The sequence below is a fragment of the Sulfurospirillum sp. E15m genome, from assembly GCF_059415145.1.
Window position 1 is genome coordinate 1 of record NZ_JCAHZS010000010.1, and the last position, 57,671, is coordinate 57,671.

The following is a 57,671-nucleotide window of genomic DNA, read 5'->3' on the forward strand; positions in this document are numbered from 1 at the left end:
TTAGTGTAATGCAAAGAGATAAGAGATAAAGGGGACAGGCTACTTTAATGAAATTAAGCAATAAATCTTTTACATGTAAAATAATGAATTCTAGAATTCTAGGGGTCAGGGCTAAACTTTTTACTTTCGAGTTATTTTATGTTTATATGTAAAAAATTAAAATAAGGAAAATGATGAGTCATCAGCACAGTTTTTTTATTCAAAATCTTTTTACATGTAAAACTGTATTAAGTAAAAAAGTTAAAAGTTTAGCCCTGACCCCTATTTTTATTGAACTGTCTAAAGAGGGATGAAATATAAAAGAAGTATAGTTTTGAGAAGTAAAGATGCTTTGGTTAAGTACGTTTGCCCAATGCGTCTTTTACCATTCAAAGATTTATACAGCTCAAGTAGCCCCCTACTTTTGAGTCACACAAATACTTTTAAGTGTCTTATTAAAGTCACATTTTAGTCATTATTACCTTAAAATTCATAACGAAAAGTATTATTTTTTATAAAAAATTTTATACTTAGGAAGACAATAATATTTATATCAGTATGTAAAATTGAGTCAATATCGCTAAATACATCTCATCTACACATTATCAATTATTACCGATTTCTCAATTTAAAAGAAGCATCCAAGTCTTCTTCTAAACGGTCTGTTGCATTACTGGGTGTATCAGAAAGTTTTGTTACAGCATCGTATATTTCAGAGTCAAGCCTATAATTGACTGCGGCAAGTGAATCTTCTAATTGAGCTAGATTTCTAGTGCCAATAATCGGTGCTGTTACGGTTGGGTTTGCCATCGTCCAACTAATGGCAAGGGTTCCTGGTTTGACACCCAAAGTTTGCGCGTAGTGAACAAATTGCTCTGCGATTTCATAATATCGTGGATGGCTGTAACGTTTAGCGTACTGTTGTTTTTCAACAATACGCCCTACTGTCGGTTTTGTGCTATTTGAAGAGTATTTGCCACTTAATAAACCTGCCGCTAAGGGGCTGTAGGGAATGACGCCCAATTTTTCGGACTGCGCTAAAGGTAAGATTTCTACTTCTGCTTGTCTCTTGAGTAAATTGTACATCGGCTCAATGCATTCAAAACGGGCTAAACTATTTTTTGCGGAAATTCCTAATGCTTTGGCTATTTGCCAAGCTGCCCAATTACTGACGCCAAGATAGAGTACTTTTCCTTGGCGAACGAGGTCATCAAGTACTCTTAGCGTCTCTTCCATAGGTGTAAGCGGGTCAAAGTGGTGAATAAAATATAAATCAAGTCTATCTGTTTTTAAGCGTGAGAGGCTTTGCTCAATAGAAAGCATAATGTGTCTTCTGGATGAACCAAGTGCATTGACATCTGGCCCAACACGCTGAGAAACCTTTGAAGTAATGATCACTTCATTACGACAATCATGAATGAGTTTTCCAAGAATAAGCTCTGCTCTACCATCGCTATAATTGTTGGAACAATCAAAAAAGTTGATGCCAGCATCTCTACTTTTTTTAAATAATTGAGTGGATACTAGCTCATCAGCCTCACTGCCAAAGGTCATCGTTCCCAAACATAATTCCGATACAAGAACACCTGTATTACCTAAAATTTTATAGTTCATGACCTATTTCCTTCTTACATGAAGATGTCTGATATATTATCGTGTTGAATTATACCTTAGAGAATAGTAGATTGTGAGAATTTGTTGTGTAGCGAGTTTTTGATAGGAAAGCATTAGCTAGAAGCGCTCTTGAAAGGGCATTACTTCTAGCTAAAATTGTGATTTAGATTCCTAAATCTTGGCGTTTAAAGTACTCTTGTCCGACTTTACAGAGTGGACATGCTTTTGGTGGTTTTTTGCCTCTATGAATATGTCCACAGACTTCACAAACCCAAATTTCTTCTTCTTCATCGCTAAAGAAACCATCTGCTTTCATTGCATCTTGCAATGCTTGATATTCACGTTCATGTTCAACTTCAACTTTACCAATAGCATTAAAAAGACGCGCTAATTCTTTGTGCCCCTCTTCTTCTGCGATTTTTGCAAAATCTGGATACATTGTTGTGTGTTCATAATGCTCACCTGCCATTGCAGAATCAAGGTTTTTAAGTGTTATGTCTGTCTCTGCGCCATCAACAAGTTTATGATACGCTTTAAATTCAGCTCTTGCATGCCATTTTTCATTTTCTGCGGCTTCTCTAAAGTGACGTGCAACTGCATGCCAGCCCTCTTCTTGCGCAATATCAGCAAAAAGGTCATATTTATTACGTGCTTGAGATTCACCTGCAAATGCTTTCATTAGATTGACGGCTGTCAAATCACTGGTGATACATGCCATTTCTTGACCACAACATGTAAGCTTTCCACCACCTACATTTTGAACTTCTACTTCATTACCACATTTACTACACTTGTATGTCTCATACTGTCGCATCTTAACTCCTTTAAAATTTATGATGAAATTCTAGAACAAGTAAACTTAAATACTAATAAATAGTAATTGATAATTTTTATTATTTAAAACAACTTTCTTTATTTTATTCAAAAAAAGTATATTTTACATAGTTTAATACATAAAATAATATGTATTAAACCTTTTTTTTATGGTTTATGATCTTATTTCGAATATTTTTAACAATTCCGTAAAGGGTAATGATAATCCAAAATACCTCAATAAGAAAGGAACCTAAATTAAAATGGACTAAAAGTGAAGCAATAAGCGCTATTGCACCCATGAGATTAAGTAACTGATACTGTAATGAATGAACATTGTATCTGCCGATTTGTAATAAAAAATAGGCTAAAACGATACAGAGCATCCCTGCAAAACCTAATAACTGAAAAAAATCCATATCAATCGATACCATCTCTATAAAATACCTTTATGGTGAAAAAAAGCTTCAATCACTTTGAGTGAAAATGCTTTATCGTATGTGTATAATTCTTGCCAAGTCTTGCCTTCAAGAAATACATTGGTTTCAATTTTGTATTTATTTTTTGTTGCCTCGACAAATTCCAATACCATGCTAAATAAAAGAGCATATTGCGCAGCGGTAAAATGTTTCAACATATCAAATAAGCGGTAATAATTTACCATCTTTTTACTCGATTCTTCTCCCATTCGAAGGGACCAAATACGCCCAGCAAACTCATGCTGATACTCAACACCGCTTTTTACATGTAAAGCAAATTCACGAAACCCTCGCATCAAAGTATCTTTGGGAATATAATGGTCAATATTGTGAAAAAAAAGATAGATACTAAATAAAAAAAGGTCTTCAGAACAAGGGGCATGCTTTTTGATCTCTTCGCATGTCTCTTTTTCTACAAGCAGTTGCATCCTAAGATAGGCTAAGTGTTTGACACGCCAATTCTCTTTTTCTTTTGCCCTTTTTTGCCACTCGATTAAAGTAGGCCTAGGGATTAAAAAACGCTCTACTAAAGGCTTATAAGACGTTTGCATGGCTTTTTCCTTAGTCGAAATACATTATTTTAGTGCATTTTTAGAAATATTTCAATACATCAGGTGTAAATAAGCTTTAGGTTTTACATATGTATATCATCTCTTTTTTAAATAAAGAGATGATATACATTAAATTATTTTTAAATATGAAAATACTTTAAAAAAGAAGGGTTATTTTCAACCAAACCACGTTCTATCAGGCTTTTAATCGTTGCTTGGTCACAGTTGGTATCGCCTGGCCATTCTCTGCTATAACCATCAAGAGCCGTTTTTGTGGTTGCGTCAATTCCAATAAATTCTTCTTCCATAAAAATATCACGTAAAGCATCAATATTATTGACAACACGCCAAACAAGCATATAGGCATTATCAACGTCATTCCCCTCTTGATCCACGAGAATTATCAGTTTCATATGCTCGCGTAAATGTTTTAGCGCTTCATAAACCTCTTTGCCTGCCCTCTTCTTCTCTAATGCAATAATCGTAATGGGAGTTTTTGTCTCTGTTTTATACTGTTTGAGTGCTTTCGCTTCAGGAACATGTGTGGTAACCTTCAATAAAAGCTCAGCATCGCTAAGAAGTGCTTTCGCTGGTGTATCTATGATGTCACCTGTGCAATCAACACCTAATTTACCACCAAACAATGCATTGGGTGATGCATGATCTAGTGCGTCGCAAACTCCTTCACTGATTAAAAGACGTTTTGCACTGATTCTATTTAAAATATAATCACTAATCTTTTCATAATCTCCCAATTCAGGTGCATTCTCATCTACAAAAATAGCATGCTTGACAAAACTCATCTGCCCCACGCCCCAAAACGCATGCATAAACTGCTTTGCATGCCCAGGATAGAGTACATTCATCTTTGCCAAAATCAGATTGTGAAAAACACCATTTTCAGGCATGTTATAATCAATCAAATCAGGTGCTGTTGTTTTAAGAAGTGGCAAGAAGATACGCTCCGTTGCCCAACCCATGTATTTATCTTCAAGGGGTGGTTTACCCACAACCGTTGCTTGATAGACAGGCTTCTCTTTTGAGGTAATGCACGTTACGTCCATAACAGGATACGGCTCTTTTAGGGTGTAATACCCTGTATGGTCGCCAAAAGGTCCTTCAATCTCCATCTGTGTTGGATCAACCCAACCCTCAATGACAATATCCACATCTTCTGGTACATAAATCGGGTTGGTAAGAGATTTGACCAATCGTGCATTTTCATCTTTAATGAAACCATAAAGCAATAATTCAAACATACCAATCGGCATAGGCGCTTGTCCACACCAAATATATAAAGGGTCACCGCCAATGCCAATGCTCACAGGCATTTTTTGACCTGCCTTTTTGTACTCATGGAAGAAATGCGCGCTGTCTTTATGAATTTGCCAGTGCATACCAAGGCGTGTTTTATCATATACTTGTAAACGGTACATGCCTAGATTTTGCTTCGTGCCGTCTAAACTTTGTGTATACACTTGTCCCATGGTGATGAAAGGTCCACCGTCCTGAGGCCATGTTGTCACAATAGGAAAATCGTATAAATTAGGTTCAGTGAAAACTTTACTTTGACAAATACCCTTACTTTTTAGGCGCTTCGGAAGTGCATTTTTAAGATTAAACAGTGTTCCAAGCATTCCTAGCTTGTCCATAAACGAAGTGGGTGGTTTCATATGCATTAGCGCTTCAATACTCTTGGCGACATCATCAGGATTTTTACCAAAAATAAGTTCGGTTGCTTTTGTAGAGCCAAAAACATTCATCAGCACTGGCATATCAAACGTTTTATCGAGTCTTTTACTCACGGGATTGGTAAACAATAACGCTTTAGAATCCTCTTTTTTAACTTCAATATAGGCTAAATGAGGGATTTCAAGGTCAATATCTAAAGCTTCATCAATGACGCGAAGAAGATTGTGCTGTTTTAAAAGATCGATAATTCGTTGCAATGGCGTACCTTTTTAGTTTTATAAAATCTCATTCAGAGCAATTGCTTCTGCACGCTCTAAAAGCGCTTTAGCGCCTTTGTCAATCACATTTTGAGCCAAAGCCTTACCCAGTGTCGCAAAATCATTTTTAGAGGCACTTAAACTCTCACAAATCATCTCTGAACCATCAGGAAGACCCAGAATGGCTTTTACATGTAAAGAGTCACCTTCGATTTCTGCATTCACGCCAATCGGCACTTGACAACCACCTTCCAGCAGCGTCACAAAATCACGTTCTACACGTGTTTCGATAATCGCATTTTCATCATTCAAGACAGAAACCAAGCGCTCAACTTCAGCATCACAGACAATTTCAATTCCAAGAGCCGCTTGACCGGACGCTGGAATCATGAGCGTTTTAGAGATAGGTGTAAAAAATTTCACTTCACTGGCAAGTCCTAGACGATTAATTCCCGCACTCGCCAAGATGATGGCATCAAATTCACCCTCTTTTAGTTTACGAATACGTGTATTCACATTGCCGCGAAGGTTTTTGATAACAAAATCAGGTCGCATTTTTAAAAGTTGCATTCTACGTCTTAAACTCGTTGTTCCAACCACAGCACCCTTTGGAAGTTCCTCTAAAGAGCTGTATTTTTCAGACAGCATTGCATCGCGTACGTCTTCACGTTTCGTAATGACCCCTAGTTTTAAACCTTCAGGAAATTCCATAGGCACATCTTTTAGGCTATGCACCGCGATATGCGCTTCACCTCTGAGCATTGCTTCTTCAAGCTCTTTCGTAAAAAGCCCTTTGCCGCCAATTTTTGCTAAAGGCGTATCAAGGATTTTATCACCTTTTGTCATCATGACGGAAAGTTCGACTTCTAGACCGGGATGGGCTTTTTCAAGCGCTGCTTTGACGTGCTCTGATTGCCAGAGAGCGAGTTTACTACCACGCGTAGCGATGATTAATTTTTTCATTTAGACTCTTTCAAAAATTTTCGATACTGATGCTTTGTCTCATCTTTTTTACCATCAAAATAGATGGTTGGTGTGCCATTCACCATTAATGCATTGGCAAGGGTTTCATCTTCAACGACACGTTTTAAAATCGCTTCTTGATTGATTTCACTAAGCGTAAAGTTTTTTCCAAATGTCTTATTGAAAATATCTAAGATTTTTTGTTCATCTTTTTCTTCGATATCCAAATAAGCTTTATAAACCTTTTGAGTAATCTCTTTATCGCCCTTCTCTTCTGCTAGAAGCATTGCTTTTACCAATGTGGGCGATGCCGGGTGAATATTGAGTGGAAAATGGTAGTAAAACAGAGCAAATGTCTCAGGGTTCTTTGTAACATCGGCTAAGACTTCAGGCACAAAATCCATACAAAAGGGGCATAAGGGGTCACTAAATACAACAATTTTATGTGGCGCGTCAAAATTGCCGGCTAAGAGATGTTCTTTATTGTAGGCTTTAGGGTCCATATCCAGTGAAAAACGCCCTTTGATACTTCGACCATTATTTAAATCAGCAAAATCTTTGCTCATTAGCGTGCCATTGGTAAAAATCATATCATTGACAGAAATCGTTTTCCCTTGTTGTTTGGTCAATTTCAAATCAATGCGTACAAAATAAACCATCCAACCAGTAATATCTTTTAGTGCTTCTTTTTTGATAATCACCACTTTATCGAACGTATAATTTTCATTAGGAGCTATGGCTTGTTGTAAAAATTTGACAACTTTAGGGTCGTAATTATCGTCGTTACCACTAGCCCAAAGTGAAACACTACTTAATACGATGATGCTCGTCGTCAAGAACTTCAACATCAATGATCTCATCTTCTCTTCCTTGTGTGTAATGATGCGGAGGGTTTTCCTCTTTTACATGTAAAAATTTTGAAGCAAACAGAGTAACAATAGAACTAAATTGCAAAAGAAGGCCTACTATATCGCCCAAAAAACCAGGCAAGATAAATAAAATAGCCCCTACAATTGCCCATAAATTTAAACGTTGAAATGATTCAATGCTAATCTCTCCTTGAACCAGTGCATTTAGGTTTTGCATGAGCGTCACACGCATATTGGCGAGAAGAATCAGACCGACCAAGGCCGAAATCACCAGTTCAAGAAATGTCGCAACGGCACCAATAGAAGAAGCTATATTGACCGTCACAAAAACCTCTAAAAAGAGATAGATTAAAAAATATTTCACGCGAGTCGTTCCTTCAATGCAGCTAAAGCATCTTCTTTTTTGAGAACTGTTTTTTCCAGCGTTTTACGTTCAACAATTTCAACAAATCCCTCTTCAAGTTCCTTTCCTACAATCAGTGCGTATGGAAGGCCAATGAGTTCATAGTCTTTCATTTTAAAACCAAAACGCTCATTTCTATCATCGAGCAGAACATTGAAATGCGCTGCTTTTAAGGCTGCGTAAATTTCTTCTGCGTAACTGTTTTGTGCTTCATCTTTGACATTCGAGACAATGATGTCTAAAAGATAAGGAGCGGTTTGCTTATTCCAAATACACCCTTTATCGTCATGGCTCGCTTCAATCATCACCGCAACCAATCGACTCACACCAATGCCATAACATCCCATATAAAACGGTTGTGCTTTGCCGTTTTTATCCAAGAAAGTCGCACCCATCGCTTTAGCGTATTTTTGTCCAAGTTGAAAAATGTGCCCTACTTCGATGCCTTTGGTTACACCTAGTTCTCCACCACAGCATTTACATGTATCTCCCGCTTTAACCGCGGCTAAATCAGCATAACGTTCTTCTTTAAAATTAAACATGGAAACGCCAACCATATGATAATCCACTTCGTTGGCACCACAGATAATATTTTTCGCCTCTTTGAGTTCAAAATCTATGTAAAATTTTACACATTCTAATCCAATAGGTCCTATAAAACCTGCTTTAAGCCCTGCACGTTCGACTTCTTCAAGGCTTGCATCCACAAGGTCAAGTGCGCCACACGCATTTTGGGCTTTGGTCTCTTGAAGCTCATCATTGCCTCTGACAAAGAAAACAACAACCTCTTCTTTATCCACATAAACGGCTTTTTTTACCACGGCTTTAATACTATAAAACGGATCAACTTTGAAGAAATTGCACACATCTTCAATCGTTTTCATATCAGGTGTTTTAAACTTAGAGAGGTTGGCTTCGGGAGCTTCGCTTAACGTCGTTTTAGGAGCACGCTTTGCTGCTTCGATATTGGCAGCATACGCACATTTCTGACACACAACGATATCATCTTCACCGTTTTGAGCCAGCACCATAAATTCTTTACTTCCACTTCCACCAATCGCGCCACTATCCGCTTCAACAGCTCTAAAATCAAGTCCCAAACGTGTAAAGATTTTGGTGTAGGTTTTTTCCATGACATCAAACTCTTTTTTCATACATGCTTCGTCTTCATGAAAACTGTACCCATCTTTCATCGTAAATTCGCGACCTCTAAGAAGTCCGAAACGAGGACGTGCTTCATCACGAAACTTCGTGGTAATTTGGTACAAATGAAGCGGTAATTGTTTATAACTGTTGATGCGATTTCGAACGATATCGACAACGACCTCTTCATGCGTTGGTCCTAAAACAAACTCATTTTCTTTTCGATCTTTAAAGCGACATAACTCTTTGCCAAAGACATCATAGCGTCCACTTTGTTTCCAAAGCTCCGCAGGTGTGACCACATCCATTTGAATCTCTTGCGCACCTGTTTCATCCATCTCTTCTTTGACGACATTTTTGATTTTATCAAAAACGATTTTTCCCATCGGCAAAAAGTTATAAAGCCCACTTCCTACTTGAGAGATAAAACCGCCACGCACCAAATATTGATGACTCGGAAGCGTTGCATCTTTTGGCGCGTCCTTTGTTGTTGGTGCATACAGTTTTGAAAACTTCATTATTTCATTCCCCCCATTTGGTATTCACATTTATATAAATTCATTCGTTTTGTTTGATCTTCATTGATATTAAAAATGTATTGCACTGCTTGGACAATCGTATCGGCTTCTGGTTTTTCAGCCACTTCTTTTAAATTTTTAGTTGCAGAATGTAAAAACGAGTTAAAAGCATGGTGCATGACTTTCGCTACTTGGTCTTGCAACTCTTCAGGGATATACCCTTTTTTGATTGCTTTTTCGAGTTCTTGCAGTGAACACTCTTTTGCATTATCGCGAATCTCTTTGATAATTGGGTCCACGCACATGCTTTGAAGCCATTTAAAAAAGTCCATTGTAGAGCGTCCAACGATACTATACGCTATCTTGGCTTGTTCTTCTCGAAGCGACATATTGCGATTGACAATCTCTTCAAGATCATCCACGGCATAGACCTGTAAGTCTTTATGTTCTTGCACATCTATATCGCGAGGTACGGCAATGTCGAACCAATAGCGTGAAAATTCTCGCTCTTCCACCATATCATCGGTAATGACGCTGTGTGGAGCTCCTGTTGCGGAAAAAACAAGGCGATAACGATTGATAAATTCTGTGAGTTTTGAATAAGGCGCAACCGTTGCAAGCTCGCCTAATTCAGCGGCAAGTTCTTGGGCACGTTCAAGGTTTCGGTTAATGATGATAATATTCACACCATTGGATATTAGATGTTTAGCCGCTAATTGACTCATCTCCCCTGCTCCAACAACCAAAGCTGTTAAACCACCTAAGTTGCCCAATAAATCTTTAGCTTTATTCACCGCGACACTGGAGACGGAAACGGGGCTTTTAGAGATGTCTGTACGACTGCGCACTTCTGCCGCACAACGAAACGCATGGTGCATCGCACGACCTAGTTTTTGACCACAATAGTTGTTTTCAAAAGCATATTTAAAAGCATCTTTTAGCTGTCCTGCAATTTGAGTTTCCCCAATAACAAGGCTATCAAGAGACGAACAGACTGTAAAAAGATGATGAATAGCACCATTATCTTCGTACACATCCGCATGCCCTTCTAATTCTTCGCGTGTTACATTAGCAACATGGCTTAAAAGGTCTAACGCGTCACTCAGCGCAGACTGACAATCCGTAACGCTGGCAATGATTTCTACACGATTACAGGTAGAAAGTAAAATCACTTCATTCACTGCCGCACAGGCTTTAAGTGTTGCCATAAAATGACAGCTCTTCTCTTCCGAATTAAACGCTAGTTTTTCACGAATCTTGATATCAGTATTCTTGTGTGTAAAACTAATGGTAAGATAGTGCATTAAAAATTCCTCTCAATCATCTCTTTCATAATTGAAGATAAACCGACATCTTCTTCTTTCTCAATTGCATGTAATGCCTCAAAACCAAGTTTTTTGGCGTAATCAATGGTATCGACGATAGCATTGGTTTCTTGCATTTTCGTTTTAATCCATGCCGCTTGATTAGCATCTAAGGTTACACCAAACAGTGACAGGAGTATTGTTTTATCGTGGTCATTTAATCGTTGATACATGTAAACGTAAGGAAGCGTTGTTTTGCCCTCTTTAAAGTCATTCAAAGAAGGTTTGCCAAGTGTTGCGCTGGATTCGGTAATATCAAGAACATCATCAATAATTTGAAATGCGAGTCCAAGATTTTTACCATAAAGAGCATAAATAGCGCTGTCTTTGCCAGCCAGTAAAGCAGCAGCTTTTGCAGAAGCTTCTATCAACGAAGCTGTTTTTTTATAAATCATATCGAAGTAGCGTTCTAAATTATCGTTAAAGGACTGTGCTAATTCAACATCTAAAAGTTCGCCTACGGAGAGTAACGCAACCGCATGAGAGATGCTGTAAGCAACTTCTTGAGGCATGGATGTTAATTCGCTAAAACCTTTTGAATAGAGAATATCACCTAACATAATGGCTGTTTTGTTGCCAAAAAGTGCGTTAATAGACTCTTCGCCACGTCTGGTAAACGCATCATCTATGACATCATCATGCAGTAAACTCGCCGCATGAATCAACTCAACAATGGCAGCAAGTTTCAATGAAAATTCACTCACGCCTGCAATTTTTAAAATAAGCTTTGCGCGTAGGCGTTTGCCCTTGGGAACTCTATGGAAGAGTTCAACACTTCTGGCATCACCTAAAGATGAAACCATCTCTAACATCAAATTTTCTACTTTTTCCAGCACGTGCGGTCCTACTTTTTATTAGGCTGACGAAATTCAACCTCAATGCGATCTTGAATATCGGCTATAAATATATCTAAAATTGCCTCATGATTACTTTGATTAAAGTCACTAAAAACAATTTTGGCATATGTTTTTGAAGCAATACGATTGGTGCCATCAGGCAATAAAGGTATTACAACATTTTTTAATGGATTGTGCTTCTCAAGAACGTATTGTGTCGGATAACCTCTATAATTGACTAAAAGCGTCAGCATATTATTGGTAAACAGTGTCCAACGTAAACGAAGGAGGTATTCGTTGTTGGGATTGTCTGCCGTTGGTTTCTTAGTGACCTCTTTACGATTGATTAGCATTAACCCTGGTTCGTCTTTTTTGAGAATGAATTGATGTTGGTATTTAAACGGCTGTTCTGCATAGGCGCAATGCGCTAAAACCAACCATCCCAAAAAAATATGGGTTATTTTACTCATTTTGAGTTAATATTTCCCCAACGGTTGCAATAAAAAGATCATTATTGCGATGCAATATCGCATCAGGTTCTTCAAAAAGGGTTGTACGAATGGCTTGTTCCGTTGCTTCCTCACCCATTTCTCTTTCAAGTAATAGTTCCATCGCACAATAACGATCAACAAGTTCGAGCAGTTTTGTTTTTACTAATTCTCTATTGGCATTAAAGAGAATATCAAAAAACTTACTCTTAGGACTCCCCATAAAAAAATCATCTTCGTCTTCGTATAACATGTAAACTCCTGCTATTTAAACCATTCGATTATAGCTCGTCTCTTCTGAAAAAGCGCTTCTAAAATAGAACAGCGCACGATTTTAAGCACTAACACTCTGTTAGTAATGATGAAAAATATAGGCAAAAATTGCCATCTTAAAAGTGCCTATATATAGTTATTTACATATAATTATACATATAATAATCTGTATAATTTATTGCGTTAGTAGAGAGGTGTCATTCGTCACTTGGCGTATTATTCTTTTTACAAGTAAAAGCAGTTATCACATTTACATGTAAATATAGTTGAGCAAATTCTACCCTCCCCTCTCAAAAAAATATACCCTACTTTTTTAATCATTAGTTATTTTATCAAATTACTTGACATTGATTTAAAAATAGTCTATACTTTCAGCAACGAAACAAAAAAAGGATTTTTTATGAATCAAGAAACACTCGCTCTACATTACGGATATGACAAACAGCAGTTTGGAACAATGTCAGTACCTGTGTATCAAACAACTGCTTATGATTTTGGAAGTGCAGAAACAGCGGCAAATCGTTTCGCTCTTCGTGAGCTTGGACCTATTTATACACGTCTTAACAATCCTACAACGGATGTTTTAGAATCTCGTATCGCTGCTTTAGAAGGCGGAGAAGCTGCCATCGCGACAGCCAGTGGACAAGCTGCCATCTTTTTTGCAATCGCCAACCTTGCAGAAGTGGGCGATAACATTATTGTTGCTAAGAAAATTTACGGTGGTGCTACAACACTATTGACACATACGATTAAACGCTTTGGTATCACTGCCAAAGTTTTTGATAGCGATAATGCCGATGATTTGGAAGCTTTGATTGATGATAAGACAAAAGCCATTTTCTTTGAATCACTTTCAAATCCGCAAATTGCGATTCCTAATATCGAGAAAATTGTTGCGGTAGCGCAAAAATACAATATTATCACGGTGTGCGATAATACCGTTGCTACGCCTATTTTATTTCAACCATTACTCCATGGTATTGATGTAAGCGTTCACAGTGCAAGTAAATATATCAGTGGACAAGGCACAGCGCTTGGTGGTTTAATCATCGAGGCAAAAGGTCTGAACGCAAAATTAATTGATAATCCTCGTTACGCACATTTTAATGAGCCAGATGAGAGTTATCATGGACTCGTTTATGCAACATTGCCATTCCCTATTTTTTCACTCAGGATTCGTCTTTCACTCATTCGTGATATTGGAGCAACGATTTCTCCATACAATTCGTGGTTATTGATTCAAGGCTTAGAAACGTTGCCGCTTCGTATCAAAGAGCATTCACACAATGCGTATAAAGTTGCTTCATTTTTGAAAAAGCATCCAAAAGTCAAAAGTGTCGCGTATCCTGCATTAGAGAGTGATCCTTTACATGAAAGAGCTAAAAAATATTTTAAAGATGGATTAACATCAGGCTTGTTAAGCTTTGAAGTAGAAGATTTTGAGAGTGCAAAACATGTTTTAAACACAACAAAACTCTTCTCTGTCGTTGTAAACATTGGTGATTCAAAATCGATCATTACCCATCCTGCGAGTACGACCCATCAGCAGCTCTCTCATGATGAGTTAGAAAAAGCAGGCATTAAAGAAGGTGTCATTCGTCTGAGCATTGGACTTGAAAATGCAGACGATTTGATTGAAGATTTAACGATTGCATTAGGGTAAGGAGAAATTATGTCATTATTATCAACCAAAGGCATGTATGGCTTAAGTGCCATGTATCAGCTTTTTTTATCAAAAAGTGATAAACCCATGCAAATTAAAGAGATTTCGGCGAAAGCTGAAATCCCACAAAATTATCTTGAACAACTTTTAATTCTCCTTCGTCAAGCAGGACTTGTTACAAGTGTTCGAGGAGCATACGGTGGGTATTTACTTGCAAAAAATGCTCAAGATATTTTAATTAAAGATATTTTGATTGCATTAGAAGGAACGCTTGCTGTCATCGATGGTGAGACGAAAGACCCTATTTTACAAATTTTTTATACCGAGAGCAATGCTAAATTGCAAGAAATCTTTAATTTTCCATTATCGGACTTTGAGATTTATGCCGAGCGTTTTAATGCTCAACTTAACTACAGTATTTGAACTTGAAAGGATTAAATTATGTATGCAAACAACGTAACTGAACTTATTGGCAATACACCTCTTGTGAAGCTAACCCATGCATCGAAAGCTTCTAACGCACTTGTCCTTGGCAAATGTGAGTTTCTTAATCCTTCACATTCTGTGAAAGATAGAATTGGCTTTAATATGATTAAAACAGCTCTGGATAAAAAACTAATCGATAACAATTCGGTTATTATTGAGCCAACCAGTGGCAACACAGGCATTGGACTTGCGACTGTTTGTGCAAGTTTAGGACTAAAACTCATCTTAACAATGCCTAGTTCTATGAGTTTAGAGCGTCGTAAGCTTCTTGCCGCTTTGGGTGCAGAATTGGTCTTAACAGAGCCTACACTGGGTATGAGAGGGGCTGTGGATAAAGCAGCAGAGCTTTCTAAAGAGATACCAAACTCATTCGTACCACAGCAATTTGCCAACGAATCCAACCCTGCGATTCACTATGCGACAACGGCTGAAGAGATATGGAAAGATACCGATGGCAAAGTAGATATTTTTATCGCTGCGGTGGGAACAGGAGGAACCATCACAGGAACAGGTAAACGTCTCAAAGAGCTCAATCCAAATATTAAAATTATTGCTGTTGAGCCAGACACTTCACCTGTGCTTTCAGGGGGCAATCCTGGACCACACAAAATCCAAGGCATTGGGGCTGGTTTCGTACCTGCTGTTTTAGACACAAAAATTTATGATGAAGTCATTAAAGTGAGCTATGACAATGCCATTGAAACATCACGCAATCTGGCCAAACAAGAAGGACTGCTTGTCGGTATTTCAGCAGGAGCCAATGTCTATGTAGCATCAACAATTGCGCAACAACCAGAGAACAAAGGTAAAACAATTGTTACTATTTTGTGTGACACAGGTGAGCGTTATTTAAGCGCTGGATTATATGAGTATAAAGAGTCGTAACCCGACTCTTTCTCTTTATTTTAATCTTTTACACAGCCTCTCTTTTAATTTTTTTATGGTACTATTTTCCATCTGCGTAAAGGGGCATACGTTAGGATGAAAAGAATTCCAAAAGCTATACTAAAGAGACCTATATTACTAGGTTTCATCACATTTACTATTAACTTATTTATGAGCACCGTTCCTGTCATTATGCTGCATAATAAGCATGTGGAACACTACTTAGCCTCCTTCCCGGAAAACCAATACATGAGTACGCAATGGTTATATGACCAACAAGCCATTGTGCATACAGCGTTGATTTATTCTTTTATTTTAACCGTCATTATCTCGACACTTGTCACACTCTTAGCCTACTTTTTAAAAAAAAGTTACCTAGAAGTTGAAAATCTATCCCATTTCGATGGTTTAACAGGATTGTACAATCGTTTGATGTTTGTCACCATTGTTCATAAGGAAATTCAAAAAATCAAACGTTCACAAAATCAACTTTTTTTAGTTATTTTAGATATCGATGATTTTAAGCCTATCAATGACACTTATGGGCATTTGGTGGGTGATGAAGCTATTAAAACAACCGCTCAAACGCTTCGTTATTTGTTACGCGCTTCAGATACCATCGCTCGTTTTGGTGGTGATGAATTTGTTATTTGCATTGTTGATGAAGATAAAAATGCTGCTTCTCATATTGTGAATCGTATTTTAGAAGAGTTTAACAATAAAACAATTCCTGTCACACGAAATCAAGAAAATCAAGACCTACAAATCAATCTTAGTATAGGTTATACCTCGTATAAGCAAGAAGATGATTTTAACATCATGCTACAAAGAGCAGATCAAGCGCTCTATATCTCTAAAGAAGCGGGCAAAAATACGGCAACCTATCTTGCTTAAACCAAGTCTTACCCCTCTTTTTGTATAATCTCCCAAAAATTCTATAAGGCAACATACGATCATGAGTGAAAAAAGTACTGTTTATACCCCCAAAGAAATTGAAGAAAATTACTATAAGATTTGGGAACAAAGAGGCTATTTTGAAATTGATGGCAATAAAAATATTCAAGAAGAAGGTAAAAACTTCTGTATCATGATGCCACCTCCAAATGTCACAGGAAGCCTCCATATCGGACATGCCCTTACATTTACTCTACAAGATATTATCACACGTTATAAACGCATGGACGGTTTTAAAACGTTGTGGCAACCGGGAATGGATCATGCGGGTATTGCGACTCAAAATGTTGTCGAGAAACAGTTGCTCGCTCAAGGCATTAAAAAAGAAGAACTCGGACGTGAGAAATTTTTAGAAAAAGTCTGGGAATGGAAAGCGTACAGTGGTGGACAAATTTTCAATCAAATGCGAAAACTTGGAACTTCTCCTGCATGGAGCAGAGAACGCTTTACGATGGATGATGGACTTAAAAATTCTGTTAAAAAAGCGTTTGTTAAGTATTACAAAGAAGGACTTATCGTTCGTGGTAACTACATGGTCAATTGGTGTACTCATGATGGCGCCCTCAGTGACATCGAAGTGGAATACGAAACCAACAAAGGTAAATTGTATCATTTAAAATATTTTCTGAAAGATTCCAAAGACTTTTTAGTCGTTGCGACCACGCGTCCTGAGACTTATTTTGGCGATACTGCTGTGATGGTACACCCTGAAGATGAGCGCTACAAACACCTTTTAGGGAAAAAGGTTGTTCTACCCCTCATTGGTCGTGAAATTGAAATTATTGCCGACGAGCATGTTGATATGAGCTTTGGAACAGGCTGTGTTAAGGTCACTCCAGCGCATGATATCAACGATTACGAAGTTGGAAAGCGTCATAACCTAGAGTTTATTACTATTTTTGATTCCAACGGTATTTTAAATAACTTTTGCGGTGAATTTCAAGGCTTAGAACGTTTAGAAGCACGTGCTCCAATCATGGCAAAACTTGAAAGCGAAGGCTTTGTGGATAAAGTCGAAGATTATGAAAACCAAGTAGGTCACTGTTATCGTTGTAAAAATGTGGTAGAACCTTACATTTCTAAACAATGGTTTGTTAAAAAAGAGATCGCCGAAGGTGCAATCGAAAAAGTCAATCAACACTTAGCAGAGTTTTATCCAAGCCACTGGCTCAACTCCTACAACGCGTGGATGAAAGAGCTTCGTGATTGGTGTATCTCACGCCAACTGTGGTGGGGGCATCAAATCCCTGTTTTCTACTGTGATGCATGTGGACATGAGTGGGCAAGCGAAGAAGAGAGTGAACAGGAATGCCCTACATGTAAAAGTACCAAAATCCACCAAGACCCAGATGTTCTAGACACTTGGTTTAGTTCAGGTTTATGGCCTTTTTCAACTTTGGGTTGGGAAAATGGTGATGTTTTTAAAGGTGAAAAATGGAATGAAAGCGATTTAAAAGATTTCTACCCAAATACCTTGCTCATTACTGGCTTTGATATTCTCTTCTTCTGGGTTGCACGTATGATGTTTTCAGGCGAACATACTTTGGGTGAGCTTCCGTTTAAAGATATTTACCTTCACGCACTCGTCAAAGATGAACACGGTCAAAAGATGAGTAAAAGTAAAGGCAACGTCATCGACCCATTGGTGACGATTGAAGAATACAGCGCCGATACCTTGCGCTTTACCCTGGCTATTTTAGCCGTTCAAGGTCGAGATATTAAGTTAAGTGGTGAGAAGTTAGAACAAATTCGCAATTTTACGAACAAACTTTACAACGCTTCACGCTTTTTATTGATGAATGCGTCTTCATTTGAAGATTTAGAGAACATTGAGATTCAAACAGCGCTGGGGGCTTATATGAAAAGCCGTCTCGCCGTTGCGATGCAAGAAGTACGCTCACACTTTAGCGATTATCGCTTCAACGATGCGGCAACGACACTCTATCGCTTCTTGTGGGGTGAATTTTGTGACTGGGGAATTGAGCTCAGTAAAGCTGACAAAAGTAGCATGAAAGAACTCGGTGCCATTTTTAAAGAAGCGATGAAACTTTTACATCCATTTATGCCGTTTATCTCTGAATTCCTCTACCAAGAACTGTCAGATACAACACTCGAAGAGAATGAATCTATTATGGTAAAACGCTACCCTCACGCGCTTCAACAAGACAGTGAGATTGAAAGAACATTCGAATTGGTGATTGAAGCGATTGTCGGCATTAGGCGTGCCAAAGCCAATATTGATCTTGGAAACAAAAAAATTGAACATGCCTATATTAAAGTGGCAAATGCCAATAGTTTAAAAGATGCTATTAAATACATTAGTTTATTAGCAAAAGTTGAAAATATCGACTTTACAGAGGAAAAAATCGCGAACTCAGCTACAGATGTTGGGGATAATGTTGAAGTATTTATTCCACTTGAAGGTGTTGATTTAAGTCCGATTATTGAACGCTTGAATAACCAAAAAATCAAACTTGAGAAAGAGATAGCAAAGCTCTCAGGTATGTTGTCCAACGAGCGTTTTGTTGCCAATGCACCCAAAGAGGTCATCGCCGAAAATCAAAAAGGGCTTGAGGATGCTAAAGCCAAGATGGACAAAATCGAAAACGAACTGCATTCATTAGGGAAGTAACAGATAAAATTGAAGAATCATTGATAAAGGAGAACATAATGCGTTTTGTCTTAGCAATTTTTGCTTTTATGTTAAGCTTTGTATCGGCACAAGCGGGTAATGATAACAAAGTTTATACACTCACCCTTGCTTCAACATGGGGAGAACAAGTTCCTTTTTTAGGAACAGCACCAACAACATTGGCTCATACGGTTGAGCAAATGTCCAATGGTCGATTGAAAATCAAAGTCGATTTTCCAAATAAACACAAATCTCCTTTTGGTGTTATGGATATGGTTAAAGCAGATCAATATGATTTGGCTTATACTGCTTCGTATTATTATAAAGGGAAAGATTATAAGCTGGTTTTCTTTACAACTGTCCCCTTTGGTATGCTCATTTCTGAACAATATGCCTGGTACAATTACGGTGGTGGTAAAGAGTTAGCTGATAAAGTTTACGGCCAACATGGTCTTATCTCATACCCAATGGGAACAACCGGTATGCAAATGGGCGGTTGGTTCAAAAAGGAGATTAAATCTTTAGCCGACCTCAAAGGCTTAAAATTTAGAATTCCGGGGCAAGGCGGCGAAGTCATGGCACGATTAGGCGTGAATGCGATGAGTACACCTCCTGGTGAGCTTTACACGGCGTTAGAACGCAATACAATTGACGCTGTTGAGTGGATCAGCCCTGTTTTTGACTTTGCTATGGGTTTTCATAAACTTGCCAATTATTACTACACGGGATGGCAAGAACCAGCAAGTGAAATTCAATTACTAGCCAATAAAAAGAAAATTGAAAAATTACCGGCGGATTTAAGAGCGATTTTAGAAGTAGCGATTAAAGCGGTAGGAAGTCAATTAATGGACCAAGCAACCAATGCAAACGCTGAAGCTTGGGCAAATATTTCAAAAGAATACCCTAATGTTCAAGTCAAACAGTTTCCACCGGATGTTATGGCAGCTTTGAAAAAGGCAGCACGTGATATTGAAGATGAGCAAGCGGCAAAAGACCCTGTTTTTAAAGAGATACTAGACTCTCAACGCGCTTACATCGCAAAAGTCCGTCCTTGGACATTGATGGGCGATTACGGCTACCTCAAACAACTCGGACAGTAATAAATTACCATGAGAGGACTTTACATGTAAAGTCCTCTTGCATTGATTTAAGCCTTAGGTCTAAAAGGCTTAATCACCTCTTCATGACATGTAATAAAAGGCCCTTCTAATAAATCAACACAATAAGGAACCGCTGGGAAAACAGCATCTAAACATTCACGGATGGATTTTGGTTTTCCAGGAAGATTAATAATCAGACATTTTCCTCTAATTCCAGCTGTTTGACGAGACAAAATGGCGGTTGGAACATATTTGAGGCTTACTTGACGCATCAATTCACCAAAACCTGGCATCATTTTTCCACAAACGGCTTCAGTAGCTTCTGGTGTCACATCTCTCAGTGCTGGTCCTGTTCCACCTGTGGTAACAATGAGGCAGCAATGTTGCACATCCACCATATCTTTGAGTGCCTCTTCAATCAATGTCTGCTCATCTGGAATCACTTCATACACGCTTTCCCATTCGCAAGAAAGATATTCACTCAGTGTTTGAATAATGGCTTTGCCAGATAAGTCTTCATAAACACCCGCGCTTGCACGATCAGACACGGTTAATATGCCAATTTTAATTTGATTCATTTATCTCTCCATTTTAAATTCGAGTAAGGTCGCGACGGTCTTGGTATAAGGAGCATCGACATCTACTTGATGCAATGCACGAATCACAACACCACAGATTTCTTCTATTTCCAACGCTCTTTTGTGTTCTAAATCAACCAACATGGAAGGCTTAATAGAATCAAACTGCTTGATTAAAGCAAACATTGCATCGACATCATCTTGCGATATTTTAACATTCAATGTTCTTGCCGCATGAGCCGTCTCTTGCATGAGTCCATACACTAATGCCGCTAGCTTTTCCGATTGGAACAATACGCCTGTTTTCACTTCTAAAAGAGCGCACAAGGCATTCACGCCATTGTTGATAATAAGCTTTTTCCATAACTCTTGTTTGATGTCATACGTTGTTTGTGTTGGTATGCCAGCATGATTTAAGGCTTGCACCAAAGCTTCCAAAAATTGTTCGCTTTCAGTGGTTGAATGCATCGTACCCAAAATGGTTTCAGCAGGTCCAACGGCTTCTATGTGTCCAGGGGCAACCACATGGGCACCAATTTTGCGTGTTAAACCACCGATGATAAACTCTTCGGCAAAATAATCACTCAAAATTGCTTCATTTTCTACACCATTTTGAAGGGAGATGATAGAAGGAGGCTTGATTTGACCTCGAAGCCATTTGGCTAAAGAGATGGCAATATCACGCGTTGCCGTTGATTTTGTGGTCAAGATAATAGCATCAAAGAGCGTGGGATCACACTCCATCAACGCTTCTATACCCATGGCTTTAATTTTTTGCGTAAAATTCAGCGTTGGATGCTTTACATGTAATCCATACGTTTGTAATGCGTTTAGATGTTCACCTCTTGCGATGAAAGAGACTTTATGACCTGCTTCTAGAAGCTTTGCACCAAAATAACTCCCAACGCCTCCTGCGCCTAAAATAATAAACTTCATCTTATTTTTTTAAACGAACTCTCACACTCGCTTCATGCGCGCCAAGTCCTTCCGTATGTGCCAAAAGCGCACACGCCTCACCAATTTCATCAATCCCTTGCTTGCTCATACTGATGATGGACGAGCGTTTTAAGAAGTTCTCAACACCCAAAGGAGAATAGAACTTTGCCGTTCCACCCGTTGGCAAGGTATGATTAGGCCCTGCGATATAATCACCTATAGGCTCAGGCGTATACGAACCCATAAAAATAGCCCCGGCATGGTGAATCTTAGGTAAAAGATCAAAAGGATGCGATGTAACAATTTCTAGGTGTTCAGGGGCAATTTGATTCATCAAAGAGACGGCTTCATCCATGTCCGATGTAACAATAATCGCCCCGCGCTCTTTAATCGAAACTTCTGCAATCGCTTTACGTGATAATGTCTCTAACCATGTATAAATTTCGGTACGCGTTTTTTCGGCAATTTCCAAAGAAGGTGTAATTAAAATAGAGCTTGCCATCTCGTCGTGTTCGGCTTGCGAGAGTAAATCAATGGCCAAAAGATGCGGATCGGCACTGGTATCTGCTAAAACGCCGATTTCGCTTGGTCCTGCAATCATGTCGATATTGACTTCACCAAAAACAAGCTTTTTTGCCGTCGCAACAAAGATATTGCCAGGACCGGTAATCACATCAACTTTTGGAATACTCTGCGTACCATATGCCATCGCAGCAATGGCACTTGCGCCTCCTACTTTAAAAGCCTTTTTAATCCCACAAAGATGCATTGCGGCAAGGAGTAAAGGATTTAACTCATTATTAGGTGCAGGCGTACACACAACAACCTCTTTAACACCTGCCACAATTGCTGGAATCGCATTCATTAAAAGACTGCTCGGATAAGCTGCTTTGCCACCTGGAATGTACAGCCCTGCACGATCTACGGGAGTTACTTTTTGTCCAAGCACCGTTCCATTTGCTTCAAAATCAAGCCAAGATTTTGGTAACAGTTTTTCATGGTACGCATAAATACGTTTATACGCAAGTTCTAGTGCAGTTTTGAGCTTATCGTCTAGTGCATCGTAGGCTTTTTGCATCTCGTGTGTTGAGACTTCTAGGGCGCCATCGCTTTCAACATGCCATTTATCAAATTTTTCAATATGATTTTTTAAAGCGCCATTGCCTTCAGCCTTAATTTCAGCGATAATATTTAAAACAATTTTTGAGACATTTTCCATATCCATGTTCCCACGTTTTAAAAGCACATCAAACTGAGCTTGAAAATTGGGTTCACTGGTTTTTAAAAGTAACATTGTCAATCCTGTATAAAAGTTCTTTATTATAGCATATTTGCCTTACGAGCATACCGAGCCAACATGGAAGCATTGCCTAGAAGTCCTCCTTGATGCAAGTAAATCGGTGTCCCTTTGAGAGATTTATGATGTTCTAAAAAGACATGCCATCCCACAGGGTCATACACCAAATCAAACTCTACGCCCATTTTTTCTTTCAGTTCTTGCCAAAGCATAAAAAGCTCTGGATACAATTTTCCGTAATGAAATTTCTGGGAGCCCTCTAAAATAATCGGTAAAGATGTCAAACCATGGTCTATCATCTGCCATTGCTGCTTTAAATAATCACTGTTGCCAACGGTAGGACATGTATACACGAGAAAAGGAAGATGTTTTTGTAAAAAAAGTGCCGTTGTGCCAGTCCCCGATGGTAAAAAAAGATACGGGTCTTCAATACCATGCGTTGCAACATCTTGGCACAATTCTTGCGCTAAAAGAGCAATGCCCTCTTCCGCTTCTTTTTGCCTTCCACCCTCTTTGACATGTAACGTATGCGCATCAGACCATTTGAGAATTTCGACATCACGCTCATGGCTTTCGATAAGCTTCATGCCATTAGCAAGTGCTGCTTGATAATTTCCTATTGGATTGTTTTTGAGAAAAGAAGGAAGATGGTCACAGCAATAAATAAATTCCCACCCTTTGTGCTTTGCTAAAACCGAAAGGGAATACATTGCATTGGATTGGTTGGAGCCAGAGCTAATAACACGCTGGATGTGAGGAAAATCATGCGATAGAAAATAGTAAAACTTTCGCGCCTTATTACCCGAAAAATGTTTATCTAAAAGGTCATCGCGCTTAATGTAAAAAATCTGATGGTTAAAAGAGTGCTTTTCAAAAGCAGAGGCTTGAAATAACATTTACATGTAAAAAGAAGAAGCCTCTAAAGAGGCTTCTGTGATGATTATTAGCAACGGTTGAGACAATTAAGGTCTTCAAACGCCTTAAGAAGACGCGCTTTGACCGCCTCTTCACCAGGGCGAAGCCATTTGCGGGGATCATAATATTTTTTATTCGGTTTATCGTCACCTTCTGGGTTACCAATTTGGCCGTGAAGATAAGGAGCGTATTTTTCAATATAGCCCTTAACGCCTTCCCAAAATGCCCATTGTGTATCCGTATCGATGTTCATTTTAATGACGCCATAGCTCACAGCTTCACGAATATCAGCAAGCTCACTACCGCTTCCACCGTGAAATACGAAATTGACGGGTTTTGCATCGGTTTTAAATTTTTCTTCAATATATTTTTGAGAGTTATCCAAGATTTTTGGTGTTAGATTGACATTACCCGGTTTGTAAACGCCATGAACATTTCCAAAGGATGCGGCAATTGTAAAATTAGGACTAATGTTTAAAAGCTCTTCGTATGCATACGCTACATCTTGTGGTTGTGTATAAAGCGCTGCGTTATCCATATGTGTGTTATCCACACCATCTTCTTCGCCACCCGTACAACCAAGCTCAATTTCCAATGTCATACCAATTTTACTCATACGTTTGAGGTAGGAAACACAGGTTTGAACATTTTGTTCTAACGGTTCTTCTGAGAGGTCTAGCATGTGAGAGCTATAAAGCGGTTTACCCGTTTTAGCAAAATGTATTTCACTTGCGCTCAAAAGCTCATCAATCCATGGCAATAACTTACGTGCCGCATGGTCAGTATGTAAAATAACAGCCACGCCATACGCTTCTGCGAGTGTATGAACATGCAATGCCCCACTAATAGCACCAAGCACGCCTGCTTTAAGTCCATTAACGCCTTTTCCTGCATAAAATTCAGCGCCACCGTTGGAAAACTGAACAATGACAGGAGAATTGGCCGCCTTGGCTGCTTCTAACACAGCATTAATCGAATTTGTTCCTACGACATTGACGGCAGGGATTGCAAATTGGTTTGCTTTCGCGATGGCAAACACTTTTCGTACATCATCACCCGTAACAACACCTGGTTTCACAAAATCAAAAATTTTTGCATTCAACATGAAAACGCCTTTTTTATTTTGATAGGTCTTAGTTGCAAAGCCTAGCAAGCTACGCTATGCACTAAGACTTTGCCTTTTTAAGGCAGATTTGACACATTTTAGACGTAAAACTCATAAAAGCCTACACCCAGATAAAACAAGAGCAATGCTCGCTGTTTTGGTAAGAAGCTTACCTAATAAAAGAAGGTAAGCTTGTGTTATTTTGAGTTATTTGATAGTTACTTTCGCATTTTGACGTAATTTTTTTGCTTTTTCAGAAACTTGTACACGGAATTTTTCCATTTTCAAGCCATTTTCAATTTGTGCTTTAACAGTATCAAATGATGCTTTTTCAGCTGGTTTTGTATCTTCAACGAGGATAACATGATAACCAAATTGTGTTTGAACAGGCGTTTTAGTGATTTCACCTTTTTTAAGTGCGAATGCAGCATCTGCAAAAGGTTTTACCATTTGATTTGCAGCAAACCAACCAAGGTCACCGCCACCTTGACCACTTGGTCCTGTTGATTTAGTTGTTGCTAACTCAATAAATTTATCATTAAGTTTTTGACCACTTAAACCTTCAAGTTGTTTGATAACATCTTTTGCTTCTTCTTCTGTTTTAACAAGCACATGTCTTGCTTTAACAGTTGCGGGTTGCATAAATTTATCAGCATTTTTATCATAATAATCTTTGACTTCTTTACTATCGACTTTAACGCTGTCAAAGATTTTTTTCATCCACATTTCAAGGGCAAGATCACTTTTAATACGTTTAAGCGCTTCAAGGTACTCTTTGTCTTTTTCTACACCACTTTTAACAGCTTCTGTTGTTAAAAGTTTACGCTCAACTGCTTGCTCAACAATTTTTTGTTTAGCATCAGCAGGAAGACTCTCAAATTTTGCACCTTGCATTGCACGCATCAGTACAGCAATGTCTTGGTCATTCACATCTTCACCATTAACGGTTGCATAAACGGTAGCATTTAAACTCACACCAAGTACTGCAGCAGCAATACTACTTAGAATAACTTTTTTCACTCAAATCCTTTGTGTTTTAGTTCGCGTATTGTACCCCAAATCTTATTACGATTTCTTAAACAAAGTGTTAATTGCTAGGATTGTCGCTATAATTCTTCGAAAAAAAACAAGGTTGTCAATGAAAAAAGCTACGAAAGCAGAAATTGCTCGGATTAAAGCACTTTTTTTAGAGAACTATCCTAAAGCGGTTACGGAACTAAAGTATAGTTCCTTATACGAATTATTGGTCTGCGTTATGCTCTCAGCCCAATGCACTGATAAACGTGTAAACCTCATCACACCCGCTTTATTTGAACGCTATCCTGATGTCACAGCACTTTCAAAAGCAAATCTCGATGACATTAAATCTTTTATTAACTCATGCTCTTTTTTTAATAACAAAGCGGTCAATCTTCTTAAAATGGCACAAAAAGTTGTTGAGGAGTATCAAGGAGAAATTCCATTAGATGAGCACCAATTGGTTTCATTAGCAGGTGTCGGACAAAAAACAGCGCATGTGGTGATGATTGAATATGCAAAAGCGAATTTAATGGCAGTGGATACACATGTTTTTCGCGTTGCGCACCGCTTGGGATTATCACAAGCCAAAACAGCTATTAAAACCGAAGAAGAGCTTACAAAAATTTTTCAAAGTGACTTGGATATTTTACACCAAGCCATGGTACTGTTTGGAAGATATACGTGTAAGGCTATTAAGCCGCTTTGCGACGATTGCTTTTTAAAAGAATACTGCAAAACGACACAAAGCTTTAAAGTTTAAACAAAGATGGTAACGCATTAATTAAGACCAATGAATTTACATCTTAACCCGTGACGGTATCAATCCATTTGATGGAACATCCCATGGAGGGGTGTTGTGTTGCAGGGGCATCTTGTTTACTAAATAACAGCATGATAGCCTCACGCAACTCTTCTTCTTTTACGCTACGTGCATCTTGCCAATTATCATCCAATCTCCCATGGTAATAGAGCTTTTGCTCACTATCAAATAAAAATAAATCCGGTGTGCATGTTGCGCCCAAGCTTTTAGCGACGGCTTGTTTTTCATCAATCAAATACGGAAAGTCTATTGCCATCTCTTTGATTTTATCGAGCATATGAGCCGGTGAATCTTCTGGATAATTGGGATGAATATTGGGATTAATCGCTACGGTTGTAATATCCAGTTTTTTAGCAAATTCCGCTACGGCGACCAAACGTTTCCAAATGGCGTTTGAATAAGGACAATGATTACACATCACGGCAATCAAAAAGCCCCCTTTTCCAAAGAGTGTTGCACTCTGATAAATATTACCTTCTGGATCTTCTAATTGAAAATGTTCTAATGGTGTTCCTAGTGCAATAGGTGCTGATTCAATCAGTGCCATAGTCTAATCCTTATACGTGGTAATTATTTTTTGAACAATCGATGCAATATTATACACAGAATTTAAGTCACATTCTTCTCTTAATGAATGCGGATAGCGAATCGTAGGTCCTATGGAGACAGCTTCAATTTTCTTTTTCTGATGTAAAATCAACTCGCCACACTCTAACCCAGCATGTATCGCCTTAAATGAAGCATCGTGATACACTTCTTTCATTGCATCTTGCACGGTATGGGCAAAAGAGCTGACTTCTGGTTTCCATGCACCATGCCACCCTTCTTGAGAGACGCTAAATCCTAATGCTTTAAAAAAAGCCATTGTTTCATGTGCTAGTATAGCCAAATTTGCATCATCCATAGCACGTGCCGCACAATCACAGCGTAAGGTATTCTCTTTTTGCGTTACCACACCCAAATTGATACTCACAGAAGGGATATCAAGCGCTCTATCCCATGCCCTCACCCCTTGAGCAAAGGCACCTAACGCATGAATAATTGCAGACGATTGCGCTAAGGAGTGCGTATACAAGCCTTGTTCTAAAGCCTTTACATGTAAACGAGAATCTTCGCACACCAAGGGAGTTTGCGTAGCAACAATTGCCGTAGCACTTTTGGGAATAGCATTGCGCCTATCGCCGCCTTCAAGGGAGATTAACTGAATATTATGCTTTAACAGTTCATAGCCTAAAGCTTTTAGAGCAGAAGGAATTTTTTTATCAATATCGACCCCCGAATGCCCTCCTAAAAAATCAAACGCATGAATCTCATAAACATACATGTCTTTGTCTAAAGGAATATAATCCAGTTTCATGGAAGCAATAACATCAACACCGCCTGCACAGCCAATGTAAATATCACCTGCCTCTTCTGCATCAAGATTTAAGAGATAATGAGCTTGCAGAGGGTGAGAAAAATGCATCGCACCAATCAATCCGACCTCTTCGTCAGCCGTAAAAAGGCACTCAAGGTCATCATTCTGCTCCATCGCCCAAAACATCATGGCAATACCCATACCGTTATCGGCACCCAATGTCGAATGGCGTGCTTTTAAAAGCGAACCTTCTTGAATTAATTCTATATGCGATGTATCACCGATGCACACCATATCGTAATGTGCTTGCAAGCATAAAGTCGGCTTTCCCTTGGAGCATAGAATATTGCCGACGTCATCTTCTATAATATTAAAGTGCAAGTTTTGTGCAAATGCAATAATATGTGCCTTCATTGCCGTTGTATGATAACTACAACGGGGTATCTTCGTAATAGCTTTAAAATGCTCTAAAATGCGCTCCATAAGAACCCTTGATTATTTTATAACCGAAATGGTATTATACGCGCCATGAAAACAATATTAATTCTTATACCACTTTTTCTTTTTCAAGGTTGCCTCTATTTCAACGACAGAGGTGTATCGGGCCGCTATTATAATGACTGCAAAGAGTATTATGATGGCATGGGCATTTACCACAAAGAGTGCGATGAAAACCTTGTTGAGTATAAAACCGTTACCGATGGTGTTAAAAAAGGAATTGATAAAAGCGTCGATACAACTAAAAGGCTTTTTGAATAGAACCCATGGATTTAGAAAACCTACGAAAAGAACGTCTAGCCTGGCTAGAGTGGAAAGATATTAAGCCCCTTCGTGAACGACTTGCCGCGTTGCCACACATCAAAAAGTGCGTTACAACCCTTGGAGATTGTGTCACCATCAATGCTTTACATGTAAAACCAGAAATCAAAGCAATCATCAAAGAGTGTGCCGTAGCATTAAAGCCGTGGCGCAAAGGCCCGTTTGAACTTTTTGATACCTTTATTGATACCGAATGGCAAAGTTTTATCAAATACAATCTTTTAGAACCACATGTAAATCTTGAAGGTAAAATTGTAGGCGACATTGGCTGTAATAATGGCTACTATCTGTTTCGCATGCTTTCACAAAAGCCTAAAAAACTCGTTGGATTCGACCCATCCGCTTTGTATAAAACACAATTTGATTTCATCAACCACTTTATTCAAAGCGATATTGTCTATGAACTGCTTGGTGTTGAGCATCTTCCTTTTTACGAACATAAATTTGATACACTCTTCTGTTTGGGTGTTTTGTACCACCGAAGTGATCCTATTGCTACACTCAAATCACTCTATCAAGGGCTGAATGCAGATGGAGAACTGATTTTAGATACCTTTATGATAGAAGGCGATACCCCTGTCGCATTAGCACCTTCCAAAACATACTCTAAAATACCCAATGTCTATTTTATACCAACAATTTCAGCTCTTCGCAATTGGTTAGAGCGCGCAAAATTTAAAGAGATAGAATTGCTGGAAATCAAAAAAACAGATGCGACTGAACAACGTAAAACAGACTGGATTTATGGGGAAAGCTTGGAAAACTTTTTAGACCCAGCCAATCCAGAATTAACGATTGAGGGGTATCCTGCACCCAAACGTGTTTACGTTAAAGCAAAACGTTAAAATAGTCGATTTGCCTAAAACACATATGAAGAAGGACGCCTCATGGCAAAGAGTAAATTAGGTTTGGTCAAAGATATGATTGATAATGTTGCAACCTATGATGACGAGTTAGAGGAAAACAGTGAGGACACCTCACTCGAAGATGCATCCAGTGATTTGCACGATAACCTAAAAACCCATCAAAAAATTAAAAATATTTATGTCGGTAATCTAACCGCGCTTTCTAAAAGCGGTGCTAAAGTTATTTTACAAACAACACACGATATGACCGTTGATGAACTAGGACTTGTTCATAATGGCTTTATTTTCGGTGCAGCCGAATACGCGGCTGTGTGTGCAATTAATGAAGAAAACGTCGTGATTATCGGGTGTCGTTCCAAATTTTTTGCCCCGGCACGTTTAGGTGACATCATCACCTTTGAAGCAAAAGGTAGATTTGAAGAAGCGCGTAAAAGAGAGATTAAGGTCATTGGAATCATCAATGAAATCAAAGTATTTGAAGGCGTATTTCAAGCTGTTTTATTAGAACATCATATCTTAGAGACCAAGTTGGATGAACTACAAGCTAACTTTAGTCCCAAAGAACTTACTTCGTATTAACTAAAAAAAATTAAGCCAATACGGTACATTTTTTTGTTCGGCTTTGACGCTTGTTCTATCACCATGTCCTGGAAAAACATCCCAATTACTTTCAAGTTTGAGGAATTTTTCCAAACTTTGGTGCATCATATCAGCGCTACTGTATGGAAAATCATACCGACCTATCGAATTATGAAAAATAAAATCACCGCTAAAAAGTGCATTTTCAATTAAAATAGCACTACAACCTGGCGTATGTCCTGGAAAATGCAAAAACCGTACGGCAATACCTGCAATATCAAAAGCCACATCACCCTCGACAACAACATCCGCATGACTGGGAGGCGTTCCTTGCCCAAAAGGGTCACTTTCAAGCATAAAGCAGTCTCCTTTAGGAGCATACAATGGAATGTGAAATTTTGAAACAAGCTCCGCGTTACTCCACACATGATCAAAATGACCGTGCGTGTTTAAAATAGCAACAGGGTTTTTAACATTACGCACAACCCAATTCACCGAGTCCATTCCAGGATCAATAATAATTTCTTTATCATTTATTTTCACGATATAACAATTCGTTCCATAAGCACCACACGCTCTATTAATAATTTCCATACATCACTTCTTTAAATTATTTTTTTTAGTGTAACACATCTCATCTTATTTTGCTTTACAAGCTTAAAAGAATGCATTAATTTTAAGTTTAGTATAATTAGTTCTAGTTCAAATTATTCCATGAGGTTGCCACCGTGAATAAATACCAATCATTAGAAACTTTTTTAGTTCAATTTTTAAAAGATGAAGTTAAAAAGGCGGGTTTTTCAAAAGTCGTTTTAGGCATCAGTGGTGGTGTTGACTCTGCTGTTGTCGCTGTTTTAGCACATAAAGCTTTTCAAAATAATCTTTTAGGTCTTATGTTACCATCGTCTACATCTAGCAGTGCAAGCTTTGAACATGCAGCAGAACTTTGTCAAAAATTTGGTATTAGGGTTGAAAAAGTACCTGTTGGACCATTGGTTGATACTTACTTCAAAAATCATCCTGATGCATCCAAACTTCGTATCGGTAACTTTAGCGCCCGCATGCGAATGTCAGTACTTTATGATATCTCAGCACGTGAAAACGCCCTCGTTTTAGGCACAGGCAATAAAAGCGAAATTCTTTTAGGCTACGGTACTATTTTTGGTGATCTTGCATGTGCTATTAATCCTATTGGGGAACTTTATAAAACAGAAATATTTGAATTTGCTGCTTACCTTGGTGTTCCTGAATCTATTCTAACCAAAGCACCTTCTGCTGATTTATGGGAAGACCAAAGCGATGAAGGCGAATTTGGCTTTACGTATGCTCAAATTGATAAAGTACTCTACGCCCACATCGAAGAGAAAAAAGATAAAGCTGCGTTAATCGCATCGGGGTTTGATAGAGAGCTTGTAGAGATGACACTCGAACGCATCGAGAGCAATCGTTTTAAAGGGAAACTCCCCACTATCGCTAATTTAAATGCAATCAAATAAAGGAACTATATGAAAGAGATACCATTTTACAAACCTTATATTGACAATCGAGAAAGAACACTCATTAATGAAGTTTTAGACCTAGAAAAGGCCAATAAGGTTGAAACGCTTGAAAAAGAGTTTATCAAGTATACAGGATGTGGGGATGCTATCTCTACTGTCAATGGTACTGCAGCAATGCATCTTGCGATGTGTGCGCTTGATCTTAAACGTGGGGATAAAATCATTTGCTCAGTCAATGCATTCCCGTCAGTTGCAGAAGTGGTGCGACATTTTGATGCAGAGCCTATTTTTGTTGATATCGACAAAGATGATTTCAATATTGATGTAGACCAACTAGAGAGCGTTCTCAAAAACAATAAAGCCAAAAAACTCAAAGGTGCTTTCATCAGCCACATTGCTGGACAACCTGCTGATTTAGGACGCATTTATGAATTGGCAAAACATTATGATATAAAAATCGTTGAAGATGCAACAGCAGCTCTGGGTGCAAACTATAATGGTAAAAAAATTGGTTCACTTGAGGCTGACATTACCGTTTTTCGTTTTAATCCACAATCCAATTACTCTATTTCAAGTGCAGGAATGATGACAACAAAAGATGAAGAGCTGAGCAAACGTGCTCGTCTTCTTCGCAACCACGCTATCGTAGGTGAAGGTTGGGATAAATTCGGTAACATCGGTTATGTCTATGATGTTATTGATATTGGTCTTAAATATGACCTAAATGAACTCAATGCCGCTTTTGCAATCGGGCAACTAGAAAAAAATGAAGATTTTATTGAAAGAAGAATGGAAATTGCCGACATCTACAACAAAGAGTTAGCATCATGCCCTCATGTTTCTACGCCGATTAAAAAACGTGACCATATTTATGCACAATACATTATCAAAATTGACAAAAACCGCGACAATTTTGCAAAAGAGCTCAAAGAAAGAGGTATTTACACAGGTCTTCATTTTATACCATTGCATTTATTGAGCTATTACAAACATAAATACAACCTACGTGTCAATGATTTTCCAAAAGCACTCAGTAACTATCAACAAATTCTTTCATTGCCTATTTATTCAAGTTTGAGCGATAAAGACATTCATCATATTTGCGATCATATCAAAGAGATTGCTAAAAATCGTGTTTAAAAGCTCAAAATTTGTTTTTTGGGTAGAAGAGTACCTCTTCTACCCAAAATCACTCTTTCAACGAATTCTCTCCTTCTTACTTCTTCCTTTAACGGCCATTTATTGCAGTATTGTACTTTTTAAACGGTTTCAAGGAGAAAAAAATAAATTTGTTTCATCGATTCCTATTATTAGCATTGGAAATCTCACCGTTGGCGGCAATGGAAAAACACCTTTTTGCATTGCATTAGCAACGAAATTCAAAGATGTTGCTATCATTTTACGAGGGTATGGTCGTAAATCACACGGCTTGATTTTAGTATCGGACCAAGGACAAATTATGTGCGATGCAATGGCAAGCGGAGATGAAGCGATGCTTTACGCAAAATCACTTCCTCAAGCAACGGTCATTGTAAGCGAAGATCGTATAGAAGCGATTCGTTTTGCAAAAAAAAGAGGTGTGAAAATTATTTTTCTAGACGACGGTTTCTCAAAGAGCAATATTGCCAAAATTGACATTCTAATGAAACCAAACCCAGAGCCTAAAAATAGTTTTTGTCTTCCAAGTGGACCGTATAGGGAACCTCGTTTTTTATATAAAAAAGCTGACATAGTTATTACAGAAGGTGATGATTTCAAACGTCATGTCAATGTTAGCGCACCTACTTCTAAAATGCTGCTGGTCACAGCTATTTCTAAACCCAGTCGATTGGATGCGTATTTACCTGAAAACGTAATTGCAAAAGTAAGCTTTCCAGATCATTACATGTACAATGAAAAAGAGCTTGAAACCCTCTTGCATACTCACCAAGCAACCTCTATTTTAACCACACAAAAAGATGCTGTCAAGATGGCAACTTTCGATATCCCCCTTTCTATTTTAAAACTCGATATTGAGATATTTCCAGAGACTTTTGCAAAAATAAACGCATTTTTAGCTCCTAAACGCTAAAATAAATCTTCTTAATATATCCTCAAAGGATGCATCGTGCAACATAAAATTCAACAAGCACAAATCTTGATGGATGCATTGCCATACATCAAACACTTTAATAAACAAAAAATTGTCATTAAATATGGCGGTGCGGCACAAATCAACCCAGAACTGAAAGAACAATTTGCAAAAGATATCGTTTTACTCTATCTTGTCGGCATTAAACCGATCATCGTTCATGGCGGTGGAAAAAAAATCAATGCTTTGTTAGATAAACTAGAAGTAAAAAGCAATTTTGTAGATGGTCTTCGCGTCACGGATGACCAAGTGATGGAAGTTGTCGAAATGGTCTTAAGCGGTAGCATTAACAAAGAGATTACAACACTTTTAAACCATCATGGCGCAAAGGCTATTGGTATTACGGGTAAAGATGCCAACTTCATGCATGCAAAACCCATGGACGATGGACGCTATGGATTGGTCGGTGATATTACCAAAATTGATAAAAAAGTGCTCAAACATCTGATTCGAGAAAAATTTGTTCCGGTCATCGCACCTATCGCTTCTGGAGACAATCCTGACCACCCTGGCTATAACATCAACGCTGATCTCGCCGCAAGTAAAATAGCCGTCGCCTTACAAGCGAAAAAAATCATTTTTCTCACAGATACCCCAGGTGTTTTGGATAAAGAAGGCAATTTAATTTCCAGCCTCGATAGGGCTAAAATAAAAGCACTAAAAAAAGACGGCACAATCAGTGGCGGCATGATTCCAAAATTGGATGCGTGTTTAGAGACCATCAAAGGTGGCGTTGAGTGTGCTCATATCATCGATGGACGTGTTGAACACTCTATTTTATTAGAGCTTTTTACAAAAGATGGCATTGGTACGATTATTAAAGAATCAAACTAAATGTAGTGCCTTTGTGGCTAACGTAGCTTAAAGAGCTTTGCTTTTTTAGCATCATAGAAAATAAATAAGGAAATTTATGTTTATCGAAACTCGTGGAAATGATGGTATCAAACCAGATAAAGTTCCCTTTTCATTTGCTATTTTAAACCCAAGTGCAAGCTTTGGCGGTTTGTATGTTCCAGAATCTCTTCCAAGCATTGATAAAACGTTTTTAGAAAATGCACGAACCAAAAGTTATAAAGAAATTACACTAGAGATTTTAAAGCTTTTTAACATTGATATTGAAGATGAGGTCTTACAAAAAGCCGTTGCTCTGTACGATCATTTTGATAATCCGAGTGAACCAACACCCCTAAGCCAAATTAAAGAGGACCTTTTTGTCAATGAACTTTACCATGGTCCTACGCGTGCTTTTAAAGATATGGCATTACAACCTTTTGGTTCTATTCTCTCGCATTTGGCCAAAAAGATAAACGAACAATACCTTATTTTAGCAGCAACCAGCGGAGATACCGGTCCTGCAACCTTAGACACGTTCGCTAACAAGCCCAACATCAAAGTGGTTTGTCTCTATCCAGATGGTGGAACAAGCGATGTACAACGCTTACAAATGACCACACAAAAAAGCCAAAATCTAAAAATTATTGGTATTCACGGTAATTTTGATGACGCGCAAAATGCATTAAAATCTCTCTTAGCCTCAACCAGCTTTAAAGAAGCGCTTAATGAACGCCATATTAAATTAAGTGCGGCTAATTCAGTCAATTTTGGTCGCATTATCTTTCAAATTATTTATCATGTGTATGCCTATATTGCACTCCTCAAACAAAATAAAGTCACCGTGGGCGATCCTTTTTATACCATTGTACCGAGTGGCAATTTTGGAAATGCATTGGGTGCTTATTATGCAAAAAAAATGGGCTTACCCATTGAGAAAATTCTCATTGCGTCCAATATCAACAATATTTTGACCGACCTTATCAACACAGGCGTTTACGATTTGCGCCATCGAACGCTCCTTCAAACAACTTCTCCTGCGATGGATATTCTTATTTCGTCCAATGTTGAACGTGTTTTATTTGATAAATTGGGAGCGCATCGTACCAAAGAGCTGATGGACTCTCTCAAAAATGAAAAGATGTACACACTCACACCAGAAGAATTAACGCTTCTACGTGAAGATTTCGATGCTGTCTATTGCGATGATACCTTTGGAAAACAGACGATTAAACACTTTGCCGATCAAGGGTATGTGATGGACCCACATACAGCAACGTGCCTCAAAGCATATGAAGTGCTTAAAAGAAAACCATTGCCGAGTGTGCTTTGTTCAACCGCAGAGTGGACAAAATTTGCTCCAACCATGCTCAATGCCATTAAAGAAGATAGAACAAAATACACCGATAAAGAAGCATTGGATGGCATTAGTTCCGCTTTACATGTAAAAATTCCTGAATCTATTCATGCGCTTTTTGAACAGCCTATTGTTCATGATAAAGTCGTTGAAAAAAATAAAATTGAAGCTGAAATTTTTACGTTTTTAAATACAAAAGGTTAAGGTATGATTATTATTCCCGCGAGACTTGCCTCAACACGGTTTCCCAATAAAATCTTGGCAAATATTCATGGCATTCCTATGGTGATTGCCACAGCAAAGCGTGTTCAAGCTATTGATAATGTCACCATTGCAGCCGATACAAATGAAGTCGTCACTTTGGCGCAAAATTATGGGTTTAAAGCGATTTTAACATCACAAAATCATCAAAGCGGTACCGATAGAATCAATGAAGCAGCGTCAAAGTTGAATCTTCAGGATGATGAAATTATTGTGAATGTCCAAGCCGATGAACCTTTTATTGAAGAAAGTGTCGTTAGAAGCGTTATTGAACGCGCCAAACAAAGCGATGCTATGATTACTAGTGCTTGCAAGAAAATTGATCTTTTACATGTAAAAGACCCCAATCTCGTCAAAGTCATTTTAGATGCAAACCATCATGCAATCTATTTTTCGCGCAGCCCGATTCCCTATGATAGAGAGGGTGGATTTGAAGATTATTTTGGGCATTTAGGTATTTATGCATTTCGCAAAAAATCACTCCAAACTTTTTGTGCACTCCCCAACGCACCTTTAGAGCATATCGAGAAATTAGAACAACTTCGAGCTCTCTACCACGGATATAAAATCGCAATGGTAGAAGTTCAAAGTCAAAGCTTTGGTATTGATACGCCCGAAGATTTGGAGAAAGCTTTAGCCTTTTTTGCGTAGTTAAACAGAAACTTGCTCAAACGTATCTTTTTCTTGATGGAAAAGATACGCTTCCATTGGGTTTTCTCCAACTTGGAAAATAATTTTACATGTATCAAATCCTGCTTTTTTCAATCCCTTTTCAACTACTTCTAAAATGAAAGCACGTGTACTAAAAAGATGCGTTGTTGTTGTACCATGATACGCAAACACTTCATCCGGAATTGGGGTAAATCCCTCTTTTTTTAAATGCTTTTCAAATACGTCTTGATCTTTTAACCCTTGAACTTCAACAATTAAAACAACTTCCATATTACAGTCCTAATTTTTCAAGATGTGCCAAAAACTCATCGGCATTTTTATACCCTACTAAACGTAGCTCGCTGATTTCTTTCCCATTTTTAAAAAATAAAATTGCTGGTGGACCAAAGATATTAAATGTTTTTTGTAAAACTTTATCATCGTCACTATTTTTTGTCACGTCTGCTTGCAAAAGCGTTAAGGATGCGAGTTTTGCTCTAACCCTTGGATCCGAAAAGGTAAATTGTTCAAACTCAATGCAATTAACACACCAATCAGCATAAAAATCTAGCATGACTACTTGCTCAGATGCTTTCAATGTCTTTGTCAGTTCTTCTAAGTTTTTTACTTTTTTAAAAATACTCTTTGTTACATTCTCGTGCGTATTTGTTTTAAGCGTCAATTTTTCCAAAGGCATCAAGGGATTGGTCGCACCGCTGAGAAGACCAAAAAAGAGCATGATGCCATAAAGCAAGATGATAAATAAAAAACTTTTCAAGAGTTTTTGCCACCCACGCGTTGTGGAAACAAAAGGCTCTAATGCGCCAAAATAGATGGAAGAACAGATCACAAGTAACATCCATAATGCCATCGTTGCATTACCGGGTAAGATGCGTGAAAGCATCCAAATAGCGACGCCTAAAAGCAGTACGCCAAAAAAAGCTGTTATATTTTGCATCCATACACCAGGACGCGGCATATAACGCCCGGCTGTTGTACCAATAAGTAAGAGTGGCGCTCCCATCCCAAGGCTCATAACGAATAATGCAGTACCGCCTAAAAGAGCATCTCCGCTTTGTCCAATATATATCAATGCGCCTGCAAGAGGGGCAGCAACGCACGGTCCTACAATCAAAGCCGATAAAAATCCCATAATGGCAATTCCAATAACACCTTGTGCTTGCGCTTCACCTGATTTTTTATTGACTCTATTTTGAATGAAATTAGGCATTTTAATCTCATAAAAACCAAACATGGAAAGTGCTAATAAAACAAAAATAGCACTAAAGAGACTAATCACCCATGGATTTTGCATGGAAACTTGTAAATTTGCACCAAAAAGGGCTGCTAAAATCCCTGCTATCGTGTAAGCTAAGGACATGGCTAATACATAAATCAAAGAGAGTAAAAAACCTTTTTTAGCACCCATTGAAACACTCGGTTGCGATACAATAATGGAAGAGAGAATAGGAATCATCGGAAATACGCATGGTGTTAAAGAAAGAAGTAAGCCAAAACCAAAAAAGCTCAGTAAAACGAAGGCAACATTTCCGCTAGCCAATTGTGCCGCAATACCTTCTTGTTCTGATAATGCTGCACTTCCTTTTTTAGGAAAACTAAATTGTGTAGAGAGTGGCTGATAGCAAATCCCTGCTTCCGCACATCCTTGGTATGAAACTTTTAGTGTAAAGGAACCTTTTGGACTGTATTGATGCAATAACGCTTGTGGAACTATCAACTCAAATGATTTTCTCTGTGTCATATAATCATGGAAATTTTCGGCAGGAGGTCTTTTAATAGAAGGCGTTAAATCAATTTTTTTGGGTTCTACCAATTCAATTTTTATCTTATCATCGTATAAATAAACACCTTGATGAATATCAAACTGTATTTTAATGCTTTCTGCATCTTGAATAGCACTAACTTTAAAAGCCTCTTCTGGCGTTATAAATGTCGGTTTCTCTATTGCATGCAGTGAACCAAAAAGGAGGAAACAAACCAAGGTAAAATATTTTATAATATATCGCACTAAATAGCCTTTACTAAAATAATTTTTTATTGTATCCAATCTCCCTCTAAATCTTTTTTAAATTAATACGATTTCTAGAGAGTGATATCTCAAAATGGAGTGTACATGGGCAAAAAGAAAAAAGAAAAAATCACACTTCAAAATGAAGAAGTAGTGATGGCTAAAGACTCAGATAGCAATGGTAAGATACAAATTTGGGTTAAAAAAAGCGAACTAAAATATGAAAAAGAACTCAAAACTCTTCAAATTGAATTACTCAAATTTCAAAATCACGTTAAAGACAAAGGTCTTAAAGTGTTGATTCTTGTCGAAGGACGTGATGCCGCGGGGAAAGGTGGTACCATAAAACGTATCACAGAGCATCTCAATCCTCGTGGTGCGCGCATTGTCGCACTTTCAAAGCCCTCCGATACGGAAAAAAGCCAATGGTATTTTCAGCGCTACACGCAGCACTTACCCTCAGCAGGTGAAATCGTACTTTTTGATCGTTCTTGGTACAATCGAGCGGGTGTCGAACCCGTGATGGGCTTTTGTACACAAGAAGAACACAAAGAGTTTTTAAGAGAAGTTCCCAAATTTGAGACGATGCTTGCAAATTCTGGGATTCTTTTATTTAAATTCTATTTTTCAGTCAGTAAAGAAGAACAAGCAAAACGCTTTAAAGAGCGTAAGACGGATCCTCTTAAGCAGTTTAAACTTTCTCCTGTCGATGAAAAATCACAAGAACTTTGGGACCAATACACCGTCGCTAAGTATTCGATGCTTTTAGCATCCAATAACCCTCGTTGTCCATGGACGATTGTTTTGTCTGACGATAAGCGAAAAGCACGGCTCAATACAATTCGTCATATTTTACGCAATGTCGAGTACCCCAATAAAATTAAAAACAAAAAATTAGCATGTGATAAAGAAATCATTAGAACAGGCAAAGAGGAGATAGAAATTATGGAAAAAAGCTTACCAAATGAAAATTTATCACATTTAAATGGTTGAAATATTATTTACATGTAATATTATTTTAGAGGCAAATGAAAGAACTCTTCAATCCGTTCAAACGGATTGAAGAGCTTAGAAGATTATTCTACTTCAGCGTCGATGACATCATCATCTTTTTTAGCTTTTGGTTGTTCAGCGCCACCTGCTGCACCACCCTGCTCTTTTTTATACATTGCTTCTGCAAGTTTATGGCTTGCTTCACTTAACGATTTTACTTTCGCATCAATTTGGTCTTTTGTTGCACTTTCATTCGCCAAAACATCTTTAAGTGCTTTGAGTTCTGCTTCAATTTTAGCTTTATCTTCAGCACCAATTGCATCGCCCATCTCACTTAACGATTTTTCTGTTTGATGTGCTAATGCATCTGCTTGATTTCTTGCATCAACCGCTTCTTTACGTTTTTTATCTTCTTCTTTATGCAATTCTGCATCTTTGACCATTCTCTCGATTTCTGCATCATCAAGTCCTGAGCTACCAGAAATTTTAATCTCTTGCGCTTTACCGGTTGCTTTGTCTTTTGCTGAAACAGTTAAGATACCATTTGCATCGATGTCAAACGCAACTTCGATTTGAGGTACACCACGAGGCGCTGGTGGGATGCTCTCAAGATTGAACTGACCGAGTGATTTGTTATCTCTTGCAAACTCACGCTCGCCTTGTAGCGCATGAATGGTAACCGCTGGTTGGTTATCTTCCGCTGTTGAGAATACCTGAGATTTTTTAACAGGAATCGTTGTGCCTTTTTCGATGAGTTTTGTCATAACGCCACCCAACGTCTCAATACCAAGGCTTAGAGGCGTAACATCTAAAAGAAGAATATCTTTGACATCACCTTTAATAACCGCACCTTGAATGGCTGCACCAATGGCGACAACTTCATCAGGGTTCACAGATTTGTTCAGTTCTTTCTCGAAGAATTCTTTTACTTTTTGTTGAACGAGAGGAACACGGGTTGAACCACCAACCATAACAATTTCTTTAATCTCAGCTTTTTTCAAATCAGAGTCATTAACAACTTCTTTGATTTTTTTAATAGTAAGCGCTACTAAATCTTCGATCATAGACTCAAATTTTGCACGCGTAAGTTTTTTAACCAAGTGTTTTGGACCTGTTGCATCTGCTGTAATAAATGGCAAGTTAATCTCAGTTTCATTCGAAGAAGAGAGCTCTTTTTTCGCATTCTCAGCCGCTTCTTTAAGTCTTTGAAGTGCCATAACATCCGCTTTAAGGTCAATGCCATTTTCATTTTTAAATTCTGCAACCAACCAATCGATTAAGCGGTTATCAAAGTCATCACCACCTAAGAATGCATCACCACCGGTTGCCAAAACTTCAACAACATTATCACCTGTTTCAAGAACGGTAACGTCAAATGTACCACCACCCAAGTCATAAACAACGATTTTTTCAGCCTCTTTTTTATCTAAACCATAAGAGAGAGCTGCTGCTGTTGGCTCATTAATAATTCGAAGTACATTTAAACCTGCAATCGTACCAGCCTCTTTTGTTGCTTTTCTTTGGCTATCATTAAAATATGCAGGAACGGTGATAACCGCGTCAGTTACTTCTTCACCTAAGAAACTCTCTGCATCTTCTTTTAATTTCATTAATACTTTCGCACTAATCTCTTGTGGTGTATAAACTTTACCATCGATTTCAATCGCACATGCACCATTTCTGTCTACAACGGCATATGGAAGACGCTTTTTAGCTTCATTTGCTTTGTCTTCGTTACTCATAAGACCCATAATTCTTTTGATAGAATAGATGGTTCTTTTTGGATTGGTGACGGCTTGACGTTTTGCTGTATCACCGACAAGAACCTCTTCTTTATCGGTAAATGCAACAACGGAAGGCGTTGTGTTTTTACCCTCTTTATTCGGGATAACTTTACTTTCACCTCTTTCATAAACACATACACACGAGTTTGTTGTTCCTAAATCGATACCAATTACTTTTCCCATTTTTTTATCCTTTTATTAATTTTTGACACGCCAACAAAGCAAAGCTTCTTTTGGCCACGTTAGCCTCTCGGCACTGAAGCTTGCTGACAAAGCCAGCAGAAACTTAACTTTTTATTTTACGATACTCACCATTGCTGGTCTTAAAATACGGTCTTTGATTTTATAGCCTTTTTGAAACACTTGTAAAATTTCACCACTTTGTTTCTCATCACTCTCTAATTGCATCACTGCTTCATGAAAGTTTGGATCAAAAGCACCTTCAATATCTACAAGTTCAACGCCATGCTTCTCGAAGGCTTTTCGAAATTGCTCAATCGTTAATTCTAAGCCTTCTTTGACTTTATTTAAAAGCTCTGCGCTTTCTACTTCATTGTTATTGCCAGCAAGAATCGCCATTTCTAAAGAGTCAATCACTGGTAATAAATCACGTGCAAATACTTCATGAGCGTATGAAATAGCTTGCATCTTTTCTTTTTCTAAGCGACGTTTCATGTTATCGAAATCTGCATTAGCTCTTAAATACTTATCTTCAAGTTCAGCTACTTTGGATTGAAGTTGTTCCATTTCATTGGGTTCACAACACGCTTCGTCATCACTGTTTTCGCAGCACTCTTCCGAGGGTATTGCCTCAGATTCCTTTGGAATCTGTTCTTCTTTTAGTTTGTCATCCACATGTTACTCCTTAACTTGATTAAAAAAATCTTCAAAATCGCTCTCAATGCGACCAAAACAGAACATTTCAGCATTAGAAGCTTCATCTTTAAGCTGAACCTTTTGTTTGACTGCCATACACCCTTCGGGAATAAATCCGCCAAAATAAAGCCCATCATCAATCGATTCAATAAAATGCAATGTTTGAAACCGTTCTATAAAAGTATCATTTTGTAACTCTTGTGCAATAGCATACATCTCGCGTTCACCCTCTTTGAGAATAGGTGCTTGTAAAAAGATTGCAGAAAGCTTTTCATGTAATTCATAGAGCCCCACTTGTGCTGAAATGTCTTTGAGCTCTCGCATTTTACAACCAACCAAACGATTGAGAAATTGCTCTACTTTAATATTGTATTTTAAAACAACTTCATGCCCATCAAATACCAAAAGTAAAAAACGATTTTGAACACTTACAATCTCTTTAAGCATTGCTTCAGCGCTTTTTTCAACAATGCAAAACAGGTTATGTTCATTGGTTGAACGTTTAATTCTATCAATATTTTTGATGGTTACGGGGTGTGATGTATCAATTTTTTCTTGCCAATACCCTTGTAAAGCTCGCAAGGTAGGTACACGCCCGCTACTGACATGTAATTGTACTAATGAGCCTTCATCAGAGAGTTTTTTAAAATAGATACGAATAGTTGATGGTGAAATACCTAATGTCATCTTCATCTGCAGTTCAGATGAACCTATAGGCATTTTTGATTTTAAATATTCTTGAATAATCGATTCTAAAATCAACTCTTGCTTGGAAGGTTTTTTCATTTTTAGCACTCTTAATGTTTAATTGCTGATGAAATTATACAACATTGAGTGTAATGTTGTCAAGTAATAGTTAAAAGAATTCGGGCAGAGGAAGTGTTAAACGGTAATAACAATGCATTAAATCATGGAGGAATGATAGAAGAGGATAAAGGATAAGGAAGAAAATAAAATTAACGTACGGGGTGTTTGATTCGCTTTTTATTGCGCATAAAAAGAAGTTTTAAAAGGTGTTTGAACTCGCCTTTAGTCTCTTTCATTCTTGAAAAGAGAGTCTCTTTTTCCGTGATGGAAACAAAGATATCATTTAAAGCTTTTCGTTCATTTTGTGACAATGTACTCATTTTTCATCCTTAATATCTTTTACAATACGTTTAATCAAACGCAAAGCATCATCTTCATCAAGTTCACCAAGCATTTTAAATATTGCTGATGCTGCTTGAGGATTGGAATTGCCCAATCTCCAATCTTGATACGTTCGCATTGATACGCCAAGTTTATCTGCCATTTCACGCTGAGAAATCTTCTTTCCCATGAATTTTGATTCAACAGCATTATGAAGGAGATTAAAAATATCGTTTGTTTTCATGACAATGATTCTAGCCAAGGCTGGTTTAATTATACATAAATACGATATTTTATAAGTTATTATATCTTAAAAAATACGTTTTTCTACATTTTTATCTTTAAAATAAGTATTTTATACGTTTTTTTTATTTAATAAACATTTTATATATATTTTATACGGTTTTTTGTATAAAAATTAATATTATATAGTTTATTAATAAGTATTAAGGTCATAATAAAATGAAGGAAAAACATACGTCATAGGATTCATGTGCTGAGAAAAGGTGAAAATGTAACGATAGAGGGGAAAAAGAGGAAAGGATGAGTTGCCTCATCCTAAATATATCGAATAAAGTATGTGACTATTTATCTCTAATAGAAAGTTCTTTAATCACTTTACTGTATGTTGCAAAATCTTTTCTTTTAAGATATTGCATTAAACGTTTGCGTTGACCTACTAATTTTAGAAGTCCGAGTCTTGATGAGTGATCTTTTGCATTGATCTTAAGATGTCCCGTTAAATCACTGATTCTTTTTGAAAGAAGCGCGATTTGTACTTCTGGAGAACCTGTATCTCCTTCTTTTCTGCCAAACTGACTAACAATTGCTTGTTTTTCCGCCGAACCTAAAGCCATGATGACCTCCTGATTGGTAATATATTTGCTTTTAAAAGCCCGAAATTCTATCTAAAAAAACCAAAATTAAATATTAAATGAATATAAGTTTAGCAAATGCCTTGTATAACTAGCTTAACGATTAAAGCAAATTCTAACAATTATTTAGTACAATATTTCTCTTATTTAACTTTATTATGAAACTATTAGAGGATGGACGATGCTATTAACCAAAGCGAGTGAATACGCGCTACTTTCATTAATTATTATTGCACAAAAAAATAGCCCACAAGATGTTGATACACTATCGAACCAACTTGGTATTTCAAAAAGTTTCCTAGCAAAAATTCTACAAGCACTGGCAAAAGAAAATATTCTCTCTTCGTTTAAAGGAGCCCACGGTGGATTTATGCTTGCTCGAAAACCAGAAGATTTAACACTTAAGATGATTGTAGAATGCGCAGAAAAAAAGCAGACCATGGTTTTTGAATGTTCACCCTCCTCACAAAAATGCCCGGGAGGAAAAGGAAATTTTTGTCGCGTTTGGCCTATTTTAAACAAACTTCAAACTAAAATTGACCAATTTTTGGATAATATGACACTCAAAGATATTATCGAAGCTTAAAGGCATTTATTGGCAAAAAATCAAAATGAGTTACTCAAGCGTATTATCCCCTATTTAGAGCCAATAACCAAATCAAAAGACCTGACCGTTGTGGTCTTTATTGTTGCTATTTTGGCTATTATTATCGTCCCTCTACCTAGTCCTGTACTCGATTTTTTCCTAGTGATCTCTTTATCAGTTTCTGTATTAATCATTTTAATTTCGCTTTATATTCCACGCCCTACGGATTTAACAACCTTTCCAACACTCATTTTAATTATCACGTTGTACCGCTTGGCGCTCAATATCTCAACGACCAGAATGATTTTAACGAATGGACATTTAGGACCTGATGCCGTAAGCGAAATTATCTCGAGTTTTGGTCAATTTGTCGTAGGTGGAAATTACGTTATTGGTATTATTGTTTTTTCAATTTTAGTTTTGATTAACTTTATGGTTATTACCAAGGGTTCTACAAGGGTTGCAGAGGTTGCGGCACGTTTTACCCTCGATGCGATGCCGGGTAAGCAAATGGCGATTGATGCTGACCTTAATGCAGGACTGATTGATGAAAAATCAGCACGAAAACGTCGTGAAGAGATTATCCAAGAAGCCAATTTTTACGGAGCGATGGACGGTTCGAGTAAGTTTGTTAAAGGAGATGCCGTTGCGGGCATTATTATCACTATTATCAACATTATCGGTGGTTTTTTAATCGGTGCCTTCCAACACGACCTTAATCTTGCCACAAGCGCACAAACATATACCATTTTAACGATTGGCGATGGATTGGTCTCACAATTACCTGCTCTTATTAGTTCAACAGCAACCGGTATTATTATTACCCGTGCTAACAAAGCTGATGAAGAAAGCTTTTCAGATGGTGCTGTCAATCAACTCTTTGGAGATTATAAAACGCTTGCTATCGTGGGCTTTATCTTGGTTATGTTTGCTCTTGTTCCAGGTCTTCCGACCCTGTCACTCGCTTTTGTCGGATTTATCTTTTTAGGTCTTGCTTATTTGATGAAGCAGACACACGATGGTCACTTTTCATTGCAAAAATTCTTTGCATCAGCCTCCGCGACAACACAAAAAGCGCAACAAGAAGCCCAAGCAACGCAAGCAGCTCAAGCACCCAAAAAATCACCTGAGGAGCTTCGTAAAGAAGAGGAAACCGCCCTTAATGACATTCTCAAATTAGAAATCTTAGAGCTCGACTTAGGGTACCAACTCATTAAGCTAGCAGACCCCGCACAAGGTGGAGATTTGTTAGATCGTGTCAAAAGTATGCGTCGTAAAATTGCAGCAGATTTTGGTTATTTGATTCCACAAGTACGCATACGTGATAACTTGCATTTGGCACCGAATCATTATCAACTCCTTCTTAAAGGTATTGAAATCGGCAGCGGCGAAATCTATCCTGACAAATTTTTGGCAATGGACAGCGGTCTTACTATTGATAAAGTACAAGGTATTCCAACCAAGGAGCCCGCTTTTGGACTGGATGCTATTTGGATAGAAGCCAATGCTAAAGAAGATGCCATCATTAAAGGGTACACAACGGTTGATCCTGCAACGGTTATTTCAACGCATTTAAGCGAATTGATTAAGAAGTATGCTGAAGAGCTTCTCACCCGTCAAGAAGTTCAAAGTTTGATTGATAAATTGCAAAAAGATTATCCTGTTGTTGTGGCTGATTGTCTTAAAGTTGCCAACGTGGGACTCATTCAAAAAGTTCTTAAAGCTCTTTTACATGAAAAAATTCCGATTAAAGACCTTCTCACGGTAATTGAAACCATCAGCGATGTGGCAGAAGTGACTAAAAATGTCTCGATTATTGTCGAACAAGTTCGTGCAAAACTTGCGCGTGTTATCACAAAACTCTATAAAGATGACAATGGTTATTTAAAATTGCTCACATTCAATGCGGCAACCGAACAAAAGCTTTTAGATGCATTACGGGAACGTGATGGAGTACGAGATTTGGTACTCAATATTGGGCAAATCAACACACTCGTTAAAGCGTGTAGTGATGAAGCAGCCAAGCTCTTGCATAAAGGTATAGCCCCAGTTCTTATCATTGTGGATCCTCTGCTTCGAAAATCACTCTCGGATATTTTCGAAAAATTTGGCTTAGAAATTGTTGTCTTATCACATGCAGAAATTGATTCTACATCAAAATTTGAAGTGATGGGTTCTATCGAAATCGACAAATTATAATAAACACTACGTATTTAAGGATATTTATGGATTATCAATTACACCACCTCTCACATACCGATTTGGATGGTTATGGCTGTATGATGGTGAGTGCACACTATTTTCAATCAATCAGCTTTTATAACTCAAATTATGGTAAAGAGATCAATGAATGTTTCAACCAGATTTTAGATGTCATTCAGGCCTCTTCAGAGCAAAAACATGTTATTTTAATTACCGATTTGAATCTTACGATGGATCAAGCCAAAGAGTTTGAAGCAAAAGTGAATATTTGCGATAAAGAGATTATGTTATTGCTCTTAGACCATCATAAATCGGGTCAAGAGTGCGCGGATGCCTTTGAATGGTACTATCTTGATTCCAACCGATGTGCGACCAAAATCACTTATGATTTCTTTAGCGCACTCTATGGTACAGACGAGAAGCTTAGTACCTTTGTAAACGTGGTCAATGCTGTTGATATATGGCTCGAGAATGACCCTTCTTTTGAGTTGGGAAAAGTCTGTATGGGCATGGTTAGCGGTGCTAAAGAAGTCAATAAAATCATGTTCCCCAAAGAGAACACTGCTTATATATTTTCTCTGCTTCAGCAAGCACAAACGTACTTTACATGTAAAGAGGCTCATATCGCCTTAGACGACGCTATTCACGGCATTAAAAAAGCCTTTTTTACAACCACATGCAATAACACGTTAAGCAATCTTGTCTCTGCTTATAATGTCATTTTACTCACCAATAATAAAGAGCGCATGCAAATCAATTACAAAGACTATAAAGGGATTTTAACTTACAACATCGGTAATGTTTCGATCATCGGCAACGACTTTCTAGTCGCTAATCCCGACTTTGACTTTTTTATGGATGTGACCTCTAAAAAAACCATTAGTCTTCGCTCAAGCGGCAAAGTGGATGTCAGTAAGATGGCAGCGCATCTTGCCAATGGCGGGGGTCATCATAATGCCAGTGGCGGGCTTCTCAGCAATTTCAAAGATGCTTTTATCTATGATGCTATTCGAGCGCAAATTATGACAATTATCTCATCAAAAGGATAACCCAATGGATACCAAAGAACTTCAAAAAGCACTGGAAAAAGCAGAAGTAGAAATTGAAGAAATGGCAATGCAACTTGCCGATATGTTAGGTGCGGCTCTGCATTTTGCCGGCGTAAAAAACGAAGAAATTCCTAAAGCAATCGACCTTTATATTAAAAGTATCGATGAAGTCTTTGAAGACGAAGATGATGATTCAGAGATGGGCTTTGAAGAGGTAATTGAAGTTATAGAGTACCTCAAAACCAAGCACCCTAAATTATTCCATAAATAAAACCATAAAAAAAGGGGCTTACCCCTTTTTCTTGGCCACAAAAGTCACAAAATTTCCCCATTTAAAAATAGTTTCTATTGTTGAAAAACCTGCATTTTTCAGCATCTCTTTGTTTTCATCTTCCGTATACGGGATTAAAACATTTTCAAGTGCTTCTCTTTTTTGAGCTATTTCAAAATCACTGTAACCTTGTTCTCGTTTAAAATTATAATAAAGGTCTATCATCTGCTTGGTCAGCACTTTATCGTCAAAAACAATCTTTTCACTAAAGATGAATAACCCATCAGGATTTAAAGCGTCATAGATTTTTTTTACAAAAGCTGTTCGTTGCAAAGGCCTAATAAATTGAAGCATATAATTAGCGATAATGACATCTTGCTCACGCAAGGCAACTTCTGTAATATCTGCTGATTGTAACTCAATTTTAGCGCCATAGGCGTGAATCTTTTGCTGTGCTAAATGTAACATCGCTTCGGCATTATCAATGCCTAAAAGATGGTAGCTCTTATTGCTTTTTTTATACAAGGCTAAAAGTGTATTGGCAGTTGAACAACCAAGATCAACCACATGAGCGCCCTCTTTTACATGTAAACAGATAAAATTACATGTAAGGTCAATCACTTCTTTATAAAAAGGGATGGAGCGTTCTAGCATATCGTCAAATACAACGGCAACATCCTCGTCAAATTCAAATTGTTTATGAATGGGTTTTGTAAAAAGTTTGTCCATAATGCTTCCACAATGCTAAAATTTAGGCAATTATAACAAAAGAGTACTTGTATATTAGTTACTCTTAAGCATTCTCTTTTTATACTAGGGCAATTAAAAGCATTAGGTAAACAATGAACCAGCGACTCCAAGAACTGACCGATTTAACGCTAAAAGAAATTCTCAATCTCGAAATTGTTTTGCCTGAAATCTACCGCGATATTTTTTATACAAAAGCCAAAGAACTCGGCATCAAACTCAACGATATCGATAAAGAAACCGCACTCATTTACGCACTTAAAAAAATTCAGCATGTCGAGAATGAAACAAAAGAATCAACATCGTTTTTAAAAGAAAATGTCATGAATGCGCGCATGGCTCTGACCAACCATGATGATATGGCATTGCAGTTCATTGAAAACAATATGATTGAATTGGAAAATAAAATCGCTTCTTTGCAGCAAGAGCTCTATTTAGATGAATTGACACGCCTTTTTAATCGACGATGGCTCTTTGAAGCCTACTTGAGCGACGAACACTTTAATACAGCAGGTGTTTTAGCGTTTATTGATATTAATGATTTTAAAGATGTCAATGACAATTACGGACATATTGTTGGGGACAAAGTACTGCATATTATGGGAAAAGTTTTGAAAAAAATAGTTCATTCCACTGCCGTACGTTTTGCAGGAGACGAATTTTTAATCTTAAGCAACCACCACACACAAGAAGAGATGGAAAAAATTCTCAGTGCCGTCAATCAAAATCTGCGTAAAACGCCTTTTAAACATAATGAAACGCAGTTTTATCTTGATTTTTCTTTTGGTGTGACATGCTTTAGCGCAAAGCAGAGTTTTAGAATGGCGTTAGAACAAGCCGATCAAAACATGTACAACTATAAAAAATCCCTCAAATAAAATCGACATGTCTTTAAATATTTTCTAGCTTCTGTAATATCACGTTCTATCTGAATTTTTAAATCATGCAATGAATTAAATTTTTCATTTTCTCGCAAAAATTCAACAAAATAGAGCTGAACACTACTGTGGATTTCCTCTAAATTCGCATCTAAGATATGTGTCTCGACAGAAAAAGATTTGTCTGTTGTGTGGCGCACGCCGATAAAAGAAACCGAATCATAAATGACATTGCCAATTTTTGTTCGTGTGGCATAAACGCCACTTTTGGGAATCAAATATTCTAATACTTTGAGATTCAAGGTAGGAACCAATTCTGTTTTTCCAATGCCCTGCCCTTTTATAACATCGCCAATAATCGAATATTCACGCCCTAAAAAACGATTGGCATCATCCAGTTTTCCTTCTGTTAAATACTCACGAATCATACTTGAATGAACAGAAACACCTTTATAACTAAACTCATCAATAATGATAACCTCACCATCAAAAAGACGTTTTAAATCATAAGCGTTGCATGAGCGATGTTTTCCAAAACAAAAATCATATCCAACGATAATCTTTTTAAGATTGACAAATTCCCGTTTTAAAAGCTCAACGAACTCTTCCCCACTTAAATGCTTCACTTTAAGAAAATGGAAAAACATGCATGGATACCCAGCGTATTCACTACGTTTCACACCCGGTGTAAGATTGGCTTGGTCTTTATCGATGACAAATAAAGCGCCATTATTGCCAAGTTGTCTAATTAGTTGCTGGTGTCCCACATGAATACCATCGAAACTTCCAATGGCCAGTGTATCGACACTATCTTTTTTCAAAATAGTAGAACGTCTCAACATTCCCCTCTTTTCCTTTTACAAGCGAATCACGTTTATCGATCATTTTCCAACCTAAAGACACTGTTTGTGCTTCAAATTGATGTTGTGCGCGAATGATAGCCGAGCTATCTTTAACCACACCTTTGGTAGTGCGTTTGACCTCTTTACCCACTTCAAATTGTGGCTTAAATAAAATAATAATAGCGCTATTTGCTAACGTATCGATTACATGTAATAATGAACCTATCCCAATAAATGAAACATCACAGCTAATGATATCATAAGTTTTCGTTGGCTTAAAAAGTCGTATATCCGTATTTTCATGCAAAATAATTCGAGAATCGACTTTAAGGCTTGGATGAAGTTGATCACTCCCCACATCAATAGCGGTAACACTGTTGGCTTCTTCTTCAAGCCACACCTGAACAAAACCACCCGTGCTACTGCCTATATCTAAGACATCGCGCCCTTTTACATGTAATGCTTTTTGTTCATTGACAAAGCCTCGAAGCTTCAGCCCTGCTCGGCTGACGTATTGAGTGATTTTTGTGACTTCCACCACATCGGCATCACTGATTTCACGTGAATTTTTGCGTTCCACACTACCATTCACCCATACACTTCCCTCAGCAATCAGTTCTGCTGCTTTATTGCGACTTTGCGCATGCCCTTGTTCAAAAACAAAACTATCGAGTCTCATGATAACATCGCTTCCATTTCTGCTTCACTCATTGTTTTCACACCCAACTCTTCAGCTTTTGTGAGTTTGCTACCGGCATCTTCACCGTAAATAACAAAATCCGTTTTTTTTGAAACACTACCACTTACTTTTGCACCCATTTGCTCAAGTAAAGCTTTAATCTCATCGCGTGCTTTATGCATTGCCCCCGTTAAAACAACCGTTTTACCCGTAAAAAAAGATTCGGTTATCTCTAGCTTTTGACATACGGGTTGAATGACAGCCATCAGTTCTTGCGTCTCTTCACGATTCACATGAATAAACTCTATCAAACTCTTTGCCATCTCTTCACCAAAACCTTCAAGCGCGATAATAGCCTCATAGGTTGCATCCAACCATTCAAGACCAAAGGTTCGTGCGATTTTTTTTGCCGCCACTTCTCCGATATGCTCAATGCCCAAAGCATTGATAAGCTTTTCAAGCGCAACACCTTTACTCGCATCAATAGCCTCTAATAAGTTTTGTGCTTTTTTAGCTTTAAAGCCTTCCAATGCAAGCAATTGTTCTAAAGAGAGCGTGTACAAATCTTTTACATGTAAAACAAGTTTTTGTGCATAAAGTTGCTCGACTATTTTATCACCTAGTCCGTCAATATTTAGGGCTTTTTTAGAGGCAAAGTGAATAATCGCTCCCACGACTCTAGCATCGCATGAGAGATTTTGACATTTAATCAATGCGCCTTCATCAAAAAGTTCTTCTCCGCACACAGGACATAACGTCGGCCTTTTTACGATTATTTCATTTCCATTTCTACGCTCTTGCACCACTTTAATGATTTTAGGAATGACATCGCCACTGCGTATAATAATGACACTATCATGAATACGAATATCTTTGCGCTCAATCTCATCAAAATTATGCAGTGTCGCTCGCTCAACCACCACACCTTCAATATTGACAGCTTCGACTTCTGCCACAGGCGTCACAACACCTGTTCGTCCTACTTGCAAGGTAATCGCTTTAATTTTTGTCACTTTTTCAATGGCTGGAAATTTAAAAGCTACCATCCATCTTGGGTATTTAACGGTGTATCCCAACTCTTCTTGCAACGCTATTTCATCGACTTTGACAACCATACCATCCATCATCATCTCTATCTCATCTCGTGTCGCGATGAGTTCATGATACAAGGTATGAACATCTGCAACCTTATTCGTTACCACAATGCGTGGCGGCTTTAAAAAGCCCAAAGTATAAACATACGCCATTTTATCGCTGAGCTGTGTTTGAGAGAGCGTATTGACACCAATGCCCCACGGATAAAAAACAAGTTTTCGCTTCGCGGTAATGCTTGTATCGAGTTGTCGCAAACTGCCCGATGCGGCATTTCTAGGGTTAGCAAAGAGTGGTTCATTGGCACCTAAACGCTCTTGATTCATCGTCTCAAAATCTGCTTTTTTAATCACCACTTCACCACGAATTTCAATCAACCCAAGATACGCAATTTGAAGAGGAATAGAGCCGATTGTTTTAACATTTTGCGTCACATCCTCGCCAATGCTTCCATCGCCTCTTGTAATGGCTTGTTGCAATCGCCCATGCTCATAAATCAGATTTAAACTGGCCCCATCAAATTTGGGTTCGCAATAAAATGTAAAGTGTTCTTTAACTTTTTTAACACGTTCAATCCACGCATCCAAATCTTCTTCATTAAAAACGTCTTCCATGCTCCACATGCGCGCTTTATGAGAGGCTTTCACGAAACCTTCCAAAACTTTTCCACCTACGCGTTTTGTAGGACTACTCTCATCAACAAACAGAGGATTTTGCTGTTCAAATAACAAAATCTCATGGTACAACGTGTCATACTCTTCATCACTGGCAATTGGCATATCATCGACATAATAGGCTTTTGCCCACGCATTTGCCAGTTCAATTTTTTCTAAATAATCCTGATGTGTCATGATGCAAAATAACTGTTATAAAAAAGTTTGATTAGAGTAAGACCCACCATGGTAAGGAAAAATCCACGAATAAATCCAACCTCTTTTTTGATGACCATATTCGAACCAATATAAGCGCCTATAAGTTGCCCTGCTCCCATTAAAAGACCAACGGCAAACAGTACATTACCACTCCATAAGAAAACTGCCAAAGAGACAATGTTACTGGTAAAATTCATCACTTTGGTTTGGGCAGTAGATTTTTTAAGATTGAGCCCTAAAAGCGTTACTAGCGCTATTGTCCAAAATGTTCCTGTTCCAGGTCCAAAAAAGCCGTCGTAAAAGCCAATACCGATACCAAAAATTAAAAAAAAGAGATGATTGCCTAAATAAGCATGTCTATCATTTTCACCCATTTTAGGGGATAAAAGCGTATAAATAAAGATGGCTACTAACATCAAAGGAATCACTTTGGATAGCATGCTCGCGTCCATCAATAAAATCGCATACGTACCAATTGCCGCACCAATGAAGGTATAAATCACTCCGATATACACTTCATTCCACGAAATGAATCCTTTTCGAATAAAGTTGATAGACGCCATACCACTACCAAAAGTTCCTTGCAGTTTGTTGGTTGCAAGCGCAATATGTGGAGGCATACCAGAAGCCATCAGTACTGGAATCGTAATGATGCCACCCCCTCCGGCTATTGAATCAATAAAGCCAGCTACAATGCCTGTTGCTAGAAAAATAATATAATAATAAAACTCAAATTCCATCGTTTTTCTTCTCTTCTTTCACATCATTTTCCAAGGTAGCATCAGCCGTCGTCTCATTATCACGCTTTGGTTCCAAGCTTTCGTAAGTACTTTGATTTTCTTCATTGGGTGCTAAAGCTTCTGTCTCTTGATCATCCTTAGATTCAGGGATGATTCCATGGTTTTCAATCGCTTGTGCATCATCCTCTACCGTCTCATCACTTTTTACATGTAAAGGCTCTTCTTGTGTGCTTGATTGCGCAATTTCAAGGAGAAGTTCTTTCTCTTTTTCACTTTTGAGCTCTTGATACAACTCAAGGGCATCTTTGGTCGCAACAGAGACTTCATTGTATGTACCATCTTTGATATGACGCCAAATATCGCGTTTAACAAGACTGAGTGCATAACGCCTATCTCCACCAACTACGCGCCCCAACTCATTACCGCCACATTCATTGCAGACAAAAAAGGTGATTTTATCTTGTAAGGTCGTTGTAGATCGGCAATTTTCATCATCACAAATGAGCATACCTTGGCAATTTGGGCAATAACACCACAATGAAATTACGTCGCCTTTTTTATATTTCCAACGCCACAATACTTTAAATAAAAACATTTCACGATATTTATAATATTTAGGTCGCATTAAATAGCGCGCTACAAAAGGTGAAGCGATTAAAATAATACAAATAGCAATAGCACCGCTATCTACAATCCATTGAGGAATGTTATAGAGTGTACTAATACGACTTAAAAGATCCAGTATCTTTTCCAAAATCAAATCCTAAACGGTAAGGTTCAAAGCTCTCAAAACACTGAGAGCTTGTACATGTTCTTTAACATCATGCGCACGAATAATGGTCGCACCATGCTCATAGGCTTTTAGATGCAAAGCAAGTGTGCCAGGCAACCTTTGAGCAACAGGCGTGGGAATAATTTTATCAATCATTGATTTTCGGCTTGCCCCAATTAAAAGAGGATACCCAAAATGTAAGAAATGCGCATGATGTTTCAGTAGCGTTAAATTGTGTTCTAAACTTTTGCCAAAACCGATGCCCACATCCAGCACAAGTTTATCAATGCCAAACGCTTTGGCTTTTGCGATTCGCTCTTCAAAAAAAGCATCGACTTCCACCATAACATCGTCATAAACTGGCTCGTGTTGCATCGTTTGGGGGTCACCTTGCATATGCATCAAAACCACTGTGGCATTATATTTTGCCGCAACGCGCGCAACATCATCATTTGCCAAAGCCGTGATGTCATTGACAATGCTAAAACCATTGCTCAACGCGTACTCTAGGCATAAAGGCGAATAACTATCGAGCGAAAATGCCGCTTTTGCTGGAAGGTCATGCTTGGCAATTAAATCAACAATCGGTTTAATACGCGCCAACTCTTCTTCATCACTTACGCGAAGACTTCCTGGTCGGCTTGAAACGCCGCCTAGATCAATCATCGTTGCACCATCGTGTATCATCGTTTCAATATGCGCAAGTGCTGCATCTCCATGAAAACGACTTCCTTGAAAAAAGCTGTCTTCATTGGTATTGATAATGCCCATAACGCTAAAATCATCTTTACATGTAAAAACCATTTCACTGAGCTTGTGTGCGACATCTTTAAGCCCAAAAGGCTGTATTCTCTCTTTACGACTCAACTCTTTTAGTTGCTTGTCGTTGGCAATGAGCACAGCGTCCACAAAAGGAATTTTACATGTAATGGTCTCTTTAGGTACGGCTAAATCAGCCCCAATAGAGAGTGCGTCTTGTTTTAAAATATTTGCAGCAGGCGTTTTGAGTGCTTTGATATAAATAAAATTCAAATGGGATTTAGCCATTAAAAGGGCTTGCCCTTCAGGTGTTACGCCCATTTTATGCATTAAAGTTTGCAACTGCGTCTTTGATGAGAGCTTATAAAGTTTCATGGATGACGCCTTAACATGATAGAAAGCAATAACGATGTTAAAATCGTTTGTGGTCTTGAATTGAGTTCAACCAAATGTAACAGTTTTTGAAAATGTTCTAACTCTTTTTCACTAAAATGCAAATGATGCGTATTGATAGCTTCATACACGATGGTTTGCACTAAGCTTTTTAACTTATTTTTTTCAAGAGACTGGTTTTGTTGTACAAAAGGGTAAATATCGCTAAGGTCGAGTTTATTCAGAGGTAAACCGCTAGACATCCACTCTTGTTCAACACTCAATTCTCGTTGTGCAAGACGTGAGCGAATCGTTGGAAGCAATGCCGTTTTAGAAGGTGCAACCACGATAAAAACGATATGTCGTGGTGGTTCTTCAAGGATTTTCAACAAGGCATTTTGTGCTTCAACACGATAGCTTTTAGCGGATAAAATCAGGTATTTATTGGAAGATTCCGCGATATAGGCCTCTTTTACGACCTCTTTTGCATCGTCCATTAAGAATTCATCTTTGGTATAAAAAAGATGGCGCTCTTTTGAGAGAAGCTCCATCAGATGTTCGTTCGCTTTTTCCACATTTTTACAGATTAAAATATGGCTTAAACCTTTTTCCTCACTCATTTTCAAAAATAACCTCAGCAAAAAGTACAGCATCGATACTTTTATCAAGAAGTCGAAAGAGTTGAATTAATTTTATATCTAGAGTGTCATCATCGCTTAAAAGATAAAAGCTATTTTGAATGTGCTCATCCATAATCCACATAAAACTATCATCTTTTCGCTTGGCAATTTGCATTTTGATATCGCTGTTTTTACCCACGTAAAAAAAGGTGTATCCACTGGGGAAGGCTTGAGAAAGCATGTTTTCTAACAATTCAATATCTTCTTTTGTTTTGACTTGATACAAATTGGGATAGAGTGTTTGCAAGGAGATGAACGGCAACAATGGTCTGTTTTTTTGATGATTGTTAATGGCGCGCAGCATATAATGGCAAAACCAACCGCGATCATCATCGGTAATCACAACAAACGTATGCCCTTCTAAAAGATTTTTGAGCATGGAAGCGGCAAGAGGAACCCATTCGAACCTCTTCTCCTCCATCCAACTCATAGAAGAGCCGTCTTTTCGTATCTCTTCTAGT

61 protein-coding genes (1 of these 61 running past the window's edge) are annotated in these 57,671 nt (G+C 38.0%); 22 read left to right on the top strand and 39 right to left on the bottom strand.

Translation table 11 applies throughout. The features are described 5' to 3' along the window. Positions 1 to 591: 591 nt before the first annotated feature. From AC5SLP_RS12335 to AC5SLP_RS12395, 13 genes are all read right to left on the bottom strand, one after another. Positions 592 to 1,593 carry an aldo/keto reductase gene (locus tag AC5SLP_RS12335; protein ID WP_495255460.1) on the bottom strand — a complete coding sequence of 334 codons (1,002 nt, stop codon included), beginning with the start codon at positions 1,591 to 1,593 and terminating at the stop codon, positions 592 to 594. 163 nt (positions 1,594 to 1,756) lie between these two features. Continuing rightward, a complete protein-coding gene (locus AC5SLP_RS12340; RefSeq protein ID WP_495255461.1) occupies positions 1,757 to 2,407 on the bottom strand; it encodes a ferritin family protein in 651 nt (216 codons plus the stop codon). Positions 2,408 to 2,561: 154 nt separating this feature from the next. Beyond that, a complete protein-coding gene (locus tag AC5SLP_RS12345; protein ID WP_495255462.1) occupies positions 2,562 to 2,840 on the bottom strand; it encodes a CBU_0592 family membrane protein in 279 nt (92 codons plus the stop codon). 2 nt (positions 2,841 to 2,842) lie between these two features. After that, entirely contained in the window at positions 2,843 to 3,436 is a 594-nt protein-coding gene (locus AC5SLP_RS12350) for a hypothetical protein (RefSeq protein ID WP_495255463.1), read from the bottom strand. Between the two features lie 140 nt (positions 3,437 to 3,576). Continuing rightward, positions 3,577 to 5,385: a menaquinone biosynthesis decarboxylase gene (locus AC5SLP_RS12355; protein WP_495255464.1), complete on the bottom strand. Its 1,809-nt coding sequence runs from the start codon at positions 5,383 to 5,385 to the stop codon at positions 3,577 to 3,579. Between the two features lie 18 nt (positions 5,386 to 5,403). Further along, on the bottom strand, positions 5,404 to 6,348 hold the full coding sequence (hemC, locus tag AC5SLP_RS12360; protein ID WP_495255465.1) for a hydroxymethylbilane synthase: 945 nt from the start codon (positions 6,346 to 6,348) through the stop codon (positions 5,404 to 5,406). Beyond that, positions 6,345 to 7,208: a DsbA family protein gene (locus tag AC5SLP_RS12365; RefSeq protein WP_495255466.1), complete on the bottom strand. Its 864-nt coding sequence runs from the start codon at positions 7,206 to 7,208 to the stop codon at positions 6,345 to 6,347. Before AC5SLP_RS12365 ends, hemC begins: the two co-directional genes overlap by 4 nt. Next, positions 7,156 to 7,581 carry an FxsA family protein gene (locus tag AC5SLP_RS12370; protein ID WP_495255467.1) on the bottom strand — a complete coding sequence of 142 codons (426 nt, stop codon included), beginning with the start codon at positions 7,579 to 7,581 and terminating at the stop codon, positions 7,156 to 7,158. Before AC5SLP_RS12370 ends, AC5SLP_RS12365 begins: the two co-directional genes overlap by 53 nt. Next, positions 7,578 to 9,281, bottom strand: a complete 1,704-nt coding sequence (locus AC5SLP_RS12375) for a proline--tRNA ligase (protein WP_495255468.1) — start codon at positions 9,279 to 9,281, stop codon at positions 7,578 to 7,580. Before AC5SLP_RS12375 ends, AC5SLP_RS12370 begins: the two co-directional genes overlap by 4 nt. Further along, on the bottom strand, positions 9,281 to 10,585 hold the full coding sequence (gene hemA, locus AC5SLP_RS12380; protein ID WP_495255469.1) for a glutamyl-tRNA reductase: 1,305 nt from the start codon (positions 10,583 to 10,585) through the stop codon (positions 9,281 to 9,283). The genes AC5SLP_RS12375 and hemA overlap by 1 nt, the downstream gene beginning before the upstream one ends. Then, the gene (locus AC5SLP_RS12385; RefSeq protein WP_495255580.1) at positions 10,585 to 11,478 is read right to left on the bottom strand and encodes a polyprenyl synthetase family protein; all 894 of its coding nucleotides are present in this window, start codon (positions 11,476 to 11,478) and stop codon (positions 10,585 to 10,587) included. Before AC5SLP_RS12385 ends, hemA begins: the two co-directional genes overlap by 1 nt. A gap of 11 nt (positions 11,479 to 11,489) precedes the next feature. Further along, positions 11,490 to 11,951, bottom strand: a complete 462-nt coding sequence (locus AC5SLP_RS12390) for a hypothetical protein (protein WP_495255470.1) — start codon at positions 11,949 to 11,951, stop codon at positions 11,490 to 11,492. Next, positions 11,944 to 12,222, bottom strand: coding sequence for a DUF2018 family protein (locus AC5SLP_RS12395; protein WP_495255471.1), 279 nt, complete (start codon positions 12,220 to 12,222; stop codon positions 11,944 to 11,946). Before AC5SLP_RS12395 ends, AC5SLP_RS12390 begins: the two co-directional genes overlap by 8 nt. A gap of 420 nt (positions 12,223 to 12,642) precedes the next feature. Here AC5SLP_RS12395 and AC5SLP_RS12400 point away from each other — a divergent pair, with 420 nt between their 5' ends. The 6 genes from AC5SLP_RS12400 (at position 12,643) to AC5SLP_RS12425 (ending at position 19,962) form a co-directional block, all read left to right on the top strand. Next, positions 12,643 to 13,905, top strand: a complete 1,263-nt coding sequence (locus AC5SLP_RS12400; protein ID WP_495255472.1) for an O-acetylhomoserine aminocarboxypropyltransferase/cysteine synthase family protein — start codon at positions 12,643 to 12,645, stop codon at positions 13,903 to 13,905. A 9-nt stretch (positions 13,906 to 13,914) separates the two neighbouring features. Beyond that, complete coding sequence (locus tag AC5SLP_RS12405) at positions 13,915 to 14,328, top strand: RrF2 family transcriptional regulator (RefSeq protein ID WP_495255473.1); 414 nt, start codon at positions 13,915 to 13,917, stop codon at positions 14,326 to 14,328. Between the two features lie 18 nt (positions 14,329 to 14,346). Continuing rightward, complete coding sequence (gene cysK / locus AC5SLP_RS12410; protein ID WP_495255474.1) at positions 14,347 to 15,276, top strand: cysteine synthase A; 930 nt, start codon at positions 14,347 to 14,349, stop codon at positions 15,274 to 15,276. Positions 15,277 to 15,525: 249 nt separating this feature from the next. Then, a complete protein-coding gene (locus AC5SLP_RS12415) occupies positions 15,526 to 16,170 on the top strand; it encodes a GGDEF domain-containing protein (RefSeq protein WP_495255475.1) in 645 nt (214 codons plus the stop codon). Between the two features lie 61 nt (positions 16,171 to 16,231). Then, complete coding sequence (locus AC5SLP_RS12420) at positions 16,232 to 18,862, top strand: valine--tRNA ligase (protein ID WP_495255476.1); 2,631 nt, start codon at positions 16,232 to 16,234, stop codon at positions 18,860 to 18,862. Positions 18,863 to 18,900: 38 nt separating this feature from the next. Continuing rightward, positions 18,901 to 19,962 carry a TRAP transporter substrate-binding protein gene (locus tag AC5SLP_RS12425; RefSeq protein WP_495255477.1) on the top strand — a complete coding sequence of 354 codons (1,062 nt, stop codon included), beginning with the start codon at positions 18,901 to 18,903 and terminating at the stop codon, positions 19,960 to 19,962. A gap of 47 nt (positions 19,963 to 20,009) precedes the next feature. Here the strand turns inward: AC5SLP_RS12425 and mog are convergent, their stop codons facing one another. From mog to AC5SLP_RS12455, 6 genes are all read right to left on the bottom strand, one after another. After that, positions 20,010 to 20,540: a molybdopterin adenylyltransferase gene (gene mog, locus AC5SLP_RS12430; RefSeq protein ID WP_495255478.1), complete on the bottom strand. Its 531-nt coding sequence runs from the start codon at positions 20,538 to 20,540 to the stop codon at positions 20,010 to 20,012. Further along, complete coding sequence (locus tag AC5SLP_RS12435; protein ID WP_495255479.1) at positions 20,541 to 21,476, bottom strand: ketopantoate reductase family protein; 936 nt, start codon at positions 21,474 to 21,476, stop codon at positions 20,541 to 20,543. Between the two features lies 1 nt (position 21,477). Further along, a complete protein-coding gene (hisD, locus tag AC5SLP_RS12440; RefSeq protein WP_495255480.1) occupies positions 21,478 to 22,770 on the bottom strand; it encodes a histidinol dehydrogenase in 1,293 nt (430 codons plus the stop codon). Positions 22,771 to 22,796: 26 nt separating this feature from the next. Continuing rightward, positions 22,797 to 23,669, bottom strand: a complete 873-nt coding sequence (locus AC5SLP_RS12445) for a 1-aminocyclopropane-1-carboxylate deaminase/D-cysteine desulfhydrase (protein ID WP_495255481.1) — start codon at positions 23,667 to 23,669, stop codon at positions 22,797 to 22,799. A gap of 47 nt (positions 23,670 to 23,716) precedes the next feature. Beyond that, entirely contained in the window at positions 23,717 to 24,793 is a 1,077-nt protein-coding gene (fbaA, locus tag AC5SLP_RS12450; protein WP_495255482.1) for a class II fructose-bisphosphate aldolase, read from the bottom strand. Positions 24,794 to 25,000: 207 nt separating this feature from the next. Further along, positions 25,001 to 25,813: a peptidylprolyl isomerase gene (locus AC5SLP_RS12455; protein WP_495255483.1), complete on the bottom strand. Its 813-nt coding sequence runs from the start codon at positions 25,811 to 25,813 to the stop codon at positions 25,001 to 25,003. A 118-nt stretch (positions 25,814 to 25,931) separates the two neighbouring features. Here AC5SLP_RS12455 and nth point away from each other — a divergent pair, with 118 nt between their 5' ends. After that, positions 25,932 to 26,573, top strand: coding sequence for an endonuclease III (gene nth, locus AC5SLP_RS12460; RefSeq protein WP_495255484.1), 642 nt, complete (start codon positions 25,932 to 25,934; stop codon positions 26,571 to 26,573). Between the two features lie 43 nt (positions 26,574 to 26,616). Here nth and AC5SLP_RS12465 read toward each other — a convergent pair whose 3' ends face one another. Both AC5SLP_RS12465 and AC5SLP_RS12470 read right to left on the bottom strand, forming a co-directional pair. Then, positions 26,617 to 27,180, bottom strand: a complete 564-nt coding sequence (locus tag AC5SLP_RS12465; RefSeq protein ID WP_495255485.1) for a thioredoxin family protein — start codon at positions 27,178 to 27,180, stop codon at positions 26,617 to 26,619. Between the two features lie 3 nt (positions 27,181 to 27,183). Beyond that, a complete protein-coding gene (locus AC5SLP_RS12470) occupies positions 27,184 to 28,473 on the bottom strand; it encodes a M20/M25/M40 family metallo-hydrolase (RefSeq protein ID WP_495255486.1) in 1,290 nt (429 codons plus the stop codon). A 45-nt stretch (positions 28,474 to 28,518) separates the two neighbouring features. Between AC5SLP_RS12470 and AC5SLP_RS12475 the strand changes: the two genes are divergently transcribed. From AC5SLP_RS12475 to AC5SLP_RS12485, 3 genes are read left to right on the top strand one after another with little or no spacing between them, the layout of a single operon-like run. Beyond that, on the top strand, positions 28,519 to 28,749 hold the full coding sequence (locus tag AC5SLP_RS12475) for a hypothetical protein (RefSeq protein WP_495255487.1): 231 nt from the start codon (positions 28,519 to 28,521) through the stop codon (positions 28,747 to 28,749). 5 nt (positions 28,750 to 28,754) lie between these two features. After that, a complete protein-coding gene (cmoB, locus tag AC5SLP_RS12480) occupies positions 28,755 to 29,654 on the top strand; it encodes a tRNA 5-methoxyuridine(34)/uridine 5-oxyacetic acid(34) synthase CmoB (protein WP_495255488.1) in 900 nt (299 codons plus the stop codon). A 42-nt stretch (positions 29,655 to 29,696) separates the two neighbouring features. Continuing rightward, on the top strand, positions 29,697 to 30,254 hold the full coding sequence (locus tag AC5SLP_RS12485) for a PaaI family thioesterase (protein ID WP_495255489.1): 558 nt from the start codon (positions 29,697 to 29,699) through the stop codon (positions 30,252 to 30,254). Here the strand turns inward: AC5SLP_RS12485 and AC5SLP_RS12490 are convergent, their stop codons facing one another. Next, positions 30,255 to 30,848: an MBL fold metallo-hydrolase gene (locus tag AC5SLP_RS12490; RefSeq protein WP_495255490.1), complete on the bottom strand. Its 594-nt coding sequence runs from the start codon at positions 30,846 to 30,848 to the stop codon at positions 30,255 to 30,257. It lies immediately after the preceding gene. Between the two features lie 134 nt (positions 30,849 to 30,982). Between AC5SLP_RS12490 and AC5SLP_RS12495 the strand changes: the two genes are divergently transcribed. The 6 genes from AC5SLP_RS12495 to kdsB all read left to right on the top strand — a co-directional run bounded on the left by AC5SLP_RS12495 (position 30,983) and on the right by kdsB (position 36,984). Then, entirely contained in the window at positions 30,983 to 31,750 is a 768-nt protein-coding gene (locus AC5SLP_RS12495; protein ID WP_495255491.1) for an NAD+ synthase, read from the top strand. A gap of 9 nt (positions 31,751 to 31,759) precedes the next feature. Continuing rightward, positions 31,760 to 32,893: a DegT/DnrJ/EryC1/StrS family aminotransferase gene (locus tag AC5SLP_RS12500; RefSeq protein ID WP_495255492.1), complete on the top strand. Its 1,134-nt coding sequence runs from the start codon at positions 31,760 to 31,762 to the stop codon at positions 32,891 to 32,893. Next, entirely contained in the window at positions 32,886 to 33,824 is a 939-nt protein-coding gene (locus AC5SLP_RS12505; RefSeq protein ID WP_495255493.1) for a tetraacyldisaccharide 4'-kinase, read from the top strand. Before AC5SLP_RS12500 ends, AC5SLP_RS12505 begins: the two co-directional genes overlap by 8 nt. A 69-nt stretch (positions 33,825 to 33,893) precedes the next feature. Further along, on the top strand, positions 33,894 to 34,718 hold the full coding sequence (gene argB / locus AC5SLP_RS12510; RefSeq protein WP_495255581.1) for an acetylglutamate kinase: 825 nt from the start codon (positions 33,894 to 33,896) through the stop codon (positions 34,716 to 34,718). Between the two features lie 76 nt (positions 34,719 to 34,794). Continuing rightward, positions 34,795 to 36,276 carry a threonine synthase gene (gene thrC / locus AC5SLP_RS12515; RefSeq protein ID WP_495255494.1) on the top strand — a complete coding sequence of 494 codons (1,482 nt, stop codon included), beginning with the start codon at positions 34,795 to 34,797 and terminating at the stop codon, positions 36,274 to 36,276. Between the two features lie 3 nt (positions 36,277 to 36,279). Continuing rightward, positions 36,280 to 36,984, top strand: a complete 705-nt coding sequence (kdsB, locus tag AC5SLP_RS12520; protein WP_495255495.1) for a 3-deoxy-manno-octulosonate cytidylyltransferase — start codon at positions 36,280 to 36,282, stop codon at positions 36,982 to 36,984. Here kdsB and AC5SLP_RS12525 read toward each other — a convergent pair whose 3' ends face one another. Continuing rightward, a complete protein-coding gene (locus tag AC5SLP_RS12525) occupies positions 36,985 to 37,275 on the bottom strand; it encodes a hypothetical protein (RefSeq protein WP_495255496.1) in 291 nt (96 codons plus the stop codon). A 1-nt stretch (position 37,276) separates the two neighbouring features. Then, on the bottom strand, positions 37,277 to 39,013 hold the full coding sequence (gene dsbD, locus AC5SLP_RS12530; protein WP_495255497.1) for a protein-disulfide reductase DsbD: 1,737 nt from the start codon (positions 39,011 to 39,013) through the stop codon (positions 37,277 to 37,279). 156 nt (positions 39,014 to 39,169) lie between these two features. Between dsbD and ppk2 the strand changes: the two genes are divergently transcribed. Then, the gene (ppk2, locus tag AC5SLP_RS12535; protein ID WP_495255582.1) at positions 39,170 to 40,006 is read left to right on the top strand and encodes a polyphosphate kinase 2; all 837 of its coding nucleotides are present in this window, start codon (positions 39,170 to 39,172) and stop codon (positions 40,004 to 40,006) included. 83 nt (positions 40,007 to 40,089) lie between these two features. On the opposite strand, the gene dnaK is transcribed toward ppk2, so the two are convergent. The 6 genes from dnaK to rpsO form a co-directional block, all read right to left on the bottom strand. Continuing rightward, the gene (dnaK, locus tag AC5SLP_RS12540; protein WP_495255498.1) at positions 40,090 to 41,973 is read right to left on the bottom strand and encodes a molecular chaperone DnaK; all 1,884 of its coding nucleotides are present in this window, start codon (positions 41,971 to 41,973) and stop codon (positions 40,090 to 40,092) included. 111 nt (positions 41,974 to 42,084) lie between these two features. Next, positions 42,085 to 42,645 (bottom strand): nucleotide exchange factor GrpE, encoded by a 561-nt coding sequence (gene grpE, locus AC5SLP_RS12545; RefSeq protein WP_495255499.1) that lies wholly within the window; start codon positions 42,643 to 42,645, stop codon positions 42,085 to 42,087. Positions 42,646 to 42,648: 3 nt separating this feature from the next. After that, a complete protein-coding gene (locus tag AC5SLP_RS12550) occupies positions 42,649 to 43,452 on the bottom strand; it encodes an HrcA family transcriptional regulator (protein ID WP_495255500.1) in 804 nt (267 codons plus the stop codon). Positions 43,453 to 43,622: 170 nt separating this feature from the next. After that, positions 43,623 to 43,793: a hypothetical protein gene (locus AC5SLP_RS12555; RefSeq protein ID WP_495255501.1), complete on the bottom strand. Its 171-nt coding sequence runs from the start codon at positions 43,791 to 43,793 to the stop codon at positions 43,623 to 43,625. After that, positions 43,790 to 44,038, bottom strand: coding sequence for a helix-turn-helix domain-containing protein (locus AC5SLP_RS12560; protein WP_495255502.1), 249 nt, complete (start codon positions 44,036 to 44,038; stop codon positions 43,790 to 43,792). Before AC5SLP_RS12560 ends, AC5SLP_RS12555 begins: the two co-directional genes overlap by 4 nt. 340 nt (positions 44,039 to 44,378) lie before the next feature. Next, a complete protein-coding gene (rpsO, locus tag AC5SLP_RS12565) occupies positions 44,379 to 44,651 on the bottom strand; it encodes a 30S ribosomal protein S15 (protein WP_495255503.1) in 273 nt (90 codons plus the stop codon). 199 nt (positions 44,652 to 44,850) lie between these two features. On the opposite strand from rpsO, the gene AC5SLP_RS12570 reads away from it, so the two are divergent. Genes AC5SLP_RS12570 through AC5SLP_RS12585 form a run of 4 tightly spaced genes read left to right on the top strand, consistent with a single transcriptional unit; the run spans position 44,851 to position 48,777 of the window. Continuing rightward, positions 44,851 to 45,255, top strand: coding sequence for an RrF2 family transcriptional regulator (locus AC5SLP_RS12570; protein ID WP_495255504.1), 405 nt, complete (start codon positions 44,851 to 44,853; stop codon positions 45,253 to 45,255). 9 nt (positions 45,256 to 45,264) lie between these two features. After that, positions 45,265 to 47,454: a flagellar biosynthesis protein FlhA gene (gene flhA, locus AC5SLP_RS12575; RefSeq protein ID WP_495255505.1), complete on the top strand. Its 2,190-nt coding sequence runs from the start codon at positions 45,265 to 45,267 to the stop codon at positions 47,452 to 47,454. A gap of 26 nt (positions 47,455 to 47,480) precedes the next feature. After that, the gene (locus AC5SLP_RS12580; RefSeq protein WP_495255506.1) at positions 47,481 to 48,506 is read left to right on the top strand and encodes a DHH family phosphoesterase; all 1,026 of its coding nucleotides are present in this window, start codon (positions 47,481 to 47,483) and stop codon (positions 48,504 to 48,506) included. A 4-nt stretch (positions 48,507 to 48,510) separates the two neighbouring features. Beyond that, positions 48,511 to 48,777 (top strand): hypothetical protein, encoded by a 267-nt coding sequence (locus AC5SLP_RS12585; protein ID WP_495255507.1) that lies wholly within the window; start codon positions 48,511 to 48,513, stop codon positions 48,775 to 48,777. Positions 48,778 to 48,795: 18 nt separating this feature from the next. Here the strand turns inward: AC5SLP_RS12585 and cmoA are convergent, their stop codons facing one another. After that, a complete protein-coding gene (gene cmoA, locus AC5SLP_RS12590; RefSeq protein WP_495255583.1) occupies positions 48,796 to 49,509 on the bottom strand; it encodes a carboxy-S-adenosyl-L-methionine synthase CmoA in 714 nt (237 codons plus the stop codon). 110 nt (positions 49,510 to 49,619) lie between these two features. On the opposite strand from cmoA, the gene AC5SLP_RS12595 reads away from it, so the two are divergent. Next, complete coding sequence (locus AC5SLP_RS12595) at positions 49,620 to 50,402, top strand: GGDEF domain-containing protein (protein WP_495255508.1); 783 nt, start codon at positions 49,620 to 49,622, stop codon at positions 50,400 to 50,402. Here AC5SLP_RS12595 and AC5SLP_RS12600 read toward each other — a convergent pair. The 8 genes in view from AC5SLP_RS12600 to AC5SLP_RS12635 are tightly spaced (at most 9 nt apart) and all read right to left on the bottom strand, a layout consistent with a single transcriptional unit that may run on beyond the window. Further along, the gene (locus AC5SLP_RS12600) at positions 50,381 to 51,244 is read right to left on the bottom strand and encodes a bifunctional riboflavin kinase/FAD synthetase (protein WP_495255509.1); all 864 of its coding nucleotides are present in this window, start codon (positions 51,242 to 51,244) and stop codon (positions 50,381 to 50,383) included. The genes AC5SLP_RS12595 and AC5SLP_RS12600 overlap by 22 nt on opposite strands. Then, positions 51,210 to 51,923, bottom strand: coding sequence for a 23S rRNA (cytidine-2'-O)-methyltransferase TlyA (gene tlyA / locus AC5SLP_RS12605; protein ID WP_495255510.1), 714 nt, complete (start codon positions 51,921 to 51,923; stop codon positions 51,210 to 51,212). The genes AC5SLP_RS12600 and tlyA overlap by 35 nt, the downstream gene beginning before the upstream one ends. Continuing rightward, entirely contained in the window at positions 51,920 to 53,866 is a 1,947-nt protein-coding gene (gene ligA / locus AC5SLP_RS12610; RefSeq protein ID WP_495255511.1) for an NAD-dependent DNA ligase LigA, read from the bottom strand. The genes tlyA and ligA overlap by 4 nt, the downstream gene beginning before the upstream one ends. Next, positions 53,863 to 54,627, bottom strand: coding sequence for a TSUP family transporter (locus tag AC5SLP_RS12615; protein ID WP_495255512.1), 765 nt, complete (start codon positions 54,625 to 54,627; stop codon positions 53,863 to 53,865). The genes ligA and AC5SLP_RS12615 overlap by 4 nt, the downstream gene beginning before the upstream one ends. Continuing rightward, on the bottom strand, positions 54,617 to 55,381 hold the full coding sequence (locus AC5SLP_RS12620) for a hypothetical protein (RefSeq protein ID WP_495255513.1): 765 nt from the start codon (positions 55,379 to 55,381) through the stop codon (positions 54,617 to 54,619). Before AC5SLP_RS12620 ends, AC5SLP_RS12615 begins: the two co-directional genes overlap by 11 nt. 9 nt (positions 55,382 to 55,390) lie before the next feature. Beyond that, a complete protein-coding gene (folP, locus tag AC5SLP_RS12625; RefSeq protein WP_495255514.1) occupies positions 55,391 to 56,533 on the bottom strand; it encodes a dihydropteroate synthase in 1,143 nt (380 codons plus the stop codon). Beyond that, positions 56,530 to 57,150: a DNA polymerase III subunit delta' gene (locus AC5SLP_RS12630; protein WP_495255515.1), complete on the bottom strand. Its 621-nt coding sequence runs from the start codon at positions 57,148 to 57,150 to the stop codon at positions 56,530 to 56,532. The genes folP and AC5SLP_RS12630 overlap by 4 nt, the downstream gene beginning before the upstream one ends. Then, positions 57,143 to 57,671, bottom strand: the 3' portion of a protein-coding gene (locus AC5SLP_RS12635; RefSeq protein ID WP_495255516.1) for a HobA family DNA replication regulator. It continues 23 nt past the right edge of the window; only the last 529 of its 552 coding nucleotides appear in the window; the start codon falls outside the window, past its right edge — the gene reads right to left on this strand; its stop codon occupies positions 57,143 to 57,145. The genes AC5SLP_RS12630 and AC5SLP_RS12635 overlap by 8 nt, the downstream gene beginning before the upstream one ends.

Excerpts from the sequence above, each read along its gene's own strand:
- AC5SLP_RS12525 (WP_495255496.1), bottom strand. The coding sequence starts at position 37,275 with ATGGAAGTTGTTTTAATTGTTGAAGTTCAAGGGTTAAAAGATCAAGAC.
- thrC (WP_495255494.1), top strand. The coding sequence starts at position 34,795 with ATGTTTATCGAAACTCGTGGAAATGATGGTATCAAACCAGATAAAGTT.
- folP (WP_495255514.1), bottom strand. The coding sequence starts at position 56,533 with ATGAAACTTTATAAGCTCTCATCAAAGACGCAGTTGCAAACTTTAATG.
- hisD (WP_495255480.1), bottom strand. The coding sequence starts at position 22,770 with ATGTTACTTTTAAAAACCAGTGAACCCAATTTTCAAGCTCAGTTTGAT.
- rpsO (WP_495255503.1), bottom strand. The coding sequence starts at position 44,651 with ATGGCTTTAGGTTCGGCGGAAAAACAAGCAATTGTTAGTCAGTTTGGC.
- AC5SLP_RS12415 (WP_495255475.1), top strand. The coding sequence starts at position 15,526 with ATGAGTACGCAATGGTTATATGACCAACAAGCCATTGTGCATACAGCG.
- AC5SLP_RS12350 (WP_495255463.1), bottom strand. The coding sequence starts at position 3,436 with ATGCAAACGTCTTATAAGCCTTTAGTAGAGCGTTTTTTAATCCCTAGG.
- AC5SLP_RS12550 (WP_495255500.1), bottom strand. The coding sequence starts at position 43,452 with ATGAAAAAACCTTCCAAGCAAGAGTTGATTTTAGAATCGATTATTCAA.
- AC5SLP_RS12490 (WP_495255490.1), bottom strand. The coding sequence starts at position 30,848 with ATGGAAATTATTAATAGAGCGTGTGGTGCTTATGGAACGAATTGTTAT.
- AC5SLP_RS12395 (WP_495255471.1), bottom strand. The coding sequence starts at position 12,222 with ATGTTATACGAAGACGAAGATGATTTTTTTATGGGGAGTCCTAAGAGT.
- AC5SLP_RS12615 (WP_495255512.1), bottom strand. The coding sequence starts at position 54,627 with ATGGAATTTGAGTTTTATTATTATATTATTTTTCTAGCAACAGGCATT.
- AC5SLP_RS12340 (WP_495255461.1), bottom strand. The coding sequence starts at position 2,407 with ATGCGACAGTATGAGACATACAAGTGTAGTAAATGTGGTAATGAAGTA.
- AC5SLP_RS12630 (WP_495255515.1), bottom strand. The coding sequence starts at position 57,150 with ATGAGTGAGGAAAAAGGTTTAAGCCATATTTTAATCTGTAAAAATGTG.
- AC5SLP_RS12400 (WP_495255472.1), top strand. The coding sequence starts at position 12,643 with ATGAATCAAGAAACACTCGCTCTACATTACGGATATGACAAACAGCAG.
- mog (WP_495255478.1), bottom strand. The coding sequence starts at position 20,540 with ATGAATCAAATTAAAATTGGCATATTAACCGTGTCTGATCGTGCAAGC.
- AC5SLP_RS12560 (WP_495255502.1), bottom strand. The coding sequence starts at position 44,038 with ATGAAAACAAACGATATTTTTAATCTCCTTCATAATGCTGTTGAATCA.
- hemC (WP_495255465.1), bottom strand. The coding sequence starts at position 6,348 with ATGAAAAAATTAATCATCGCTACGCGTGGTAGTAAACTCGCTCTCTGG.
- cmoB (WP_495255488.1), top strand. The coding sequence starts at position 28,755 with ATGGATTTAGAAAACCTACGAAAAGAACGTCTAGCCTGGCTAGAGTGG.
- hemA (WP_495255469.1), bottom strand. The coding sequence starts at position 10,585 with ATGCACTATCTTACCATTAGTTTTACACACAAGAATACTGATATCAAG.
- AC5SLP_RS12585 (WP_495255507.1), top strand. The coding sequence starts at position 48,511 with ATGGATACCAAAGAACTTCAAAAAGCACTGGAAAAAGCAGAAGTAGAA.
- AC5SLP_RS12375 (WP_495255468.1), bottom strand. The coding sequence starts at position 9,281 with ATGAAGTTTTCAAAACTGTATGCACCAACAACAAAGGACGCGCCAAAA.
- nth (WP_495255484.1), top strand. The coding sequence starts at position 25,932 with ATGAAAAAAGCTACGAAAGCAGAAATTGCTCGGATTAAAGCACTTTTT.
- fbaA (WP_495255482.1), bottom strand. The coding sequence starts at position 24,793 with ATGTTGAATGCAAAAATTTTTGATTTTGTGAAACCAGGTGTTGTTACG.
- AC5SLP_RS12445 (WP_495255481.1), bottom strand. The coding sequence starts at position 23,669 with ATGTTATTTCAAGCCTCTGCTTTTGAAAAGCACTCTTTTAACCATCAG.
- tlyA (WP_495255510.1), bottom strand. The coding sequence starts at position 51,923 with ATGAGACTCGATAGTTTTGTTTTTGAACAAGGGCATGCGCAAAGTCGC.
- AC5SLP_RS12420 (WP_495255476.1), top strand. The coding sequence starts at position 16,232 with ATGAGTGAAAAAAGTACTGTTTATACCCCCAAAGAAATTGAAGAAAAT.
- cysK (WP_495255474.1), top strand. The coding sequence starts at position 14,347 with ATGTATGCAAACAACGTAACTGAACTTATTGGCAATACACCTCTTGTG.
- AC5SLP_RS12435 (WP_495255479.1), bottom strand. The coding sequence starts at position 21,476 with ATGAAGTTTATTATTTTAGGCGCAGGAGGCGTTGGGAGTTATTTTGGT.
- AC5SLP_RS12570 (WP_495255504.1), top strand. The coding sequence starts at position 44,851 with ATGCTATTAACCAAAGCGAGTGAATACGCGCTACTTTCATTAATTATT.
- AC5SLP_RS12405 (WP_495255473.1), top strand. The coding sequence starts at position 13,915 with ATGTCATTATTATCAACCAAAGGCATGTATGGCTTAAGTGCCATGTAT.
- AC5SLP_RS12555 (WP_495255501.1), bottom strand. The coding sequence starts at position 43,793 with ATGAGTACATTGTCACAAAATGAACGAAAAGCTTTAAATGATATCTTT.
- AC5SLP_RS12345 (WP_495255462.1), bottom strand. The coding sequence starts at position 2,840 with ATGGTATCGATTGATATGGATTTTTTTCAGTTATTAGGTTTTGCAGGG.
- ligA (WP_495255511.1), bottom strand. The coding sequence starts at position 53,866 with ATGACACATCAGGATTATTTAGAAAAAATTGAACTGGCAAATGCGTGG.
- AC5SLP_RS12600 (WP_495255509.1), bottom strand. The coding sequence starts at position 51,244 with ATGTTGAGACGTTCTACTATTTTGAAAAAAGATAGTGTCGATACACTG.
- AC5SLP_RS12465 (WP_495255485.1), bottom strand. The coding sequence starts at position 27,180 with ATGGCACTGATTGAATCAGCACCTATTGCACTAGGAACACCATTAGAA.
- AC5SLP_RS12580 (WP_495255506.1), top strand. The coding sequence starts at position 47,481 with ATGGATTATCAATTACACCACCTCTCACATACCGATTTGGATGGTTAT.
- AC5SLP_RS12475 (WP_495255487.1), top strand. The coding sequence starts at position 28,519 with ATGAAAACAATATTAATTCTTATACCACTTTTTCTTTTTCAAGGTTGC.
- AC5SLP_RS12425 (WP_495255477.1), top strand. The coding sequence starts at position 18,901 with ATGCGTTTTGTCTTAGCAATTTTTGCTTTTATGTTAAGCTTTGTATCG.
- AC5SLP_RS12595 (WP_495255508.1), top strand. The coding sequence starts at position 49,620 with ATGAACCAGCGACTCCAAGAACTGACCGATTTAACGCTAAAAGAAATT.
- AC5SLP_RS12390 (WP_495255470.1), bottom strand. The coding sequence starts at position 11,951 with ATGAGTAAAATAACCCATATTTTTTTGGGATGGTTGGTTTTAGCGCAT.
- AC5SLP_RS12485 (WP_495255489.1), top strand. The coding sequence starts at position 29,697 with ATGGCAAAGAGTAAATTAGGTTTGGTCAAAGATATGATTGATAATGTT.
- AC5SLP_RS12470 (WP_495255486.1), bottom strand. The coding sequence starts at position 28,473 with ATGGAGCGCATTTTAGAGCATTTTAAAGCTATTACGAAGATACCCCGT.
- AC5SLP_RS12335 (WP_495255460.1), bottom strand. The coding sequence starts at position 1,593 with ATGAACTATAAAATTTTAGGTAATACAGGTGTTCTTGTATCGGAATTA.
- dnaK (WP_495255498.1), bottom strand. The coding sequence starts at position 41,973 with ATGGGAAAAGTAATTGGTATCGATTTAGGAACAACAAACTCGTGTGTA.
- AC5SLP_RS12365 (WP_495255466.1), bottom strand. The coding sequence starts at position 7,208 with ATGAGATCATTGATGTTGAAGTTCTTGACGACGAGCATCATCGTATTA.
- argB (WP_495255581.1), top strand. The coding sequence starts at position 33,894 with ATGGATGCATTGCCATACATCAAACACTTTAATAAACAAAAAATTGTC.
- AC5SLP_RS12500 (WP_495255492.1), top strand. The coding sequence starts at position 31,760 with ATGAAAGAGATACCATTTTACAAACCTTATATTGACAATCGAGAAAGA.
- ppk2 (WP_495255582.1), top strand. The coding sequence starts at position 39,170 with ATGGCTAAAGACTCAGATAGCAATGGTAAGATACAAATTTGGGTTAAA.
- kdsB (WP_495255495.1), top strand. The coding sequence starts at position 36,280 with ATGATTATTATTCCCGCGAGACTTGCCTCAACACGGTTTCCCAATAAA.